Origin of the sequence: Alkalihalophilus pseudofirmus, assembly GCF_029094545.1 — a bacterium.
In the GTDB taxonomy this organism is placed as follows: domain Bacteria; phylum Bacillota; class Bacilli; order Bacillales; family Bacillaceae_D; genus Alkalihalophilus; species Alkalihalophilus pseudofirmus.
In genome coordinates, this window is the sequence record NZ_CP117835.1 from 922128 (window position 1) to 979798 (window position 57671).

Sequence of the window (57671 nt, forward strand, 5' to 3'; positions counted from 1 at the left end):
TATGCAGCCCTGCCAATCCATTTCATGATAAATTCAAGAATGGTTGTAAAGCATGTAAATACGAGGATCCATGAGGAAGCTGATTCCTTGGTTTTCATAATTAAATAAACCATGATTGAAGAGAACACTGGATACAATCCGAGATTAAGCGGCATTGTAGTTAGTACCTGATTTTTCTTTAGCACAGGCTTCAGCACCCAGAAATGATGACGGTCTCCCCAGACACATAAAATCGTAGCAATGACTGTTGCAAAGGGAGTAATCTTATAGAGAATCATTTTATTTTTCTTTCTAAATAATAAAGTGGCAAGGATCCAGGGGATAAAAAAGAAATAGAAAATATTTACTCGCATATAAATCACCTCAGTCATAGCGTCTCACCTCACGAGTAAATTATGCTGAGGAATTGCTTAAAAGGCTAATAAAGATTTGAAGGCCACTAATCGATAAAAACCCGCCTGCTTAATACAGGACGGGCCTTATCATTGTCATTCACATTGTCATTTGCTTATTGAAGAACGGCACCGATCTCAAGAAGAGAATCTTTATTCATCTCTTCTCCAGATGCCATTAACTCGATATACACTTCATCTTGCGACCAAAAAAGAAAGTGCATATCAAACATGTTCATATAGTGGCCTTCAAAGTCTTCTGTAGAGACTGGCTCTGACTCTTCAAGCATTTCTGTTTTGTCAGTTGTTAAAGAGATCATTAAATAATCCGTTCCATCAATGTAATGGATCGTAGCCATGTCCATATCCTCAAAATAGGTTGCCTCTTCGAATTCAAAATTCTGAGGGATGCCTTCTAATTCTGGAATGGAGAAAGGTGCTGCTTCTTTTAACTCTTCTAGTGTTAAAGATTCGGGCATGAAATCGTCAATCGTAAGAACTTCTGCATCTTCTGGTATATCAAATTGGAAAAGGGTTTCATCAATGTCAATATTGTATTCAATATGTGTATATTCAACGGAAGAAGAAAATTCATCACTAATCCACATCATCTTAAGCGGCATATAGGTTTCTTCATCTACCCAAATATCATAATTGACTTCGCCTAGAAAATCCTCTTCTTCTCCTTTTTTACTAGCCAGCGCCAAGTGAATCGTACTGCGTCCGGCAATCGTTTCTTTTCCCATTACAGTCACATCTGTCGAATCAAGCATTTCAGTCAGGATTTCGCGGATGATCTCTCCCTCGCTAGGAGTCTCTTCAGCTAATTCATCTGATGTTTCAAAGACAGTTACCGTATTTTCATGAGGATCGTAGGACCATGATTCTTTGCCATTAGAAATATGAAGATAACCATCTTCCATTTCTGTACGATATTTGTCAGGTTTAACATTCCATTCTTTATACGTCGAAGATTCATTCTCATTTTCATTATTTTCCACTTTAAAATTAAAGGTGGAGGAAACCTCAGCATAATAGCTTTCTAAGTTCTCTTGGGCTTCAACAGCCTTTTCAATAATTTCGTCAGTATCTTCAAGAGAGCATCCTGCTGTAAAGAAAATGGCAGTTGCTAGCGTGAAGACAGCTTTGATTTTTTTCATAATTTTTCACCTCATTTTTGATTTATCTAACTGAATATAACTATAAAGAGGAAAAATAAAGAAAAAGAAAGGAATTTATAAAGAAAGTATGAAGTTCCGAGGAGGTCTTTTATCGAATCACATAATTTACTATAATAGGAAAATAGAGAAATGGATGATAATTCATTAGAAGGAATGAAGAGAATGACAGAGACAATTCTCGTAATAGAAGATGACCGAGAGATTAGTAAAATACTAAATGAATACTTAATTCGTGAAGGATATAAAGTCGTTATGGCTCATGACGGAGAGGACGGGTTGAGACGCTTTGCTTCGATTCATCCCCATCTCCTCTTAGTAGACTTAATGCTTCCTAAGGTGGACGGGTTTGAAGTGTGCAGACAGGTGCGTCAACAAAGCGAGGTGCCGATCATTGTTGTAAGCGCCCGTCAAAGCGATATTGATAAAATACATAGTTTAGGGCTAGGCGCAGATGACTACATCACAAAGCCGTTTAGTCCGCTTGAGCTTGTTGCCCGTGTTAAATCCCATTTAAGACGTTATCACCGTTACAACGGTCTAAAGGAACAAGAGAAAGTGCTCAACTTCGATGGGTTAACGATTAACACCAATCGTAGAATAGTAGAAAAAGACGGCAAGCCGCTGACCTTAACGATGAAGGAATTTGAACTTCTGCTGACACTTGCTGAGGCTCCGGGGCAAGTCTTTTCTAAGGAACAGCTGTACAACCGAGTATGGAAGCAAGATGATGCGGATGATATTCGTACAGTAACGGTTCATATAAAAAATGTACGTCGAAAGTTAGGCGACGGCAGTAAGCACCCCCGATTTATTGATACAGTGTGGGGGATCGGTTATAAATTTATAGGTCAAAAACATGAAGATTCGTAACTGGCTTCTTCTCCTTTTATGTGTCGTGATGGTGGTCCCTTTTGTATCGACTTATTTCTTTATCGGCTACGTAAATGATTGGATTGAACGTGAACAATTTCAAGAATATATAGATACCTCTATCCGCATTCATCATCTTGCCTCCACCTTAAAAGAAAATCCTCGTCTTTATCAGTTTCCTCCAGTAGATGAAGAAGCCCTAGCGGGTGAAGTCAATGAGGATGAAATTGTACATATTTATTCAAAAGATCGCCAAGCCCTTTTAAATATTAATGGGCAGACGTTATATACTGGTGCCGTCCCTGCAAACCAATTAATGCAAGGCTTATACGAAACAGAGGAATCCCTTTCTCATTTTACGTACAAGGAGCCAGTGTATTATGAAGATGAGATCATTGGCTATTTTGAAATTAAAAAAGAGAGAACAGAATTGATGAAACAAATTGATCGAGGCTCTATTTATACGGTTCTTTTTATGATAAGCGTGCTTATTTTAACATTACTGATTACGCACTTCTTAGTCAGGCGGAGAATCGTAAGGCCTGTGACTACTCTAGTAAAAGAGATGAAACATTTTGGGGCAGGAACCTTTCCAAAGAGGAAAACGGATTACGGAATGAATGATGAATTTAGTGAGCTGCTTGAAGGGTTTTATACGATGAGTGGGGAGATTAAAGAGGTTCAAGAGGTTAAGCAAAAGCTCATAGCTGCCATTTCGCATGATCTGCGCACCCCTTTAACTTCTATAAAAGCATATGCAGAAGGATTAGCTCACCATCCCGAGAAGCAAGAAGAGTACCGGGATGTGATTATTAGAAAAGCTAATTACATGGAAAAACTCGTGGAAGATCTTCTTTTGTATTCTAGGCTTGAGATGAACAGTTTGGAGTTAAATAGACAGGTCGTTGATGGAGAAGAAGTAGCAGAGATGTTAGTGGATGGATACGCGGAAGTGTGTCATCAAAATGGGATTGAACTCATCACTCAAATTGATGTCCAACCATATGACATTCTTTGTGATGTCGATCGCCTAGTTCAAGTGATGGATAATCTTGTGACCAATGCAATCAGGCATACGAAAACAGGGAAAAAGATTGAATTAACGGCCACGACTAAGCGAGATCTCCTGCCGTCAGATGTGCCGGTAGAAGATGGTTGGGTTTATTTCATCGTACAAGATGAGGGGTCAGGTATAACGAAAGAAGACCTTACTCATGTGTTTAAATTATTTTATCAAGCAGACAGTGCAAGAAGTAAGGATCGGGGAAAGGGAGCTGGACTTGGTCTTGCCATTAGTAAACAACTAATCGAGCTGCACGGCGGTGTGATTGGTGCTGCTTCTACATTAGGGGTTGGCAGCTGCTTTTATTTCGCCTTAAAAAAAGAAGAATAGCGGGGGGAAAAGATTGAAAAATGTAGCAATTAGTGTGTTGAGTATACTCCTTATCATAGTAAGCGGATGTCAGATGAAAGGGTTAAGCGGTAATGAGGTCATGGCAAGTATGCTTGAAGCAAATCAAACGGCGATCTCTTATTATATGGAAACGGATTATCAGGGAAATGACGGCGATCCGTTTACTATGAAAGAGTGGCGGATGGCGGATGGCAAGTTTCGTACAGAAATGTATGAAGGAGAGAAACTTGTTTATGTTTCGCTTTACAGTGACATTGGACATGTCCTGCTAGATTATGAAGAAGAACAGCTGATCACGTATGATTCACCGGAAACGGCATCTTATTTAACACAGACACCTCGTGAGTCGATGATGCAGATGCTTGAAGCAATGCATGATCATTACGACATTAAAGTGAAAGAGGAAGCCAAGCTTCTAGATAGAGAAGTATTTATACTAGAACTTAGTTCAAAACAAAGTGATAACGATGAAATGGAGCTTTGGATTGATAAAGAAAATTGGGTCCTGCTGAAGACGGATTTTGTATTTGACGAGGAATGGATGACAAGTGAAGCAGCTGCTTTTGACATAAATCCTAAAATGGAAGAGTCGCTCTTTATCATTGATGATATGATTGATTTCGAACCAGTTTCTCTAAATGATCTAGTTACAAACGAGATCATTGACTTAGAAGAGGCAAAGGAGAGGGCAGACTTTGACATTTTAATCCCCTCGGCAGAATATCATTTTCATGAGGCGACTACGTATCCTAGGCCAGAGGATGAAATGGGAGTGACACTTACTTACAGTGATGCAGATGGAAGACATCTTTTCTCCTATGAGGTATTTAAACGGGATGAGCCGCTAGCAGCTGTCTTTGGAAATGAAGAAGAAATAACGGTTAGAGAATCCCCGGGCTTGTTAATTTGGGATCATTCACTAAAAATGGTTGCATGGCAAGAAGACGGCGTGCAATACAGTTTTTATCCTGAAAATGACCTTGTGACAAAAGAAAAAGCACTGCAAATTGTAGCAGGGCTAAGATAGATAAGGAGGGAGCAATGACATGATGTGATGGCTCCCTTTTAAATACTCTAGTAAGAGATGTTCTAAATAGATAATAAGGTAAGGAGACTTCATGAAACTATACGGTGAATTTTCACAAGTGGATTGGCTGAATGCACTACAAATAAGTAAAGCTGATGTTCCTTCTTCATTCATCATCCACGGGGAATGGGAGCATGAAGAGAACATCACTCAATGGAGAGATATATTAAAAGAGGAAATGCAGCTGCCGAAGTGGAATAGTGTAATGGGCAGACACAAGGGGGCGCAAGTAGGTTTTGCCAATGTATACGGAGCGCCTATGGCTGCAAATATCGTCCATCAGTTTGCGGCTAGCGGGACTGAAGTCTTTATTCAAACAGGCTATTTTGGCGGCTTGTCCTCAGAAGTTAAGTATGGAGATATTTTCATTGTAACGGAAGCTGTGATGGGGGACGGGGTCTCAACTTCCTATCTGCCTGGCCAAATAACGGTGAAGTCAGATCCTGAGCTTGTTGCTTTAGCTGTGAAGTATTGTGAAAACAAAGGGTACAGCTATACTACTGGTTCTATTTATTCAACTAACACTCTGCTGCTTGAAACAAAGGATCTGATCAAAGCATGGGCTAGTAAAGGATGTATAGGAGTAGATATGGAAACGGCCGTGACCATAGCAGCGGCTCAGTACTTTAATAAACGAGCTGTAGGTTTGTTAACTCTTTCTGATCATTTAATAAATGGTGACACCCTATACACTTATACCGAAGATCGTGAAGCGGTTGAGGTCCTTACAGATGAGCGAGTTAGAGAAGTCGCCCTGTATCTAGCGGCAGGAGAGTGAGGTGATTGAATGGAAGATATGTATCTATTTATCATAGTGATTATTGCATTATCACTCATTTATAATGGATATAAAAGAAAAAAGAATTACGATATAAAACGGTTAGAACTAGAATTAGAACACAAGAAGATTGATCTTGAAACAAAGAAAATAGACTATGCCAGACACGTGAGTAAAGATCAAAAGCATGTTTAAGGGAGCATTTCTGTCACACAGAGATGCTTTTTCTTAAGGAATGAAGAATGGGGATGAATCATGAACAAACGAAAAATAGCTATGCTGCATTTATTACTTCATGCCGGAGAGATTAAAACAAATCAAAGCCTCATAACACAAGCCGTACAAAAAGCAGCTGAAAAGGGAGCAGAATGGATTATTACTCCAGAGCTAGCTGTCAGCGGGCTTCAGTTTACAAAAAAATGCGGCATTGATTGGATTCAGCAGCAGCCAAATGAATGGATGTCTAGTTTAATGGAAGTGGCTAAGTCTTCAGAAGTAAACCTTTTTATAGGGGCACCTGAAAAAGATCCTGAAGGGGAATTGTTTAATTCAGTATTTGTCATTAATCGAGAGGGGCAGCTGATCGGAAGACAGAGGAAGCGCTCAAGTGTGACGGATGATTGGTCCTCTTCAGGAGAGCGTCTTCAACCAATAACAATTGATCATGTAAAAGCTGGTATTCTCATTTGTGCTGATTCCTACACAAAAAAGAACGCTGTAGCTCTTAGAGATAAAGGGGCGGAAATCCTTATTGCTCCCTCTTCCTGGGGACCGGGGCTGCATGGGCCAAATGGAGAGTGGGAAGCTAGAACAATAGATACCGGTCTGCCGATGTTTGTATGTAATCGTACAGGGGAAGATGAGACCGTTACTTTTTGGGAAGCTAAAAGTCTAGTGATTGATCATGGGGTACACTTGCTTGCCCATCATTCAAGAGAATCAGCGATATTACTGTTCGATTGGGATTTTGATAAAAGGGAGTTACTATCAACAGAATTTGAGGTTGAATATATCATTTGAAAATTGAAACCTTATTCGATGTCACCCGTACATACAAGGTAGGGTGACATCTAAAAAAGAGGAGCTGCCGTGATGAAAAAATCACCTTTCATCTTATTATTGACTTTCGTACTGCTCATAACTTTAACTGGTTGCGGGAATGATTTAACTTACTCTGAAGTCTCGATTGATCATGTAGAATCCAATCTAGATGCATTCATTCAACAAGCAGAACCAGAGAACGGGATTTATCTCTTCTTCCATAATGAGGACAGCTTTTATGTCTACGTAACGAGCGGTCATCTCACCCAAGGAGAAAGACCTTTGCATATTTCTAATTTTAACGTAGAGCGTGAGGGGGATGTATTACACATTTATTATGAAGAAGAGCAAGCAGAAGAAGGGTCTAATAACCACCGTTTGTATCTTGTTAAGTTGGATAAACCAATTGAGGAAATCAACGCATATAAAAATGGCGAGGACATTCCATTTGCAATGGTAGGCGGCAGTTAGTTCACGTTTTTGTTATCATTTGTGCACCCTTTATTAGATAGTCGTGTTAAACTAGCACATATTAATGTAATTGGAGGATGAAGAATGGGAAAACGATTATTATTATTAATTGTCACAAATATTCTCGTTATGACGACCATCGTCATTGTTTGGTCACTCATAACGACCTATACGGGAATAAATGGATCATTCCAAACAGGTGCTCCTGGTATTGGAATTGACTTTATTGCGCTTGGTGTATTCAGTTTGCTTGTAGGTTTCTCAGGGGCATTTATCTCCCTTGCAATGTCACGTTTTGTTGCAAAAATGATGATGAAAGTAAAAATTCTAGATCCTGATGGGAATTTGACTCACGAAGAACGCACAGTGGTAGAGAAAGTGCATCGTCTATCACGTGCTGCAGGGCTGGCTCATATGCCGCAGGTTGGTATTTATCCATCTGCAGAGGTCAATGCTTTTGCTACAGGCCCATCAAAAAAACGTTCGCTTGTTGCAGTTTCGCAAGGATTATTAAATACAATGGATGATGATGCAGTAGAAGGAGTTATTGCTCATGAAGTAGCTCACGTAGCGAATGGAGATATGGTGACGATGACGCTCTTGCAAGGGGTCATTAATACATTTGTTGTATTCTTCTCGCGTATTGTAGCGATTATCGTTTCAAGATTTGCACGTGAGGAATTACAATGGATTGTTCAGTTTGCTGCTATTATTATTTTCCAAATCCTCTTCTCTATCCTTGGAAGTCTTGTTGTCAGTGCGTATTCGCGTCACCGAGAATTCCATGCTGACCGCGGGGGGGCGGATCTTGCGGGACGTGACAAAATGGCACATGCCCTACGTTCACTTAAAGCATATGTAGACCGTGCGAATGTACATGATCGTACGAATGACAGTGCTGTTCAAACGATGAAAATTAACGGAAAAGGTGGAGTGATGAGATTATTCTCTACTCACCCAGACCTTGATGAGCGTATTGCACGTTTAGAAGAGCGTTAAAAGTAGAAAGCGAATCCTATAAAAGGGGTTCGCTTTTTTTAGTCTAAAGGCTGCTATAATAGGATTAAGCCCATTTTAAAGAAGGTATTGACATTTTAATGAAACCGCTATATTATATACCCATATAGGTATTGAGAATCCTGAACAATTTCACTAATTGGTATATTTTTTTACCTATTCATATACCATATTAGGTATATGAATAAGTGTGTATAAATTTATTACTAGGAGGTTTTATTATGACAGTTAAAGCAATGCTTGCTAAAGAAGTGACAGAAAAGGTATTGAACAAAGGGAATTTATTTATTTTTGATGTACGTAATGTAAGTGATTTTGAAGATTGGAAAATTGAAGGGGAAAACTTCGAGTATTTGAATGTTCCATATTTCGAGCTTATTGATGGAATTGATGAAGTGAGAGCAAACATTCCGCAAGATAAAGAAATCCTCGTTGTTTGTGCAAAGGAAGGCTCATCTATGATGGTTGCTGAAATGTTATCAGAAGCTGGGTATGATGTTTCTTATTTGAAAGGCGGAATGAAATCATGGAGTGAGTATCTCTATCAAACAAAGGTATATGAAGATGAAAATATTTCTGTCCATCAATTTATTCGTGTAGGGAAAGGCTGCTTATCTTACATGGTGGTTTCAAATGGTGAAGCTTTAATTGTAGACCCTTCCCGTTTTGTTGAAGAGTATAAAGAGGCAGCAGCTGAACTCGGGGCTAAAATAACTCATATTGTGGATTCGCATCTTCATGCTGATCATATTTCAGGTGGGAAAATTCTAGCTGAACAAACAGGGGCGAACTATTATCTAATGAAAAGCGAGGGCGCTGTGTTTGATTTTGAACCACTAGAAGATCACGATAAAATTGAATTCCACCAAGTGAAACTTGAAGTATTAGCAGTGAAAACTCCTGGCCACACTCCAGGAAGCGTTTCTTTCTTTGTAAATGATGCATTACTTTTCTCTGGAGATACGATTTTCGTTAGCGGGTTGGGTCGTCCGGACCTAGGGAATAAAGTTCGTGAGTGGGCGAATGATTTGTATGACACAGTTTACACAAAAGTTTCTGATATTGCTGATGATGTATTCGTTCTTCCTGGCCACTATGCTGACTTTGATGAAGAAATGAATGAGGACGGCTATATCGGTGATACACTAGGAAATATTCGTGAACGCAATGAGAAAATGTTTAACGCAACAAGAGATGCTTTCTTAGATAATGTAGAGAAGTCTGCAAGTTCAGTAAAACCTCCGAATTTTGAAGAAATTGTGGGGATCAACCGTGGGGTAGAAACTGCTGATAAGGAAAAAATGCAAGAGCTTGAAATCGGACCAAACCGCTGTGCCGTTCATCATGCAGATTAATTTATAGTGAAAAACCCTCTCTACAACTATGTGTAGAGAGGGTTTTGGCTAAGAAACTTGCTTTTATATTGTGGTAGATTTTATATAGTAATGAATACCCCTTGCCGTTCTGTGTTACGATAAAAAATAAGGACAAAAAGGAGGGGAACGGATGAAGGATTTAACTACAATTGAAATGGTAGATGAGTTTATACAAGAGAACAAATTTAGTTTCGTCTACGTATCAAGGACGAATTGCAGTGTATGCCATGCCTTGCTGCCGCAAGTTAAAGAAGTATTGTCGGAATTCCCGCTGATTAACCAAGGATTCGTAAATGCGGATCAACTAGAAGAAATAGCTGGCAGGTTGTCTATATTCACAGTTCCGGCACTGCTCCTATTTATCGATGGAAAAGAGACGATAAGAGAAGCTAGATTTGTTCCAATCGAAACGTTTGAAGAAAAGGTTCGAAAGGTTTATCAACTTTCTACTGCTGATTAAACTCTCCGCTTTGAACTCAATAAAAAAGCAGCTTCACACAATGGAAGCTGCTTTTTTTTATATTCTCTCAAACCCTTCAGCCTCTAAGTAATTTACAGCTTCCCTGTAGGTCGTAAATGTCCCGTCTAAGCTGTCATCATCAGCATATACATTCCACATATCTTCTTCTTTAAGAATAGTAAGAGTCACCGTATTCTCATTTATCCATGTTTCCTCTAATGGTTCGTCGGTCACTTCCTCTTTAGGAGTTAGTGAAAGAATTGATTTACGGATCGTCGCACGCAGAGCTTTCTCAGTGAAGTCACGAATATTGACCATACCCTTGTCATTGGTCGTATACCCAGTCATTCTCCCTGCGTACACAAATCCGTTTCCATTCGGGTGCAAGTGGTAAACAACATTCTTATTGTCATATGAGCTTTCATTGTAATGAAAATTCACTCGGCCAAGAGAGACATCTTTGCGCTCAAGCTCCGGAAAAGATTCAATTATCGCTAGTTTTTCTACAAAAGTTAACATAGTGCCTCCATCATCTATCGATTGGTTGTTGAAGGCTTATTATACCATAATTTTATCTCTGGATTTTTCTTTAGCAACATTCGTATAAACTCGGCTTCATCCTCTGGGGAGATCGTTAACACTTTTACCTTGCCATAGCTGAGTTCTAATCGGTCGATAGAAAGGGCAGGTGCGGAAAATGGATTCTTCGTTTTCCTAAGGCCATTAATTTCATGTATAAGGACGTTTTTCTTAAACGGTCCGCATACGACTTTTAAGGTAGTGTCCTCTATGATATAGCCAGTCTTAAACCAAATCCATGCGATAAAAACAGCAAGGAGAGACGTAATAAAAATCTCAAAGACTTGAGTTAGAGGACTTTGGTCAATTTGTATAGATAAAATGGGAGTGATAATAAATAAGAGAATCACACCCCACAATAAAATAGTCAGCCACGTATCTTTTTTTGAAGGGAAATACAAAGTTCTCGCTCCTTTCGCATATAATAGTATACGCAGAAGGAGCAGGCAGGTTTCATTTAATAGCGGAGTAAGGTTTTAGAAAATACCTCGAATAAAGCCCGTGATTAATCTTGGGATAAATAGTACAACATCACCGATGAAGCCAATCGTGGTGCTCAGCAGCATGTCCTTATCTTTCTGTTGCTCGCTCATCTTATCAACTCCTTTAATTGCTTGTTAAATTATACCATGTAATCTTGTGGGGTTATCAAGCGTTGACAACTTTCTTAAGGTGTCATACAGTAAAATTAATTAGATGACAGGTGGTGACCCAATTACATGAAGTACTAATCCTATTTTAGAAAACAACCAATTGAAGGCATGTTAAAGCAGGTGTGTTCCCTGTTTTATTTATTGATGCCTCAATTATCGTTTTCAGGATAGGATTGGTCTTCTATAGTTGGAATAACATCAATAATAGTCTCTATTATTTGGTGCACCCTGCTATACGTATGCCTCCTATCCTGAACAAGGATAGGAGGCTTTCTTTGTCTCCAAGTACATTATAGAAAACGGAGATGGTGTCATGTTGCTAGAAGCAAGCAATCTAAAACATAGTGTAGCGGAACGAACGTTATTTACCATTGAGTCTTTAAAGATTGAAAATGGTGAGCGTATTGGCTTAGTTGGACCTAACGGTTGTGGGAAAACGACTTTATTAAAAGGACTGGCCGGAGAGACTGTATTTGATAAAGGCAGCGTCATCAAGCACAGTACATGTGAAATATTGCCGCAATTAAAGCGGACAGACGCGATTAAAAGCGGGGGAGAGGTAACTCAAGAATACATTAATCAAGCATTGCTGAGGGAACCTAAGCTCCTGTTAGCTGATGAACCCACCACTCACCTAGATACAGATCATATTGAATGGCTGGAGGAGAAATTGAAAAGGTGGAAGGGAGCTTTAGTTATTGTTTCTCACGATCGTGCATTCTTAGATGCAGTATGCACAAAGATCTGGGAGCTAAGTGATGAGAAGTTAAATGAATTTAAAGGGAATTATACGGAATATGTTAAACAAAAAGAGATTCAAAAGCGTAAACATGAGACTGATTATGAGAAGTACGAAGAGAAGAAAAAACAACTGGAATCTGCATTAAAGGCAAAAGAACAGAAAGCAAAAAGAGCGACGAAAAAACCAAAGAATATTAGTCGTTCAGAAGCCAGTATTACTGGAGCTAAACCTTATTTTGCAAAGAAGCAAAAAAAACTTCAGCAAGTAGGGAAATCAATAGAAACAAGGCTTAATAAGCTTGAAAAAGTTAAAAAGCCCAATGAACCTGCCGAGCTGAAAATGACGCTGCCTAATGAAGATCGATTTAATGGAAGGATTATGATTAGAATAAAAAACCTGCTAGGCACCGCTGGAAGCAAGCTCCTCTTTGAAGCGAACAGCTTTTACCTGTGCGGAGGGGATAAGGCAGCTGTAATTGGACCGAATGGCAGCGGGAAGACCACATTTATTAAAAAGTTGATACAAGCAGATGAAGGAATCAAGCTCTCACCATCACTTAAATTTGGCTATTTCAGTCAAGATCTCACTATTCTTAATCTAGAAAAGACCATATTAGAAAATGTGAGTGAAGATGCTATTCAGAATGAAACTCTTATTCGTACAGTTCTGGCAAGACTTCACTTTAAAAGGGAGGATGTCCACAAGCCAGTCAAGGTGCTTAGTGGAGGAGAACGTGTGAAGGTAGCATTAGCAAAGTTGTTTGTAAGTGATATCAATACTCTTATCTTAGATGAACCAACCAACTTTTTAGATATGCAGGCAGTAGAAGCTTTGGAGTCTTTGCTTCAAGAATATAAAGGAAGTATAGTTGTCGTTTCACATGACCGCCGTTTCCTGGAAAATGTGGCGACAAAGGTAATTACGATTGAAGAGAAGCGGCTGAAATATTTTGGTGGACCCTATAAGGAGTATCAACAATATGAGTCAAAAGAAGAAAGAGATACTAGCGAAGAACAGGTACTTATTCTAGAAACAAAAATATCTGAAGTTCTAAGCCGTTTAAGCATGGACCCGACAGAGGAATTAGAAAGAGAATTTCAAAAACTGATTGAGGAGAGGAGAAAGCGTAAAGGAAACAAATCTTGAAAAAGAGGAGGAAGCTTGAGGTATTTTAAACCGTCAAGCTTCCTCTTTTTTAAATCATGCTTATGGAGAGGGTTCATAAAAGTGTCAACAAATATAGCGACAAAAATTGATTTTGTTTTTGTTTTTCAAATTACTGTAATCTATTAGGATGAATATAAATTATTATTTCAAAATAAATAATTTATAGAGACTAGATTGTATCATCACGTTGCACAAAGAGAAGTCAAGAAATGAGAATGAAAGCGTCATCAAAGGTAATCTATTTGCTGTTAAAATAAAACTAAACAAGGGGGATGTAGCTTATGTATCTTGATGAGAGGAGCAACTCAATTTTAAAAAAAGTTGTCAGTAATCCAGATATATCCAATAAAGAATTGGAAAATAAGTATCGTTTGTCCCGAAGACAAATCAGTTATAGCTTCAGTAAAATTAATAGCTGGCTAAAGGATAATAATTACCCAACTATTACAAGAACGAACAGTGGTAATTTTATTGTCAATCCTATATTAATTGATTTATTTGCAGATAACACAGAAAATAATTCACCAACTCAATATATTCCATCAGAAAAGGAACGTGCTGAGTTTATTATCTTAATACTTTTAAGCAGTGAAGAAGAGTTATCGCTAATTCACTTTTCAAGCGCGCTTCAAGTTAGTAAGAATACTATTTTACGAGATATGAAAGCAGCTCAAAAAATGGTGAACCAATATCATTTGGAAATTGCATACTCTAGAATGCATGGCTATGATGTGGTTGGAACAGAGTGGAATAAACGGAGGCTGCTTATAGATGTTTTAAGGGGAGTCTTTAACATCTATAAAGGAGAAATCTATATTCAACAATTTGTTCAAATATCTTCTGCTAATATTGAAAAAATAAAGGAACAAATGGTTGAAGTTGAAAATCGTTTAGAATTAAAGTTTATTGACGAACGAATTAAAATACTACCTTATATTATTGCAGCTCTATTAAAGAGAATTAAGAAGGGCAATTTATTAAAAGATTCCTATCATATACACTACGATGAGTTATCCGATACAAAAGAATTTGAGGCAGCGGAAATTTTAATACAAGATATAGAGAATATCCCGAAGGAGGAGAGGTTATTTATTACGCTTCAACTTTTAACCTCTAACGTATTAACATCCCAATTTCTAACGGAAAGTGAATTGCCTCACTTAAAAAGAGCTTTAAAAGATAGTTTAGAGTTATTTGAGAAAAAAGCATGCATTATTTTTAAGGAAAAAGACGCTCTTTTAGATAGATTAGTATTGCATATGAAACCTGCATATTACCGAATCAAATATGCTCTTACAACGGAATATTCAATACTTAATAAAGTGAGCGAAGAGTTTGAAGCTATTCATTTCATCGTAAAAGACTCAATTAAGCCGTTCAAGGATTATATAGGAACCGACATTCCTGAAAATGAAATTATGTTTATCACTATTTTTATTGGTGGTCACCTTATTAATAGTGGGGAAACGATTTCTTTTAAGAAAAAAGCTGCTGTTGTATGTCCGAATGGAGTTTCAATTTCAAGACTGATGGAAAATACTTTACGAGATTTATTTCCTGAGTTTTATTTTTATCAAGCATTTTCGATCCGTGAATTTGAAAAATTAGATTTAGACTATGATCTAGTATTTTCACCAGTCCCTCTACAAACAGAAAAACATCTCTTTATAGTCGATCAATTTATAACAGATTTTGAAAAGAGGCAGTTGAGACAGAGAGTAATGCAAGTGATTTTTGGTTTGAATTCTTCTGTTGTGAAAATTGACCAGCTCATGCACGTAATTGAAAAACATGCAGATATTCATGAAAGACCAGGCCTTGAGAAAGCACTTCAAGAATATTTTTCACTTAAAGTCGCTACTGAGGAAACCTCAACAAAGAAAGGGGAGCAGTTAACTGATTTTATTACATCAGATACTATCCAGGTAATAGAATCTGTTTCAAGTTGGCAAGAGGCACTCTCACTAGCAGCTGCACCTTTACTAGAGCAAGGAGTAATAACAGAGCAGTATATTACAGCTATGAAAAATCAATATACAGAAATGACACCTAATATAGTTCTTAGATTAAATGTTGCTATTCCTCATGCTCGGCCTGATGATGGGGTTCATAAAGTGGGAATGAGCTTACTAAAAATCAAGGAAGGACTGCTTTTTAAAGAGAATGAGAGAGTACATTTAATCGTAGTTATTGCAGCAGTCGATAAGAATCAACATTTGCAAGCCCTACTCCAACTAATGAAATTAGCAGAAAAGAATGAAGTTATTCATGAGATAAAGAATGCTGAAGATGCAGTGAACATTCATCAATTGATCAAGACTGCCCTGTAGAAAAAATTGGAGGTAATTATATGAGTATTCCAACGGTGCTAATTGCATGTGGAGCAGGTATTGCTACTTCAACGATTGTGTGCGAAAGAGTTGAAACGTTATTTAAGGAACAGAAAGTTCGTGCTCAGGTCATCCAATGCATGATTTCAGAGGTTTCATCCCTCCAGGACGGAGCAAGTTTGGTGATTTCGACAACCATTCTTCCGCGAGCCTATAACATACCTTCAATCATTGCAACAGCTTATATATCTGGGGTTGGTATGGAAGAGCTGGATCAAAAAATACTGAATCTTTTAAAAAATTAGCAGTAATAGGAGGAGCTATGAAAGCCGCAGTGTTGCATTCAGAGAATAGGATTATCTATCAAGAAGTAGATATTGATCATTGTAAGGAAGATGAAGTAAAGGTACAAGTAATGGCAGCGGGTATTTGTGGATCTGATACCCATAAATTAATGACAGAGTGGAAGTATAGTTTGCCAGCTATTATGGGTCACGAGTTTTCAGGCTTGGTAGTAGAAAGAGGGAATGCTGTTACAAATGTTGAGGTTGGTGATAGAGTTGTCGCCATCCCTTTTACCCCTTGTAAGAAGTGCAGTTATTGCAATAGAGGAGAGTTCTCTTTATGTGAGAATCATGGAATGCTTGGGTCGAAATCACCTGGTGGATTTGCTGAATACGTCAATATAAAAGCAACTAATGTATTACCTATAAATGGAATTGATTTTGAGGAAGCTGCGATGATCGAACCTCTCGCAGTAGCTTTACATGGTGTGCTACATATACATCCTCGAATTGGGGATAAAGCAGCTGTTTTTGGAGTTGGAACAATTGGGATTCTAGTTATTCAATGGTTGAAGATTGCTGGAGTAAAAGAAATTATTGCAATCGACATATCCGATGAAAAATTAGAAGAGGCCAAAATGATGGGGTGCGAGAGAACAATTAATCCTCTAAAAGAAGATTTAGTAGAAACTGTTTTATCATACACCAACGGTGAAGGTGTAGACCTTTCATTAGAATGTGCTGGTTCCAAAGTGACGCAAGAACAGTGTCTTCTTGTTACTCGTAAAAAGGGTAAAGTGGGGTATTTAGGCATTGCTTACTCTGATGTACTTTTAAAAGAACGCGCCTTCGAAAGCATTTTTAGAAAAGAATTAACACTTAAAGGATTTTGGAATTCCTATTCTGCTCCTTTTCCTGGTGAAGAATGGATAAAGAGTATTGAATATATTCAAAATGGACGGATTAAGTTAAAAGAACTAATCTCACATCGCTACAAACTTAAGGAAACACAGAAAGCATTCGATATGATGATCAACCGAAAAGAAACGTATGGAAAAGTATTAATTCTACCAAATAAGGAGTGATCAAAATGAAAGCAGTATTAAAAAAAGAAGCTGGTTATGACAAGATTTCATTAGAGACAGTGGAGGAACCAAAAGTTAAAAATGATTTAGTGAAAATTAAGGTTGCTTTTACTGGGATTTGTGGTACAGATATTCATACGTTCACCGGTGAATACAAAAATTCAAAAACTCCTGTGGTGTTAGGACATGAATTTTCAGGAATAATTGTAGAAGTAGGGCCGGATGTTAAATATTTAAAAGTAGGAGACCGCGTGACAAGTGAAACGACCTTTACCACTTGCGGGGAGTGTAAATATTGTCTAGAGAAAGATTATAACCTCTGTTCTAATAGAAAAGGAATTGGTACTCAAGTGAATGGTAGTATGGCTGAATATGTGTTATCACGTGAAGAAAGTGTACATGTTCTAGCTGATACAATCAGTTTAGAGGCAGGTGCTTTAACAGAACCCCTTGCTTGCTGTGTCCATGCTGGATTGGAGAAAACATTGATTCATAAAGATGATGTAGTGTTAATATTTGGTCCAGGACCAATTGGTTTATTACAATGTCAAGTGGCTAAGGCACAAGGAGCTTTTGTAATATTAGCGGGAATCACCAAGGATAATGATCGTTTAGAGCTAGCTAAGGCATTAGGTGTTAATGTTGTAGTTGATGTACTAAAAGAAGATTTAGCTGCAGTAGTTTTTAAACACACTGATGGGTATGGAGTTGATAAGGTCTTCGAATGTTCAGGTGCGGTTGCGGCTTTAAATCAGGGGTTGCCTCTCGTTAAGAAAAAGGGTACTTTCGTTCAAGTTGGAATATTTGCAAATAAAACCAATCCACTCGACCAAGAAGCTATTGTACAACGAGAAATAAACTACATAGGTACACGTTCTCAAAAGCCGAGCTCTTGGGAAAAAGCATTGCTTCTCTTAGAGGAAGGCAAGATTGATGTTGATAAAATGATTACTAAATTTGTGGCTTTAGAAGAGTGGAGAAAAGGCTTTGAGGCAGTAATTGAAGGCAATGAAATTAAGGTGATGATTAAATCGCAATAGGACTTTTACTGAATTGACACTTTATTTAACTAATTGGATAAAGTGTCTTTTTTTTGAATTTTTATCACAAAGCTATACAGTTATTCAGACACAAAAGTGAATGAAACCTAGGTTAATGAGGAGTAATGAATGATAATATTAAAAGGTAGATGAAAATTACAACAACCCACACTAGGCAGTGTGAAAACTAAATGTAGAGGTGATAACCTTGACCAAAATTGGAATTATTAATGTAGATCATTCACCTTCAGGATTACATCAATTTCTTCAAAGAATTCTGTCACAACTATCCTCTTATGAGGTGGTGGGAATCGAATGGAATGATCACGAAGGTAAAGTGCATACAAAAGACCTTCACGAATATGCTTCATCTTATCCTGTATTGCAAACGGTTTCTTCCAATGTCTTAGAAAGATTAATTGGAGACCTTCATTTTATTAGTCGGATAATTGTTATTGGCGGGATAAATGTTTTTAAGGAATTAAAAAAAGTAAATAATCAGATTGAATTTTTGTTTGTACCTGCATCAATACACAATAATATAACATGGACTGAGCTATCTCTTGGTTATGATACAGCCCTCAATTCTATTATTGAAAGTACGTTAAAAATAAAGGACACAATCGAATCTCTCAAATATTCAATACCACGACTGTTTGGTGTTCAAATCCCGGGAGAAGCACCTTCTAAGATGCTTAAAGATCTTTCTATAGCAGTAGATGGATTTTATTTAGAAAGTCAGTCTAATCAAAATCAGTTTAATAGAGACAATAGTTGTTCGATTCAGCAATCTTTAAAGAATAATTTTTCCAATGGATTGACTTACTCATTTTTGCTATTTGATGAGAGAATATATGCGGCAAACATTCCAGAGTACTCTCTTCCTGAACTTGATGTTGATTGGAAAGTTATTCAAATTGATGAAGCACTCTGTATGGGACAAAATCCATCTGCTTTAGACCGAATAATAGCTAAGACATTTGCCAATCAGGCAGTGGAATGGGTTCATTCTCAAGCAAAATCCGAAGTCCTTTATATTGATCGAAGAGAAGTGAAAAGGAAAAGTTATTCAAGAGTTTAACAGTTTAGCTTGTATAGCTAAGCTGTTTTTTCTTTGAAAAACATCATCACAATGTTGTACAACCGAGGTTCAATGAATGGGGATGAAAACGGATACATTTTGAACTGGTGTGATGCTACTATAAATATAGAAAGACAGCAGCAATCTCACATTTGCTTGAGGGTAGTTCCTTTCATCTACATTGCTTTTGAGTAATTGAAATATTGAAGTTAAATACCAAGCTTATGATATTTATTAGGAGGAGTACAATATGCATTTTGATGAAACATTAATTTTAAAAGATATAGAAGCATTAAATTCAGAAGAAGCGATTCGAGTAATGGCAGGTAATTTATTTGAAAAAGGTCTTGTAAAAGAAAGCTATATTGATGCGATTGTGGCAAGAGAAAAGAATTTTGCTACAGGTCTTCCTACAAAAGGTTACTCAGTTGCAATTCCTCATACAGATAAAGAGCATGTAAACGAAAAAGCAATTAGTGTAGGAATTATGAAGGAGCCGGTTGATTTTGTCATCATGGGTGAAGAGAGTGAAACAACGCCTGTTAAATTAGTATTCATGCTAGCCATGAATGAAAGTCATTCACAGTTAGAAGTATTGCAACGCTTAATGCAAATTTTCCAAGATGATAGTATTTTAAATCAAATTGCCCATGAAGAGTCAAGAACAAAAGTAAAAGATCTACTTCTAAATCTTCTACAAGTTGAATTGAAAGGAGGTGAATTAAATTGAAAAAGAAACAAATTTTAATCGCATGTGGAGCAGGAATTGCTACTTCTACTATTGTGAATGATGCAATCGAATCAATGTGCAAGGAGAATAACATTCCAGCTAACTTAGTTCAAATTAAAATCACTGAAGTTGGTGGTTATGTAGATACAGCTGATTTATTAATAAGCACAACAATTGTTCAAAAAGAGTATCCATTCCCAGTAATTAACGCTCGAGCATTCTTAACAGGAATTGGTTTAGATGAAGCGAAAGCTGAAATTTTAGAGGAATTGAAAAAATAATAGAAGATTAATAGACATACATAATCTTCATTCACACAGTCTCTCGCTTTCAATTTCTAAACATTGAAAGCGAGAAAATTGTTTAGGTAAAGGGGGATCCGTTCATGGATCGTATGGTTGAGTTTCTACAATCATTTTTGGCACTAGGGCCTACGGTTATTTTGCCAGTTGCTATATTTTTAATTGGAATTGCCTTTGGACAAAAAGTTGGAAAGGCTTTCAGATCGGGACTAATCATTGGTGTTGCTTTTGTGGGGATTTTCCTTGTCGTTGATTTACTTGTTAGTAATCTAGGTCCCGCTGCAAATGGCATGGTTGATCGTTTTGGTATTCAACTAAATGTTATTGATGTAGGGTGGCCAGGAGCTGCTTCCATGTCTTGGGCTTCACCAATAGCAGCTTTTATTATACCTCTGGGACTATTAGTCAATGTAATTATGCTTGCAACAAACACCACAAAGACAATGAATGTTGATATATGGAACTTCTGGCATTTCACTTTTACAGGAGCTATTGTATATACAATTTCGGGAAGTATGATTCAAGGCTTGATTGCGGCAGTACTATTCCAAATAGCTTGTTTGAAAATAGCAGATTGGACTGCACCAATGTTACGTGATTACTTTGATTTACCAGGTGTATCTGTAGCAACTGGAAGTACTGTATCATATGCTCCGCTTGGAATTCCGCTTGTTAAACTTCTACAGAAAACACCAGTAATCAAGAACTGGAATGCAGATCCTGAATCCATTCAAAGACGGTTTGGAGTGTTTGGAGAATCGATTTTCATGGGTCTGATTCTTGGAATAGGATTAGGGTTACTCGCTGGGTATCCAGTAGGAGAAACGATTCAAATAGGAATGGCAATGGCTGGTGTAATGGTGTTAATGCCTCGTATGGTTAAGATCTTAATGGAAGGGTTAACGCCTGTTTCAGAATCAGCGCGTGAATTTTTAAAGAAAAGATTTGGTCAGAAGGACATTTATATTGGATTAGATGCTGCTGTAGCAATTGGGCATCCATCCGTGATTTCAACTGCGTTAATCTTAGTACCAATTACTGTTTTATTAGCTGTTATCTTACCGGGTAATAATGTTTTACCGTTTGGAGATCTTGCAACAATTCCATTTATTGTCGCTTTTATCGTGGGTGCCGCAAGAGGAAACATTGTACATTCCGTCATTGTAGGATCTATTTTAATTGCATTAACACTTTATATGGCTACAGATATTGCTGTTATTCATACGGAAATGGCAGTCAATGGCCAATTTAACTTGCCAGAAGGTACAAATTTAGTATCGAGTCTTGATCAAGGTGGGAATTTAATAAACTGGGTTATTTATAAATTCTTTGCAATTTTTAATTAAGATTATATTTTATTATTAAAAACAATCATAAGAGAGTATGGTGATTAAATGGTAGAGGGATTTGTAGATTATGCATTAGGACCACATGGAAGGTTCCTTAGTGAAATCTATTTACAATATCAATTCCCAATTAATACATTAATTGTAGGTATAGCCACTTATAAATTGTTTTTTACAAGAAAGAAGAAGTCTGCTGAAACTCATTAATTCAAGTAAGAATGTTTGAAATACAAAGTCCAATTAGTTTATTTGAATAGTTGTTTAGAAAAGTAGGAGGATAAAATCAAGTAATGTTGATACATCCTCTTATTTAAAGTAAGGAGTGATTAAATGAGCACAGTAATTGATCAAGAGTTGAGACAACTGGCTATTAATACAATTCGTACACTCTCTATAGATGCAATTGAGAAAGCTAGCTCAGGGCATCCTGGGATGCCAATGGGAGCTGCTCCAATGGCTTATGCCTTATGGGCTGAAGAAATGAATCATAACCCTGCTAATCCTAATTGGTTCAATCGTGATCGGTTTGTATTATCAGCAGGTCACGGATCGATGTTGTTATACAGTCTTCTTCATTTGTTCGGTTATGGTGTATCCTTGGAAGATCTGAAGAATTTCAGGCAGTGGGGCAGTAAGACTCCTGGACATCCAGAGGTAGGTCATACTCCTGGAGTAGAGGCGACGACTGGACCTTTAGGGCAAGGTGTTGCAATGGCTGTAGGGATGGCAATGGCAGAAAGGCATCTAGCAGCTACATACAATAAGGAAAAATTCAATATAGTAGATCACTTTACTTACAGCATTTGTGGTGATGGTGATTTGATGGAAGGAGTATCGGCTGAGGCAGGTTCATTAGCAGGGCATCTGAAACTAGGACGCCTAATTATGTTATATGATTCAAATGATATTTCTTTAGATGGTGAGCTTCACCATTCTTTCTCTGAAAATGTAGAAGAGCGGTTTAAAGCATATGGTTGGCAAGTATTACGTGTAGAAGATGGGAATGATTTAAAAGCTATACAACAAGCCATTCAAAAGGCTAAAAGTGATCTTAACCGGCCTACTTTAATAGAGGTAAAAACGACAATAGGTTTTGGTGCACCTAGTAAAGCTGGCACCTCTTCTTCACACGGTGCTCCACTAGGGGTGGAAGAAACTAGTTTAACTAAATTAGCTTATAACTGGGAATATGACGAGTCATTTTATGTCCCTGAAGAAGTGAGAACTCATTACCAAAAGCTTGCTGAAAAAGGGGCAGATAAAGAATCCTCATGGTTGAAGAGTTTTGAAGACTATAAAAAAGTCTACCCTAATCTAGCAGCTCAATTAGAAGCCGTGAGCAACGATGAGCTCCCGAATAACTGGAGAGACAATCTACCAACATTTCAATATGGTGAAGAGATTGCTACAAGAGTATCTTCAGGAAAAGCACTCAATGCTTTGGCATATTCTATTCCTCAATTGCTAGGGGGATCTGCAGATTTAGCAAGCTCTAATAAAACTCTTCTTACAAAGGAAGGTAACTTCGCTTCTGGAAATTATGCTGGGAGAAATATTTGGTTTGGGGTTCGTGAATTTGGAATGGGGACCGCTTTAAATGGTATGGCTCTTCATGGAGGTTTGAAAGTTTTTGGAGCAACCTTTTTTGTATTTTCGGATTATCTAAGACCAGCAATGAGGCTAGCTGCAATAATGAAATTGCCTATTACGTACGTTTTTACCCATGATAGTATAGCGGTTGGGGAAGATGGCCCAACTCATGAACCGGTAGAGCAACTTGCCTCATTACGCGCGATGCTAGGTATGTCGGTGATTCGTCCAGCTGATGCAAAAGAAACGGTGGCTGCATGGAGTATAGCTATAGAAAGTTCAGATAAGCCAACTGCTCTCGTACTTACTAGGCAGAATGTACCGACACTAAAGCTTGATAGTGCAGTAGTCGCTGAAGGCGTAAAAAGAGGAGCTTATGTTGTATCAGAAGCTAAGAATGAAGCAACAGGACTGTTACTAGCAACAGGGTCAGAAGTGTCACTAGCCATCTCCGCACAAGAAGAGTTAGAGAAAGAGGAAATCTTCGTTACAGTTGTAAGCATGCCAAGCTGGGACCGATTTGATCAACAACCTATTGAATACAAGAAAGAAGTCCTGCCAGATCATTTAAATAAAAGGATTGCAATCGAAATGGGTTCTTCAATTGGTTGGCATAAATATATAGGGGATAAAGGGAATCATATTATGGTAGATAAATTTGGTGCCTCAGCTCCTGCTGGCAAATTGTTTAAGGAATATGGATTTACAGTCCAAAATATTGTAGAAACATTTAAATCTTTAACATAGGAGTGAATAAATAATGGCAGAAAAAGTATTTACAGTGATAGATGAAACTGGAATTCATGCTCGACCTGCAACTGTATTAGTTAAAACAGCTGGTAATTACGAGTCAGACATTCAGTTGGTATATAAAGAAAAAAGTGTAAACTTAAAGTCTATTATGGGCGTGATGGCTTTGGGAATCCCTAATGGGGCGGAAATTAAGATTAGAACTTCTGGTAATGATGAAATTGAAGCTCTAAAAGCAATTACTGAAACCCTTAATAATCAGGAATTAGCTAAATAAGATAAACTCATTTAGATGAATTTCATGTTGCTTGTCTGTTAAGCTATAATGGATAAGTGGAGATTTATTTTAGAATGAGTGAGATAGCTTATCTCTTACTCTAGTCTATTGGGGTAAGAGATTTTTTTGATTATAACAATATTAGATATAGGAGTGGAACCATGACAGATAAAAAAATCATTTTCTTTGATATTGACGGTACGCTATTAGACCATGATAAAAAGCTGCCTCAATCAACAAAAGAAGCCATTAATGAGTTAAAGCAAGCTGGGCATGAAGTAGCAATTGCTACAGGCCGTGCTCCTTTTATGTATGAAGATCTGCGTGAGGAATTAGGCATCTATAATTTTGTCAGCTATAACGGTCAATATGTTGAAGTGGATGGTGAGATGATTTACGGCAACCCTCTTGATAAAGATAAGCTTGAAGAAATTACTGAGCTTGCTGCTACAAATGACCATCCTCTTGTTTATATGGGAAAAAAAACAATGAAGGCGAACGTAGAACAGCATGATCATATCGATGAAAGTATCGGAACGTTAAAAGTAGAGGCTTTTCCTACTCATGATCCTGATTATTTCAAAATGGAACATATCTATCAAACACTGCTATTTTGTGAGCACGAAGAGGAAAAATACTATGAAGAGAAATTCAATGCATTTGACTTCATAAGATGGCATCCTTTATCGGTAGATGTATTGCCAGCAGGTGGTTCAAAAGCAAAGGGAATTGAGAAAATGATTGAGAAGCTTGGAATCAATCCTGAAAATGTGTATGCATTCGGTGATGGATTAAATGACATTGAAATGCTCTCTACTGTCGCTCACGGTGTAGCCATGGGAAATGCACATGAAGAGACGAAAGAAGCAGCGAGATACCTTTCAAAATCAGTAGATGAGGATGGTATTGTTCATGGATTGAAAATGGTAGGGTTATTAAAATAATAAAAAGGCAATTCAGCCCAATGCTGAATTGCCTTTTTTCTATTTAAGTACGGTTTCCTTTCCAAGCGGTTCTGTCGTTTTACGAACGGCAATGTATTCTGGTCTTTTGCCAGCTCCTGAGAATGGTTCCAAGAGCTTATTCTCTACGCTGTTATAGACCATAAATAAATTGTTGCGCGGATAAGGAGTCATATTACTGGTAGAGGCGTGCATCGTGTTCGATTCAAAAATAGTAATCGTACCAGCTTTACCTGTGGCAACCGATAATCCTCCACCTTTTTCTACCAGCCATTTCAAGCTGTCATTATCAGGAACACCTACTTTTTGAGTTTGTAATGATTGCTTGTAGTTATTTTCAGGCGTTTCACCAACGCAGCTCACATAGTAGTTATGAGATCCTGGTACGAGCATGAGCGGGCCATTATGGATATAATTGTCGGATAGAGCAATCGACATACTTAAGGCACGCATCCGCGGCATACCGTCTTCTGTGTGCCATGTTTCAAAATCCGAATGCCAGTTAAACTCCTTACCTGAAAAGCCTGGCTTATAGTTTATTCGAGATTGATGAACATAGACATCACTTCCTAATAAGTGGTTAACAATTTTAAGTAATCTTTCATCTCCAGCTATGTTTTTAAAGTATTCGTCGTCTTGGTCTACAGAAAAGATCGAACGAATCTCATCAGAATCTGGTTCACGGATAATTTTATCCGACTGTGTGTGTTTGTTTGAATCCTGTAACTCAAAAATGGCCTTTTGCATGGCTGCTACTTCTTTTTCTGAGAATAGGTTCTCAATTTGCAAAAAGCCGTTTTTCTCATAAAAATCAAGCTGCTCTTTGGAAAGAGGAGCCTCATGGTCTAGTCTGCGGTCGGTATGAATCACAGGGTCCTTACGCTTCGTGATCTGCGGCTTATCGCTTACTCTTGAAGGGTAAAAATCTTGCATGTGCAAACACTCCCATTACATAGTCTCAGATACCCAATAATTTGGTATATCTGGCTCACTCACACTCATACCACTCTAATTTTCATAATAAACATGAAATTTTGAAAAAGAGAATAATGTACTTCTTCCTATTCTTATCAATTCACATGTTATATTTTTTGTAATAGAGTCTGGCTAGGTGTAGCTTCCTAACTTGTTAATTGCATTGACCATGTTTTATCATGGGAAAAAGCAGTTGGGACCGGTTTCATGTATTTCGATAGCGGGTAAAATGACTCAGTGAGTCTGCACAGGAGGATGTTCATGAAGAATAAAGTTACAAAGATTAAAAATGGTGAAGAGTATCTGGACGTGAAGCTGGGCCGAATGCGAATCTTTTTCGATAAGAGATATAGAGTTATTTCTACGATTAACGATTTATTAATTGGAATATTGTTTGTGATAGGAAGTATCCTTAATTTTTTTGATCAGGCAGAAAAAATTGGTCTCATTTGTTATCTCGCTGGAAGTACTTTTTTAGTTGTCAGGCCGATATTAAGGCTTATGCATAGTGCAAGTTTAAGAAAGGAAATACAGGACAAGGACACTTATACTACGGATAATAATTAGTCTCATGGATATAAAAAAGCGCCTTTTTGAGGCGCTTTTTTATATTGAAAAATGGTGAGCGTTAGTTATGAATATATACATAAAAAAGGCAGAAGCCAATTACAAAAATAAGAAAAATAAAGGTCGTTGCATTTCTTATGTCAAATAATGAAAGGGACAGAAAGAATTAATAAGGAGGCTGATTAACTTGTCGTATGCATTGAGATTTCCGGGCGTATCAGAAATTGGGTGGGGAGCGTTCGAGTCGCTTAAGGAACATGTATTAAAAATGGAAGCGAAGGAGATTTTACTTATTTCAGATGATATTTTGCTTGAATTAGAGAGTGTAAAAGACATCGTGAAAAATATCATGACAGTAGCAAGTGTTCATGTGTATTCAGATGTGGAAGCCGAACCTACGCTTGAATGTGCTGAAAGATTGGTGAATTATACAAAAGAAAAAAATGTTGATGTTGTAATAGGGTTAGGTGGAGGCAGTGTGCTGGATTTAGCTAAGTTAGCAGCCGTGCTTTCCGTTCATGAGGGGACAGTAAGAGATTATTTGAATCTAACTGGAGAAAAAAAGATTATCGCAAGAGGATTGCCAAAAATTCTAGTTCCTACTACCTCTGGGACAGGGAGTGAAGTAACAAACATTTCAGTACTTTCCCTGCCTGGAACGAAAGATGTGGTAGCGCACGATTATTTAATTGCTGATGTCGCTCTTGTCGACCCTGCATTAACTGTATCTGTGCCCCCTAGGTTAACAGCTGCGACTGGGGTAGATGCTCTTACTCATGCCGTTGAAGCCTTTCTTTCTGTACAAGCTAACTCCGTCACGGATGGGTTAGCACAAAAAGCAATGCAATTGATATCAGGGTCTTTAAAACAGGCGGTAGATAATGGTGATAACAAGGAGGCAAGGAGGGACTTAAGCGAAGGAAGCTACTTAGCAGGTCTTTCTTTTTTTCACGCAGGGGTTGCTGGTGTCCACGCTCTTGCATACCCTCTTGGAAGTAAATTTCATATTCCGCATGGGGAATCGAATGCAGTGCTTTTACCATACGTTCTATCGTACATAAGCAAAAGCTGTCCTGATAAAATGCAGCAAGTGGCAGCTTTGCTTGACCCGAGTTATCATCCAACTAAAAGGTATGAAAGAGATGATTACTTAGTCCTTCTCAGGCAGATCATTGAAGACGTCAATTTACCAACTTCATTAAAAGAATACGGGGTAAGAGAAGAAGATCTAGAAGCTCTTACTGCTGATGCATGTAAGCAAACTAGATTGTTAGCCAGAAGTCCGCTCCCGTTAACTAAAGAAGACATTTATCGCATCTATGAAATGGCATTTAATGGAATTCACTTATACGAGTCTGTTCCCTTAAATAAGGAGGGAAAATAAAGATGTATGTTACAGAGATTGAACCGCGGGTGTCTGAAACGGATGGAGCCGGTCATATAAATAATACAACCATTCCTGTGTGGCTTGAAGCGGGCAGACATGAGTTATTCAGATTATTTACCCCAGACCTTTCATTTGAAGATTGGAAAATGGTCATCGTGAAGACAACACTCGAGTATAAAAAGCAAATCTATTTCGGTGAAAAGGTCGAAGTGAAAATGTGGATCAAGCGGATTGGGAACAGTAGTTTAGAGTTGTATGAGGAAATTCATCAAAAGGGCATGCTATGTGCTAAAAATGAAGCAATCTATGTGAATTTCAACCTCCATACACAACAGACTGAATCTATTCCAGAGAAGATAAAGGCAGAATTAGAAGAACATCTTTGGCCAGAAAGAGAGTAGAAATAATGTTAAAAAGCCGACTAGAAACAAGAGACTAGTCGGCTTGTTGATTATTTAGATAATTCCTTGAGAAATCATGGCATCTGCAACCTTTTTAAATCCGGCAATGTTTGCACCGAGGACGAGGTTACCAGGATCGCCATATTCATATGAAGCGTCTAAGCTTGTTTTGTAGATGTTCTTCATGATTTGCTGCAGCTTAGCATCTACCTCATCAAATGTCCAGCTAAGTCTCATGCTGTTTTGTGCCATCTCAAGAGCAGATACTGCTACCCCGCCGGCATTAACGGCTTTTGCAGGTCCAAATAAAACCCCGTTTGTTTGAAATACATGCACAGCTTCAAGAGTAGATGGCATGTTAGCCCCTTCTCCTACTGCGAGGACACCATTGTTTACAAGTGTTTTTGCATGATATTCATCAATTTCATTTTGTGTTGCGCAAGGGAGAGCGATGTTGCAAGGAACCTCCCAAATAGCTGTACAGTCATTGATATACTTTGCTTGTGGGTGTTCTTTCACATATTCGCTGATTCGTTTGTTTTCCACTTCTTTTAAACGTTTAATGGTATCAAGATTAAGGCCAGCTTCATCATAGATATAACCATTTGAATCACTGCATGCAACAACAGTGCCGCCTAGTTGAATCGCTTTTTCCATTGCATAAATGGAAACATTACCTGACCCAGAAACGACAACAGTATTTCCTTGAAAAGTTAATCCCTTGTCTTTGAGCATTTCTTCAACAAAATAGACGGTTCCATACCCTGTTGCTTCTTTCCTTGCAAGACTTCCGCCATAAGAGAAGCCTTTTCCAGTTAGAACACCCGCTTCGTATTGACCGCGCATTTTCTTGTATTGACCGAACATATAGCCAATTTCACGAGCACTCACTCCAATGTCTCCAGCAGGAACATCAGTGTCTGCTCCGATATGTTTGCCCAGTTCGCTCATGAAACTTTGAGTGAAGCGCATAATTTCAGCATCACTCTTTCCTTTTGGATCAAAGTCAGCTCCGCCCTTTCCACCGCCGATAGGCTGACCCGTTAAGGAATTTTTGAAGATCTGCTCGAAACCAAGAAATTTCACAATGCTTGTATTAACTGATGGATGGAAGCGGATTCCGCCTTTGTAAGGTCCAATGGCACTATTAAACTGTACACGAAAACCACGGTTTACTTGGACAGTTCCATGATCATCCACCCAAGGAACTTGGAAACTGATCACTCGTTCAGGTTCAACTATGCGTTCTAAAATCCCGTTCTTACTATAAGAGGGATCCTTTGCAAGCACTGGTACTAACGAGTCAAACACCTCTTTCACGGCTTGATGGAATTCATACTCATTAGGATTTCTTTCCTTAACGGAACTAAATACTCGATCTACATATAGTCTAGCTTCCTCTGTTTTTGAATCTAGTACCTTCTCTAATGTCTCCATTTCAATCTCCCCCAATATCTGATAGTGATTTTGAATGTTCTGATTGTTAGATTTTCTGTTATGTAGTATTTTATTATTGACTGATTGATATGAACAATATGAAGTTTAGATAAAATTAATGCCGAATTGAGATCAATTAATAATGGAGTGGGTAAATTGGAATTAAGACAAATCAAATATTTTATTGAAGTGGCAAAACGAGAACATATGACAGAGGCTGCAGATGCCTTGCATGTCGCACAATCGGCAGTCAGCAGACAAATCTCAAATTTAGAAGAAGAATTGGGAGTCAAGCTATTTATTAGAGAAGGAAGAAGAGTAAAAGTAACCCCAATTGGACGTCTATTTTTAGAGCGGATGAATCAGGCGATGAACGTGATTGACAATGCTAAATTAGAAGTTGAAGAATATTTAGACCCAGAACAAGGAACAATTCGCATTGCTTTTCCGATTAGCATGGCTGCATATACATTGCCAACGGCTGTGGTAGCCTTCAGAAAGCAATATCCGAAGGTGAAATTCAAATTAAAGCAAGCAACATATCTTGAACTAATTAACGGGGTAGTGAATGGAGATTTTAATATGGCTTTGATTGGGCCTGTACCGAGAAATGAACCTAAACTTAAAAGCGAGATCTTATTTACAGAAAAAATTGTCGCTCTAGTTCCTATACACCATCCATTCGCAAACTATAAGAGCTTAATGCTAAGAGAGCTTAAAGAGGAATCCATTATTTTATTACCTGAAGGATATATTTTAAGAGACATAATTGTTAAGGCTTGCGAGAGTCAAGGCTTTACTCCTGAAGTGTCATTTGAAGGTGATGATATTGATGCATTAAAAGGGCTTGCCGCAGCAGGTCTCGGCATAACATTGATTCCAGAAATTACGTTAATGGACCATGTCCCTCCTTCAACGGTAAGAGTTCCTGTAGAAGAACCAATGATTCCACGGACTGTCGGAGTCATTATTCCAGGGGAAAGACCATTATTGCCAGCTGAGGAGCTGTTTTATCAATTTTTAAAGAAGATTTTTACAAGACTCGACCGCTTTCAAAATTAATTATTATTATTGTGGAAAAGGAATTAAAGAGATGGCAATTTTGTAGATAGTGAAGTGGATGCAGCACTAATACTGGGGATTATGACGAGGTTCTCATTCGATTGTAACGATTTAAGAGCATGTCTAATTGCTGGCTGTATTTAATTGTATCTGGATGATTTAAACCATTTTTAAGACCGCTTTTAATCATCTCGCAGCGAAGCTTTTCAATTCGACCTTCTAATTTTATTAGTAATGCATCATTAAACAACGTATGTAACTCCCATCTATATATAATTAATCCAATTTATAGGTGAAAAGTAACCGTTCTCTATCTTAGATCACTTTTGCTTAGATGTTAAGAGCTTCGACAAAGTTTTTGAGTTTTATGAAGGAAGATAGGACTTTTTTGTAAGAATGCTAATGGGGATTTGAAAAATGTACGATAATTTAAATTAAAAAGACCGAGTATGAACAAGTGGATGTAGACGTGTCTATACTCGGTCTTTCCAGGAAATATGATAGTGTAGGTTGATCAATTGCATATATGGCTTTTTGCATCGTTTCAATTAAATCCTTTTGATATTGACTATATCGATAAGAGCTAGGGGCAGTACGCAGGTTGATCGATTCATTTTCATGTTTAAGGTATGTCCAGTTGTGTACTGGAATGGAGAATAGATATTTATTTTGATCAAACTTCATGACGAACATGGAGGTATCCCCAAATTCTTTTAAGGGGTGCTCTAACGTAACTTCTAAACAAGCCGAAAATTCTAGAGTGTTTATACTTTTCACCAAGACCAGTCTCCTTTTCTCAACAGTTAAATTTGATTATGGTTTTAATCTTGATTTTCCAAACAAATTATTTGCTGCATGTCACACGATTTCTTATATTACGCTAATGTATCAAAGGAATATTAAATGAAGTCATAATTACCAGGTAGTTTTTTAATTTTTTATACTAACATAACGAAAAAGGTAAGTATCTAAACATTTTGAAATATAAAGCTCATTAACGATACATACAAGCAATCAGTGAACCTTATACCTTTCAATTAATTCCTTTCAATTAATACAATTTAATTGTTACAAGTCATTTGATACAATAAAGAACAAGAGTTTCATGCAAGTTAAATGAGGTGAGGTATTAATGGAACAATTAAGTCTTTTTGAAGATCCTTCGGAAGAAAATGATCATAAAGAAGCAAAGCCGAAACAATCAGAGAAAGTACCGCGTTCTTCGGCAAAGTTTTTACATGTAGATGAGGATATTATGATGTTATTGAAAGACGGTAAAACGGTTGTGGAAATCTGTAAATGGTTGATTGAGAACCGAGGATTTGAGGCATCAACTTATTCACAAGGCACATATAAAATTTATCCTCCACTTATGCAGCATTTAAAATTCTTGGAAAAAGAAAAGTACATCCGCTTAGTTGAAGTAGATCGCGGGAATGGAGCTTTCGAACCATATAAGGATGAGATTTCCCGATTGGCAGATGCAAAGTATGAGGTAATATAAGGAAGAGCGAGCATATGGGACTTCAATTGCTCGCTTTTTAATGCTTGCATACTCATTGTTTTCGACAATTCATCATGAATATAAAGCTTATATTTATGATAAGATGAGGGGAATAGGGAGGTATGAAGTGGTGAAAAGTTCAGCTAAGATCATCAGTGGGATTAGTATCCTGTTTGCACTTATTTTTGTTTATGAAAGACTCGTTCAAAACAGCAATTTACCCGAACTATTTGGTTCCATGCTATGGTTTGTACCAGTAGTCTTATCAGTGCTTTTCTATATGATTGCAGTAACGATCAATAAAGGCTATAACAAGGCTCTAAAAATGATAGGGATAGCTTATATTATCATGACTGTCATAGGAATAAGCTGGTATTTTGTGATTATTGTTATGATGGTAACCGGTTAATACATAAGTCATATGATTTGATAAAGTAAGACTCCGAAATGGGGGACTTAAATATGGGGACATTAGATGGAAAGATCGCGATAGTAACAGGCGTCAGCCGCTTGAGGGGAATTGGCGCTGCTATTTGTAAGGAACTTGCAGAAGCAGGATGTCAGATTTTTTTTACATATTGGACAGACTATGATGAACAAATGTCCTATCAGATCGAAGTAGATGAACCTTTAATGATAAAAGAAAAGCTTCGGCAATCTGGTGTGGAAGTCCAGTGTATGGAACTGGATTTAAGAGATATTCTTGCCCCCGAGAAGTTATTTAAAGAAGTGGTTGGACAACTGGGTGATCCAGATATATTAATTAATAATGCCGCCTATTCAAGTAATAATGGCTATACAACCTTAACTGCTGAAGAATTAGACAAGCATTACTTTGTTAATGTACGAGCAACGATGCTGCTTTCAAATCACTTTGCTCAAGCATTTAGAAAGGGCAGCGGAGGGAGAATTATCAACCTTACGTCTGGTCAATCTCAAGGACCCATGCCGGGCGAGCTAGCGTATGCAACGACCAAAGGAGCTATTGATGCATTAACGGTCACTCTTGCTCAAGAGGTGGCGCCGCTCGGTATAACGGTAAATGCGGTGAACCCCGGACCGACAAATTCGGGATGGATGACAGAGGAAATCAAGCAAGATTTAGCAGCTAAATTTCCTTTCGGTCGAGTGGGAGAGCCAGAAGATGCAGCAAAGGTTATTAAATTTTTAGTAACTGAAGACGCAGCCTGGATGACTGGACAGGTGATTCATTCAGAAGGCGGATTTATACGTTAGGGAGGGTGACTCATACGAAGTCACCTTTTTATTTTAAAAATTTGCCCTAACTTACTCTAATGTAGCAGGAATATGTAAGAGGATGTCGTGTATGACTCGATCATTTCTCGTGTTATGAAAGGGAACTCGTAATGGTCATGATAAGTTAATTAAGAAGAAGGGCGGGTAAGATGAATACTTTTGAAGGCTATAACACACGAACTATCACATCGCTAATTTTCGGAATGCTAGCAATTATATTTCACCACATTTTATTTGTCTTTATCCTTCCTCTTATCGTTATTAGCATCGTGTTTGGAATTGTAGGATTTGTAGATATAAAGAAAAACGGTCACTATGGGGTCATGTTGGGAATCGTTGGGATTTTATGTAGTTTGGTAGGCTTATGGTTTCTCGTACTAGAGTTTATTGAAATGATAAACTCAGTAAAAGAACTTGAAAAGGTTCAGAGGGTGCTAGAGGGATCTTAAATGCAGCTTCGGGTACTCGGTATCTTAAAAGAAAATGGAACTCACAGGTAAAAAGGGAAATTTCTTCTCTATTTTTCGAAGATATGACATAATAAAAAGATGTAATAATAAATAGAAGTTACGTTAATTATAAATAACTGTTTTCTTAAGAGAGGGCCTAAAGGAGAGATAGAATGCACAAGATGCTAGAGTCCTTTATAGAAGCTATACTTCAGGGCGATCAACATAGGGCATGGGTGATTGTTTTAAAAGCAGAGCAAACATATAAAGATAATATACATATATATGAAGACTTGATCACAGCTGCAATGAGAGAGATCGGACGTAGCTGGGAAAGTAATGATCTTACTGTGGCTGATGAACATTTAGCAACATCTACTATAGATTTTATTATGACTTACTATCACTCTAAGAAATCAAAGAATTATCAATCGTCTCAGCATAAAGCGATGTTTTTATGCCCAGCAGGGGAGCACCATGATATAGGAATAACGATGGTTTCTCACTTGTTTGAAGACTTTGGGTGGTCTACTAAACTTCTTGGTCCAAACGTCCCTTGTGCAGATGCTGTTCAGTTTGCGAAACAGTGGAAGCCAGACGTTATCGGTATTTCCATTACACTCACTTACAATCTAGCACAAATCGAGAATTATATTAAAGAATTAAATCAGTCAGGCTTAAAACCTGTTATGATGATTGGCGGGAGATTGGTAACCACCTATCAATTATCCTCTTTTATCACTGAACAAACGCTTCTATTTGATGATGTAGAAGAATTGAAAAGATGGTTACGTCGTCATTCGAAAGGAGCGTGGCAAGGTGTCACAAGTAAAGCATATCATTCTTCCTTATTTTCAGATCGATCCACAGTATGAAGTATTAGCACAATCCGATGAAGCTATCAATGTATTTGGAGCGTGTGAGAATGTATTATTATTAATCGATGAGGAAAGCAAGAACAAATTTAAGCACCATGTGTCACCAGCTGCAAAGCGTCAAGAACTTGAGATTGTAGTAAGAACAAAGGATCTTCCTTTCGTGTTGTTTGATTGTCATATAAAGTGGGAAGAAGGAGTTGGCCATTTAATTTTCATCAAGAAGCTTGAAAAGATTCAACATCTTGAACAATTAGTTTTTGACCATAAAAAGAGACTATCTACTACAAATTTTGAGCTACTTGATAATAAAGAAAAGGTAGAGGTGACGATTCAAGACATTCATCAGCTCTCAGCACCAATGATAAGGATTACCCACTACGCTGGATTAATTCTGTTTTTTGGCGACATGACTCAAACTTTAATAGAAGCAAATGAATGTAAACTGTTAACAAAGGCTTATGAGAAAGAATTTGAAGTGATGTTAATTGATTTCAGTGGAATAGGTACATTATCTACTGAGGGTGTTACAGCTTTAATTAAGATGATTCAACAATTTGAAGTAATGGGTTTAACAGTTACTATTATTGGGGTGAAACCGGAACACGCGATTTATTTTAATACGAATGGGTATCAGGTAGAGGCCTCTTTTCAAAGTAATCTTCATAATGTCATCCATCGTTATTTACACCAATAAGGGTTTCGTTTATATAAAAATAACCTTACCTCCCAAACGGAAATAAGGTTATTCTTGTATTAGTACGTTTTATCACCATTAAAGATAGAGTTTTTTACAACAACATAATCTACGTGACGAATGGCATCTAATTTAGTTCCGCCAGCGTAAGAAATCGATGATTGAAGATCTTGCTCCATCTCAATTAATGTATCCTTCAATGAACCTTTGTGCTCAACAATCATCTTTTTCCCTTCAACATTTTTCTTCTCGCCTTTTTGGAATTCTGAAGCCGATCCAAAATATTCCTTGTAAAGCTTTCCGTCTTTTTCAATCGTTTCGCCAGGTGATTCTTCATGACCTGCAAATAATGAACCAATCATCACCATAGACGCGCCGAACCTGATAGATTTGGCAATATCACCATGCGTACGAATACCGCCATCCGCAATAACAGGTTTGCTTGCAGCTTTGGCACACCAGCGAAGCGCAGCTAACTGCCAGCCTCCTGTACCAAAACCAGTTTTAATCTTCGTGATACATACTTTACCTGGTCCAATGCCAACCTTTGTAGCATCTGCCCCAGCATGCTCAAGCTCTCTAACAGCTTCTGGAGTCCCAACATTACCAGCAATAACAAAGCAATCAGGCAAATGTTGTTTAATATGTTGAATCATTTCAATGACGGCATTTGAGTGGCCGTGTGCAATATCAATCGTAATATAATCAGGCACTAATTGTTCCTCAGCTAATTGAAGTACAAAATCGTATTCTTCAGCTTTTACTCCAACGCTAATAGAGGAGATTAATTCCCTTGATTTCATATCTCTGATAAAAGATACTCGTTTTTCAGGTTCAAAGCGATGCATGATGTAGAAGTAGCCATTTTTCGCTAAGAACGTTGCAATTGTTTCATCAATAATCGTCTGCATATTCGCAGGTACGACTGGCATTTTAAATGTATGTTTACCTAAAGTGATGGTTGTATCACACTCAGATCGGCTATTTACTACACATTTTGCTGGAATCAGTTGAATATCTTCGTAATCAAACACATTTTCCATAATTACACCCCTAAAAACGAATATTTGAATTATATCTAAAAAGAATCGTTCGTACATTTGGTAATTTACATCATTTTCTGATGAATGTCAAAGCTTTTTTCGAGATGAACAGGTAAAGGAGGAAAGGGGTTACAACAAAAAAAGCGATACAGCATCTCTTCTGTATCGCTTAATCATAGTTAAATTTATTGGTGATCATCTGCATAACTGCCCATTGCTTCACACATAAATTGGGCAAGACCTTCTCCGAATTGATCAATGTTTTTAGTGAACCGATCGTCTAGGATATACATTTGACCTAACCCTTTAAAGGCATCTAAAGAATAGCAGCCTATCTTATTTAATAAGATAAACCACTTTTTAATAACTTCCTGTGCTTCTTTTGAGGCTGGGTCCGTGTGACGAATAGCAGCTAGTTCCCGGTAGAGATTATTCATCTCTTCTTGTCGTTCCTGAGTCATACCTTTAGCAGTCTCATCTACTTTCTTATCACCATAACGTTCTCTTGCTTCCTTTTCATAAGGGTTATGACTGAAGTCGAATCCCTTAAACTTTTCTTCGCTTGTCATATGAATGTCTCCTTTTTTATACTGTATGGTTTTGTCAATCGTTAGAATCATTTGGTTAAGTTTATCTCGCTTTTCCAAGAGCATTTTACGTTGCCACACTAATGCTTTTTGCTGATTAAAACCAGGGTCTTCGAGTACTTCTTTAATCTGTTTTAATGAAAATCCAAGTTCTTTATAGAAGAGAATTTGCTGAAGTGTATCTAAGTTACTTTCTGAATAATACCGGTAGCCTGCTTCTGATATCGTATCTGGTTTTAACAGGCCGATTTCGTCATAATGATGTAGTGTGCGCACACTAATTCCCACGAGCTCTGCAAGTTCCTTCACTTTCACTTCTAACCCTCCCTTCAAACCTTACTATAAGCTATCACGTGACGTGAGAGTCAATATCTGAATGAAAATAATTACACCAGTATTTGGTATAATGGAAGGTAATAAGAATGTGAGAGGGTGAATCAGATGAACCGAGAATACTTAAAAGTTTATAAAGAAGCACATACCATACAGCCTCTTACTAAAGGATTTTCGACGGATGAAAAATATGTTATTGATCAAAACTATTTACTTAGAATCTTCCCTAAAGAGGAATTAGAACGGCGAATGATCGAGTTTGAAACGATCTCTAAGCTGACGTCTTTTTCTAAAAAGATACCAAGGCCAATAGAGTTTGGAGAGTTAATAGATGAGGAGAGGGGGTATATGGTTTTATCCTACATACCAGGTGCTGACGGAGAAGAAAATTTAACGAGGTTAAATGAAAGTGAGCAATACAGGGCAGGAGTAAAAGCAGCAGAAGAATTAAAGAAACTCCATCAATTGAATGCTCCGCTAGAACTTCCGGAATGGCATATTGCTAAAAAGAATAAAAGCGATAACTATTTAAAGGAACTTAAACTCATAAATTTAGATGAACATACGAAAGATCGTTTGACCAATTATATAAGAGAAAATGAACCTTTAATGCAAGGGCGGCCAAATCAGTTTCAGCATGACGACTTTCATCCTTCTAATCTAGTCTTTCATCATGACCAATTTAGAGGGATTATTGATTTTCAGAGGATGGATTGGGGTGATCCTATTCATGACTTGCAAAAGATAGGTTTCTTTACTAAGCAAGTCAGTCCGGCCTTTGCTAAAGGAAATATTGACGGCTACCTTAAAGACAAAAGGGAGGAAGATAGGTTCTGGCCGCTTTATGGTCTGTATAGTGCGATGCATATAGTTTCTGCTTTTGTATGGGGGATGAAAATGGGCCCTAAGCAGTTTGAATTTTTGTCGGGACGAGCTTTTGAAGTGTTAGAGGACCATGACTATTTCCAGAGCAATATTCCAAAGTGGTATAGGTGAAAAAGCAAATGAGGCTGAAACAAAAGTATTATAACTTCTAGGAATATAAATATTACAGATGCGGCCTTTGTACACCGCTCCTAAAATATACTTCGCTTTCCGTGTGGAGCTAGTGAGCTTCCTCGGGCTTTCGCCCTGTGGGATCTCACATTTGCTCTAGTCCACACAGGAGTCTACGTATATTTCATCCGCCAAATTAGCGCTTCATTCGTATCCTGAGTTAAACACTTTAATTATGTCCCTGACTTTACTAATTTAATTTCAAACCAAACACCTCGCCACCACGGCTTGCGACAACGACATAATTGTTATAAACAGCAGGGGATGCTTCCACATTTGCCCCAAGATTCATTACATCTAGCACTTCTCCTGAACGTGCACTGATCAAATGCATATTGCCGGCTGAATCTGCTTGAAGGATATACACATCTCCGTTTTCTGTATAAACATCAACTGGAGAGGACCATGCATAATTGGTCATCAGATTACGCCACTCCTCTTCGCCTGTTTCTTTATTTACAGCGACCATTAATCCACCATTTATGGTGTCGTAACGTGCTATCGTGAAAATAACGAGATGATCTATTTCCTCCTTGCCGACTATAGGAGTGGCTAGCATCCCACCGTTCACATCTGGGATGGAGTAAGCTGGATAGCTAAGGCTCCATATAACCTCACCAGTAATGCCGTCTATTTTGCGGAGCAGACAATCACCGAATGGTCCTTGGTGGTCTACCTCTGTTCCTGTATAGATGAAAGGGTGGTTTTCTTCTTCATCTATAACAATCGTCGCATCTGTGTCATCGGTTGCTTCTAGCGCAAATATCGGAGTAGAATCTTCTAAATTGATTGCTATTACACTGCCGCCATTATCTGCAAAATATGCAATGTTTCGATAAACAGCGATCGAATTTTCAATTCCTTGATGTGAGTTATTTGCCACTTTATATCGCGCTTTTTTAATCTCAGGCTTTACAGAAATAGATTTCTGTTCAAGGTCGAACGTGGTATTAAGATTTGCATGATAAAATAGGCCGTTTTCTCCGCCAAGCACTAGTTGATCAAGCTTACGGTTAATGAGTGCTGCCCCGTCAAATGCCCCCCATCCTCGATAAGCCCAAGGATCAACTCCAGGAATAAAATATAGTTCACTTCCATCAATTAGACTAAATATACGATAGCCTATCGGACTCTCAGGAATTCCTTGCCCCACATACAATAGGGGGTAGCCGCGAGGATCAATGGAAACAGTGCCTTTAATTGGGCCGCCTACTTTAATTGGAGGTCTTGTTTGAATGCCCGTTTCTAGCTCAGCAAAATAGACAGATCCATCAAGCGATCCGTAAATGACCTCTGTAAATCCTTTTTGTTGTTTAAAAGACTCATCAACATTCATAATGGCACGTACCTCATCATCCCATGAGATGATACTAGGCTGTCCCGTCCAGCCGGCCCCTCCGCCCCATTTATGATGTGACCCGGTGCGGAAATTCCATGCTTTTTCAATGTGAGAAACATTTGTAGAGATACGTCCGTAGGCGGGTGCCGTGCGACTATGGTTTCCTCTAAATGTAAGAACACCAGGGATATCGGTATACTCCTCAGGAAACAAGGCAGAATCAAATGTACTTTCTGCTTTAGATTCGTATGTAAGAGTTGGTATTTCTTGTTTTTCTATATGTACCGCTTGATAAGCTGGTATAGGGGCTTGAAAGCTCTTTTGCTCTACCTTCATATAGATGTGATCCGCAGCGTATAATTTTTCATCAGCTGAGACTCGGTCCCCCGTCATTGTTTTCATTGTACAGCCGCTTGAGAATAACAAAGTTATCATCATTAAGATTACCAGGTGCCATTTCAATTTTTTCACTTCCCTTAACAGGTGCACTTTTTCAATATATTGTAAGGGGTTTCCGGTGAAAAAGGTGACGGAAATTGTAAGTGAATGATAAAGAAGTTTCGGGGGGAAGTGACATAGGACGGTACTTATAATAAGAAGCTTCACGTATAAGAGGTACAGTGAAATGAGGAGAATGCTTCGAAATTTAATTATTAATATTAAAATTATTCCTCAAAAAAATAAATTTCCCTACAACTATTGAAAATTCATAACATTTCAGCTATATTGAAAGCACTTACATATAAGGTCATCAGATGACCTTATGATTATTTTGTGGTATAAAGGGAGGGGCAGGAATGAGTTTAGGAATTTTATCGTTATTTGCATTAATACCAATACTGACGGTTTTTTTGTTTCTTGTTATTTTTAGGTGGCCGGCTAAGCATGCTATGCCAATAGCTTTTGTGGTTACCGTAGTTATGGCGTTATTTGTTTGGGAAGTGCCGGCTGCACAAATTGCAGCAGCCAGTACAAAAGGTGTGGTGACGGCACTTGAGGTGCTATTTATCGTCTTTGGTGCCGTACTCATGCTGAATACACTAAAAGAAAGTGGAGCGATCCAAACGATTCGTCAAGGGTTTATTGATATCTCTCCAGACCGGCGAGTGCAGGCCATTATTATTTGCTGGCTGTTTGGGTCCTTTATTGAAGGCGCTTCCGGCTGGGGGACACCGGCTGCCGTACTAGCACCTTTGCCAGTTGCAATTGGCTTTCCTGCAATGGCAGCCGTCATGGTAGCCTTGATTATTCAATCTACTCCGGTATCTTACGGGGCTGTTGGAACACCAATCTTAATAGGTGTGCAGTCTGGGTTAACCGGGTCTGATAATGTAGTTCAGGCTGCAGCAAGTCTTGGTATGAGCTTTGAAGAGTATATTCGAATGATTGGCGGTCAAGTAGCTATATTTCATGGGATTGTAGGGCTGTTTATTCCATTAATTATGGTCACGATGCTGACGTTATTCTTTGGGCCTAAAAAGTCGCTGAAGGCAGGTATGGAAGTATGGAAATTTGCTCTATTTGCAGGCCTTGCTTTTACCATTCCATATGCACTAGTTGCTAATTTTCTTGGACCTGAATTTCCATCATTATTCGGGGGCTTAATTGGTCTTGCAATTGTTGTACCAGCTGCAAAAAAGGGTTGGTTTATTCCTAAAACTAAATGGGATTTTGAACATTCATCTAAATGGGATCCGGAGTGGACAGGAACATTATCAGCTACAACTTTGTCAAAAACGACTATTAGTCCGTTAAAAGCATGGCTGCCGTATATTTTAATGGGAGTGTTACTCGTCATTACGCGATTAAATGTCCTTCCGTTTGGCGATTGGCTGAAGCTTGCCAAAATTCATATTGAATCTGTATTCGGAACACAGATTGCTATTGAGAGTACGCCGTTTTTCTTGCCAGGTTTTATTATGGTATTGATGTCTCTATTAGGCTATATCTTATACAGCATGAATCAGACAACGTATGGAACGGCAGTGAAAAATTCAACAAAAATGATTATTGGAGCAGCACCGGCCTTGCTGTTTGCTGTGCCAATGGTGCAAGTATTTATTAATTCCGGAGTTAACACAACTGGGTATACGAGTATGCCGCTAGTATTAGCTGAGGGTGTCTCGGCATTAATGGGACAAAATTGGCCGCTTGTTGCACCAGCCATTGGGGCATTAGGAGCATTTGTGGCAGGAAGTAATACGATTAGTAATATGATGTTTGCGATGTTTCAGTTCGGTACAGCTGAAAATGTTGGCATTAATCCGGCAACAATTGTCGCTTTGCAAGCTGTTGGCGGAGCGGCAGGAAATATGATTTGTGTTCATAATGTAGTTGCAGCATCAGCAACAGCAGGTCTTGTCGGGCGAGAAGGAACGCTTATACGAAAAATGTTAATACCTACCTTCTATTATGTCCTCTTTGCAGGCGCTGTTGGGTATATAGCTATAAATGGTATTGGCTTAAATATCGGAACATTCATGGCAGCAGTCGTTGTTATCACGATCGTATCCATCATTATAAAAGAGAATCGTAAGGAAAAGACAACAGAAGATCACAGGCAGCAAAAGTTCGGAGGTTGATTTATATGAAAGTTTCATTATTTATTACCTGTTTGGCCGATGTATTTTATCCAGGAGTGGGGAAAGACACGGTTGAAGTATTAGAGAGATTAGGATGCGAAGTGGATTTTCCAGAAAAGCAGACCTGTTGCGGGCAGCCGGCATTTAACAGCGGCTATCATAAAGACACAAAGAAAGTGGCTAAGCATATGATTGAGACATTTGCTCATTCTGATTATGTAGTGATGCCCTCAGGTTCATGTGCATCGATGATTCATGAATACCATGATTTATTAAAAGATGAGCCAGAATGGCAGGTGCGAGCAGAGGATTTGGCGAAAAAAACCTACGAGTTTACGCAATTTCTTGTTCATGTGCTTAAAGTTGAAAAGGTGAATGCCAGCTTACATGCGAATGCAACCTATCATACATCTTGTCACATGACACGCCTGCTTGGGGAGAAAGAAGCTCCTTTTAAACTCCTTGATCAAGTAGAAGGCTTGAACCTGCAGACCTTGCCTAACCGCGAGGCATGCTGCGGGTTTGGGGGAACATTTGCAGTGAAGATGTCACCTATTTCTGAACAAATGGTCGATGAAAAGGTTCATCATATTGAAGAAACGAAGGCGGAGTTATTAATTGGGGCAGATTGCGGGTGCTTGATGAATATTGGCGGACGGATAGAGCGCAATGGAAAGCCAGTCAAAGTGATGCATATTGCACAAGTATTAAACAGCCAAGAATCTGTGAAGAAAGGGTGAATAGTTCATGGCAGTAAAAATAGGCGACCCCAATTTTAATACACGAGTAGAAAAAGGGTTAAAAAATACATTTATGCGACAAGCTGTTACATCCGCTCAAGAACGGCTGAAAATGGCAAAGTCGAAAGCTGAAGATGAGCTCGGAAATTGGCAGGAGTGGCGCAATTTAGCTGAAGAAATTCGCACGCATACATTAGAAAATATTGATTATTACTTGCATCAACTAAGTGAAAACGTAAGCAATAATGGTGGATATGTTTTCTTTGCGGAAACGGCAGAAGAAGCAAATGCTTATATTAAAGAAGTGGCTCAAAAGAAAAACGCAAAAAAAGTCATAAAATCTAAATCTATGGTGACAGAAGAGATTAGTATGAATGAAGCGCTTGAGAGTGTTGGGTGTGAAGTGATTGAATCTGATCTTGGAGAATATATTCTCCAAATTGATGATCATGACCCCCCGTCTCATATCGTCGCGCCGGCTCTTCATAAAAACAGGGAACAAATCAGAGAAACCTTTCAAGAGAAGAAAGGCTACACCAACACGTCTAAACCGGAAGAGCTGACGTTATTTGCAAGAGAGCAGCTGCGCAAAGAGTTCCTTGAAGCTGACATAGGGGTAACTGGCTGTAATTTTGCGGTCGCAGAATCAGGAAGTATTTCACTTGTCACAAATGAAGGAAACGCAAGGCTTGCCACAACTCTTCCTAAAACGCAGATCACAGTTATGGGGATGGAACGTGTCGTACCTACTTGGGAAGAGCTTGATATTTTAGTCAGTATGCTTTGCAGGAGTGCAGTTGGTCAAAAACTGACAAGTTACATTACAGGGCTTACAGGTGCAAAAGCAGAAGGGGACCTAGATGGACCGGAAGAATTCCATCTTGTTATTGTTGATAATGGACGTTCTAATATCCTAGGAACAGAATTCCAATCAGCTTTAAACTGTATTCGGTGTGCAGCTTGTATTAATGTTTGTCCGGTGTACCGTCATGTTGGCGGTCATTCATATGGCTCAATTTATCCAGGCCCGATTGGTGCAGTATTGACGCCATTATTAGAGGGATATGATGATCATAAAGAGCTGCCATATGCTTCTAGTTTGTGTGCAGCCTGTACGGATGCTTGTCCAGTAAAGATCCCTCTTCATGAACTGCTCGTTAAACATAGAAGAAATATTGCTGAAGAGAAACGTACAACCCTTTCTGAAACGTTGGCTATGAAGGGATTTGGAATGGTTGCAAGCTCGCCATCCCTCTTTAATATGAGTACAAGAACGGCACCGATGATGCTCTCACCATTTACGAAGGATGGAAAAGTCTCAAATGGTCCAGGCCCGTTAAAATCATGGACTGATATTCGTGATTTTCCTGAAAGTAAAAAAGAGAGATTCAGAGATTGGTTTAAAAAACGTGAAGGCCAAAAGGGAGGGACACACCATGATTCAACATCGCGAAACATTTCTCAATAACGTAGCCAAGAAGCTCGGACGTGCGAGAAAGACAACAGGAGTTACCCGCCCGGATTATCGTCATAAGCCTCAGTTAGAGGTGATGAAAGATTTCACTCAAGATGAGCTTGTTTCTGTCCTTAAAACACAATGCCTTGCTATTCATACAGATGTCAAGGAAACGAAGCGAGAAGCTCTTGTAAGTGCTATTGACGAAGTACTTGATGAGTACCAAGCCGAGTCTGTGATCACGTGGGCTGATTCAAGATTTGAGGAATACGGCCTTAAATCTTTTCAGGAAAGAGATACAGTGGACGTATGGGAGGCAGATGAAAACAGCAAATCTGTTGAAATAGCGGAACGTGCTGATGTCGGAATTACCTTTGCTGATTACACCTTAGCTGAATCGGGTACCGTTGTATTGTTAAGCGATAAAGGTAAAGGGCGCTCTGTTAGTTTGCTGCCGACTTACTATATCGCAATTATACCTAAGAGCACTCTTGTTCCTCGTATGACACAAGCAACTAGTGCAATTCATGAAATGGCTAAGAAGAGTGGAAGCCGTATTCCTTCTTGCATCAATTTCATATCAGGACCTAGTAATAGTGCGGATATTGAGATGAATTTAGTCGTCGGTGTACATGGGCCTGTTCGTGCCTGCTATATCATTGTAGACGATATGTAAGGATAAGCCAGCCATGATTTAATGGCTGGCTTATGTTGATGGAAGCGGTCTATGCTATAATAAGAGCAATTGAATTGAACGAGGTGCAAGAAATGGGATTTAAACATGTACAAACAAAAAAGGTATCTGAAGTGATTAGGGAGCAGCTCGAGGAAATGATCCGGACGGGTGAGGTGCAGCCTGGTGAGAAGCTGGATTCTGTTGAAAAGCTGGCTAAAGAATTTAATGTAAGCCGTTCGGCTGTCAGAGAAGCACTTAGTGCTCTAAGAGCTGTTGGGTTAATTACGATTCGTCAAGGGGAAGGAACCTTTGTAAATAAATATGATTTTTCTAATATGATTGCACCAGTAGCGGAAAGAAGAATTATTTCTAAACCCGAAATGCTGGAATTGTTTCAAGTGAGAAAAATAATTGAAGTTGGTGCGGCAAGCTTAGCAGCTGAGAATCGAAAAGATAAAGATGTTGAAGCAATGAGAGAGGCTTTAAAAGAGATGGAAGCCGCTTCAGGAGATGAAGATCTGGGGGAGAAGGCCGATGTGAAATTCCATCTAGCTTTAGCTAACGCCACTAGAAACAATATTTTGAAAGATATGATGCAGCAGCTTTCAGATACTTTAGGGAGGACCATGTTTGAGAGCAGAAGAATTGCATTATTTTCGGATCAGCAAACATTTGACCGCCTTCAAGTGGAGCATGAGAAGATTTTAGAGGCGATAGAAAAGAAAGATTCAAATGGAGCTAACCAAGCGATGCTTGAACATTTAATAAATGTAGAGAATACATTAACAGCCTATCATGATAAATAAGAAAGCATGCAGCACTCATCCTTAGATGAGTGCTGCTTTTCTAGTTTAATGATGGGTTTTTAAAGTAATATAAGAAGTAAGGTCATCAAAATGGGAGGCTGAACGATGTTATCAAAATCTCAAAAATCCCTTGTTAAAATGAAATGGGAAAATGTTCTGTTTGCGCATTGGGCATATGATCCACATATTATACAAGCAAAGCTGCCTAAGGGGATAAAAGTTGATACTTATAAAGGGAAAGCTTATGTTGGAGTGGTTTCTTTTCTGATGAATAAAATTCACCCTAAGATCCTCCCTGAAAAAGTTAGTTTCTCCCTGCCGGAAATTAATGTCCGTACTTATGTAGAGGTAGATGGAAAAAAGGGAGTTCTTTTTTTAAGCTTAGATACAGGTAGTAAAATAAGTGTTCTTGGTGCAAATGCTTTCTTAGATATGCCCTATTTTCACTCGGATATTACAATGAAAAGAGAAGGCGATCTTACTTATTTTGAAAGTATAAGAAAGGCAAATCAAGCGGTATTTAAAGGAGCGTATTCCTCCAAAAGCGACGTTTTCGCTGCGCGTGAAGAATCTCTAGAATATTGGCTGACTGAGCGTTATCGACTATATTCAACAGCCAAAAATGGAGACATTCAATACGGTGATATTAAACATGAACAATGGCCCCTGCAGCAAGCAGGAGTCAACATTAAAGAGAATTCCTTAATCTTGGCCGCCGGGCTGCCTTCTCAAAAAGGAGAACCTCATTTGCTCTATAGTCCAGGCGTGACAGTTGATATAGGAATGATTCAAAAATATTAAAAGAATCGCAGGTACTAAATCTGCGGTTCTTTTTATTCTTAAAGAAAAATTACTTATCACCTGCCACGCTCGAATATCAGTTATAATATGGAAAGTGAACAAATAAGCAGGTGATTGTCTTTGAAAATAAAATTAACTATATTTCTTAGTATTCTTGTAATTTATAATGGTATCAGGTATTTGGTTTATATTATTAATGGCTCAACTCATACATACGATTATGTGATGTTTAGCATTAATGTTCTAGCATTGGCTTTTGTGATTTATTCAATATTAAATGATAGAAAGAAGAGAAAAAACCGCTGAGGTGATTCAAAGTGGATAAATTTGCAGGGGCTGCTTTATTTATTATGTTCCCGCTCCTTCTTTTCTTGGCAATCATCCTAACTTTAAGATGGCTTGTCGGAGAAAAATGGAATGAAAAAGAAAGAGAACAAAAACGATTAAGAGAACAGTTGGATCGAATAGAGAAGAAGATTGATCAACTTTTAAAATAAAGAGAAATTTTGAAGAGAGGGCATTCAAGTAGGGGGAGTGGGATGACAAAGAATAAAGGGATCCATTATAGCTGGATTGTACTGCTTGTTACATTTATTGCCCTGTTATTTGTTCAAGGAATACGACTATCGTTTGGCGCCTTTATTGAGCCTTGGGAAGAGAGTTTTGAAGCCAGCCGTGCCCAAATTACGTCCGTCTCCCTTGTAAGCTATCTCGTGTTTGCAGTCTTGCAGCCATTTGTCGGGAGGATTATGGACCGTGTTGGAGTAAAGAGGGTTGTTATTTGGAGTATAGTCGTGGTTGGAGCAGCAATGATCCTAACAGCTTTTGCGACAAAACCTTGGCAGATTGTTCTGTTGTACGGAGTCATGGCCTCTATCGGATTTGGAGGAATGTCTAATGTAGTTGGGACGCTTGTTGTTGCAAAATGGTTTACGGTGAAAAAAGGGTTTGCGATGGGAATCATGTCAGCAGGTACGGCAACAGGACAGTTTAGTGTCGTTCCTTTGTCTATTCTTATGATCGAAGCGATAGGCTGGAAGTTGACGGTTATGATTTTAGGAATGATTGTTCTCATTGTTCTCCTTCCAATCATCTTACTCTTATTTAAAGCTTCACCTAAAGAGAAGGGAATCGAACCATATGGTGGAGCACTTCCTGAGACTGTCCCTGTATCTCCTGGGGGAAACAGTTTAACATCAAAACCAAAAGGTTCGTTCTTTTTACAGAGGCCATTTCTATTTTTATTTTTCTCTTTTTTTATTTGCGGCTTTACAACAGTGGGTTTAATAGATACCCATCTTGTGCCGTTTGCGCAGTATTGCGGATTTACAGCTGCCACAGCAGGGGCAGCTGTTAGTACATTGGCTCTCTTCAATTTTTCAGGAACGATTGTCTCTGGGTATCTTTCTGATAAATGGGACAGCAGGTGGATGCTTGGAGGACTTTATGGGCTGCGAGGGTTAACAATTATTATTTTGATCGTCATCGTTCATGAACAACGTTTTTTCACCTTCTTCTTAGGGCAAACGGAACTTCTGTTTATATTTGCTATTTCATTTGGCATCGTTGATTTTGCCACCGTAGCTCCTACGATGAAATTGGCTTCAGAATATGCCGGTAAGACGATTATTGGATTTATGATCGGTCTGTTATTTTTTGGCCATCAAATAGGAGCAGCTCTTGGTTCTTTTATTCCAGGGGTATTATTTGATCAAACAGGGAGCTATGATATCACGTTTGTGACAGCGATCATTCTTTGTCTTGCTGCTTCCATTATGTGTTTTATGCTTCCGCGTCCAAAACAAGTGTAGGAGGTTGGAATAGATGAATAAAAACATCAAAATAGGACTACTGCTTATAACGTTCACGTTCTTTGTTGGAATCCTTCTAGCAGGATCACTTTCTTACTTTAATAGTAAAGAAATTCAGGCAGCTACGGAACAATGCTTCACACACGGCGGCACGCCCTTAGTTGAAATTGATACATTTGTGCTTGGTTATTCATTTTCATGTGAGAAATAAATTGAAAGAGACGCCTTGTCAGGTGCGTCTCTTTTTGTCTTTTATTCTACTTTTATAGTAACTTGATCAACGGCATTATACCCATAGCCTTTCCGGTTCCAAAAAGGGGATTCAGGTTGTGTGCGCTTATTAGAATCAGTTGCACGGCTCATAATGGTATGCTCTTTCTTAGCTGTAAAGGGATAAGTGAGAGACCATTGAGACAGGCTGAACTCCTGACCGTTATCTACAGAAGCAGGCATCCAGCTCTCTCCTCCGTCCACACTGACCTCCACTTTCTTAATTACCCCATCCCCTGTCCAGGCGATTCCTTTTATCGTATGCTTCCCCGTATCAACTATGTCTCTGTCTAAAGGATATTGAATCGTTGAATTAACATTGATGGTTGTGACCGGAAAAGCGTCTTCATTATTGTCTTGATTTGGATAATACATATAATCGATTGTCTGAAAAGGTCCTGCAAATGATGCTGATATGACCGTTATTTGTTTTACCCATTTTACAGAAGCCATTGCATACCAGCCAGGTACAATTAAGCGGATAGGATAGCCGTGTTTAAAAGGAAGAGGCTGATCATTGTATGAATAAGCGATTAATGTATCAGGGTGCAGCGCCTTCTTTAATGGCAAGCTTCGCATGTATGCATACACATTATCTAAATCTGAACGATATCCATCATCATAACCCTCTATGACTACTTCATGTGAATCTGAATCTATGTTTGCTTTTTCTAATAAAGTTTTAAGGGGAACACCTTTAAAGCGACCAACACTCATCGCTCCTTTTTCCCACTGTTCTCCAAATACTTTCGGCCTGAATAAGCTTCTCTTATTTCCTGCACATTCCATAACGACTTCCACTGTTTTTGAGGGGTGGGCGAGCAGCTCTTCAATAGAGAAAGCAATAGGGTTTTTTACAGAGCCATTTACGGAAAGCCAGAAGTTAGCATAGTTAAAGGGCGGGTAAGAAAAATGGTTACGTTTATAAAAAAGGGAGGCTGGTGTCTGTTTATTGAAAAGAAAATGTATGGGTGATTCTTGATTTTCAGGGTACAGCTTTTTCGTTGTTAGTGATGGTTTGGCGATGGGGTCGTTCTCATTTGTCATATATTCATCCCCTCCTCATAAGTGCTATGTACATCATATGGATGAAGGTCATTAAATATTCATTTATCCTGAATATGAAAGTAGGTCATTTTACTAAAAGGAGCTTACACAAGTTGATTATTCATGCCTGTGGATGCATATTCATTCAGTACGAAAGTACCCTTTTTCTGAAATTAAGAAGCATACATTTCGAATTTCGGAAGGTTCTGCTATATTTGAAACCATAAATCTATAATTGTTTGGGAGAGGAAGGGCGATTCTATGAAACTAAGAAAGATAATGATCAGCTGGCTGGCAATTGTTATGGTGCTGTCAGTTGCTTATCCTGCTTCATTACCAGCTGCAGAACAGAGCACGGTAGAGGTTGATCATGTAATTGAATTAGATGTAAGTCAATCACTTTTTTCACTAACAGAAACGCGTACAACAGAAGTCCGGGCGACATTTAATGAAGAGGTAGATCCTGAGCAAATTGACGTACAGTTTGGCGGGAAGGATTTATCAGAGTGGCGTAAATGGACAGGTTCGTCGAATTATGATGGTGATCCATTTATTAATGTAATAGAAGGACCTGCTGTAGAAGAAGGTACAAATGAAGTGACGGCAACGATTGAATTTGGACTGCCTTTTAATCGTACAGATCTTTCTAACCGGACGATTCGAGTCCAATATCAAGATTTAATTGGAGAGTATGAACTATCACTAGTGAATCATGCAACAGGCGAGAAGGCTGCTACCACTGTCCAGCTGAATGTATATGATGAATTCTTATTTTATGATGAATTAAAGCCTGCAATTGATCAAGTGTTTGAGGAAGCAAAGGCTGATACAGATAATACCCGCTATTTGGATTACCAAAAGGTAGGGGAGTCGGCTGAAGGTCGCGATATTCATTTTGTTGTGTTAGCAAGAGATGAAGCTGCAGTTGATACATACTTAAATGAAACGCTGCCACAAGCATTAGAAGATCCTGCGAGCTTAATAGAAAAGCTTGAAAATGGAACAATGGGAGACTATCAGCTTCCGATTTGGTTTAATAATATTCACCCTGATGAAGTAGAAGGGGTCGATGCACAAGTTGAACTATTGAAGAAGTTTGCACTAGAAGAGGAAGTTACGTTTACAAATACAGATGAGGATGGAAACGAAGTACCTGTTTCATTAAATATGGACGAGGTTCTTAATGATGTAATCTTCTTATATATGTTCACAAGCAACCCAGACGGCCGTGTGGCTAACACGCGTGCAAACGCTGAAGGGTTTGACTTGAACAGAGATAATGCGTATCAAACACAAGTAGAGACCCAGCAGGTAAATGAATTGATCTCAACTTGGACGCCGCTGTCCTTTGTTGATATGCATGGCTATGTAAATGGCTTTTTAATTGAGCCAGGTACACCGCCGCATAACCCTAACTTTGAATATGATTTATTAATTCATAATATGATGGACCAAGCACATGCAATGGGGCGTGCGGGTGTTGGGAATTCAAATTTAACAGATTACTTCATTGCCCAGCTTGAATGGGAAGACGGCTGGGACGATATGACCCCTGCCTACACTGCGATCTATGCTATGCTTCATGGCTCGCTTGGCCACACAATTGAAGTGCCGACATTAAGCCAGGATTCATTGCATGCTATGGTAGGTGTTGGACTTGGTTCCACATACTTTGTGACAGAGAATAAGGACGAGCTTTTTAAACAGCAGCTTGAAATCTTTAAACGAGGAGTTAACGGTGAAGATAATCGAGCTGTGGATGAGTATTTTGTTAATGCAGACGGTGAAGAAATAGGACGCGTCCGCCATGGGCATGACAGCTTCTTCCCAGATTATTATGTAATTCCGACAGATAAGGAGCACCAGAAAAACGTATTAGAAGCACATAAAATGGCTGAATACTTGCTTCGTAATGGTGTGAAAGTAGAAGAAACAACACGCCCTGTAGATCTACAAGGGGAAACATATCCTAAAGGAACATTTGTTATCCCAATGAACCAAGCTAAAAGAGGACTCGCTAATGCAGTGCTCTATCAAGGAGATAATGTTTCAGACTGGAATGCGATGTATGATCCGGTAGTAGTGAACTTCCCTGCCCTTCGTGGTTTCGATCAGCTGGAGATTAGAGAAGCAGGAGCTTTCAAAGGATTAACTCAAGAAATGGCTGAAGTTAACTTGCCAACTGGTGAATTGAGGGGCAATGCACCTAAGCAAGTGGTTAGATCAACTTCAAATGATACGGTAAAACTTATTAATGCCCTCCTAAATGACGGTAAAAAGGTTGAAGTGGCAGTTGAGAGTAAAGGAAATATCTCTCGCGGTGATTACATTATTTCTACTCAGGATCTACGAAGCTATGAATCTACCTTCTATTTTGAAGCTCACCCAGCTGGTAACGGTAAGGGAGTGGAGACAGAGCAGGTTGTTCAGCCAAAAGTTGCAGCTACAGGTTCAAGCCAGTTGAATTTCTCTATAAGACAATTAGGGTTTACACTAGTTAAACCTGAAAATGCAGATGTCATTGTTAGTGATGCTCGTAATTTTAATGCTCAACAGGCTGAAGGAAAAGCCTTCATCGGGATTGGTGGCAGTGCATTAAGGTCTGTATATGATAGTGGAGTGTTAGAAGGATTCAAATACGTGCAAACAAGAGGTACTCATGAAGGGCTTGTCAAAGCAAACGTGAATCCGCATAAGTTGACTGCAGGATATAATGCCAATGAACTTCTTTATGTAACGACAGGGTCATATATAACCGAAGTTCCTGAAAGTGCAGAAGTGCTGCTAACTTTTAGTGACGCTGAAGATTTCTATGTGTCAGGTTGGTGGCCTGGACATGCGGGAGCAAAAGGACAAACAATGGCCTTTACCTCAGAGGTCAATGGAACCGCTTATACATTATTTGCAAATGACCTGGCGTTCAGAGCACATACTGAACACAGTTACCGACTGTTAGCGAATAGTATTTTTGATGCATCATCTAATTAACATCAAAAACTCACTGGAATGAACATCTCCAGTGAGTTTTTTTGCAAAAAAAACAAGCAGGGAATCATCTCTACTTGTCATTTATTTATATTCTTCTACGTACCAATGATGGCTTGGTTCTGTGTTGGAATTAAGTTTCTGGGCAAAAAGCTCTGCTTCTGTGACATCTTTGAAAATCTTTTCTTTGGTGCTGCTAGAATCTTTTAAAGCTTCTAACTTATTTTCTGTACCTATACCTGTACCTCTTACTAGCTTGAACAAGTGATCAACTCCTCTCACTAATTCAGCTGTTTTTATAAGCTGTACAATGATTGTCGCATACATTCCAACAAGATGATACATTTATTGCTAAAAAGTTTCGGATCCTGTCTGAAAAGGGTTAAAACGTCCCTAAACGGTCGAAAGGGTAGAACCTTGCTATGACTTTTCCCGTCACATGATCAATCGGAACAGGACCAATCTCCCGGCTGTCAGTACTTCTGTTTCGATTATCCCCCATTACAAACACATGATCATCAGGAACTGTCACCTCAGTGAAGTCATGATAGATCGATTCATAAATATATTCTTCCTCTAAGCGAACACCATTTTTATATACAAAGCCGCCTTCTATGGCAATGCGATCGCCAGGTTCGCCAATGACCCGTTTCACCCAATTATGGCGAGAATCTTCTTGTCGATCAATAAAAGCGGCAAGCATTGGACTTTCTGCAAATGAATCCATTAATGTTCGCTCATCATCTATCCGGCTGTCTACAATTACAATTTCTCCTGCTTTAGGAGACTTTCCGAGAAGGTAAGGAGTCTTAAAAGCAAAAACCCGGTCACCAGCTTTTTGCTGATCATAATGATCCAAGCCTTCTAATGTAGGTTCCATCGAGCTCCCATCTACTGTAAAGGGCTGGATAACAAAAACGCTAAGAGCAACAGCTAAGACCAAGGCAAGCACAATGGCTTTTGTCCAGCTCATTATTTCATAAATGAATTTTTTTACAAACATTCGATATCAACATCCTTTAATAAATGTTCTCTCTCTATTGTAATCGAACGACTATATTTTGTCAGTTTAATTGTGATAAGGTTATCAATGGAGGGGTAGTAATGAATCGTAACTATATTTCAATTTTATTTTTTTTAGCAGCCTTTACAGCAGTAGTAATGGCTGGCACAACTGCTGTTGCAGGCGATTTAAGTTTAGTGGCGTTGACGGTGATTGCCTCAATCTCTGCAGTGATTGGTGGAATCATTGGTTATTATTTATTTATAAAGTAGGGCATTTGGGAGGAACTTAAATGGAATTACTTTTGACATTATTAGTTATAAGCGGAATTATATATTCTGTTTTCTTTATACAGAAGAAGAGAAGAGAGCATCACATTACAGGCTGGAAATCACTCATCACCTCTGTCTGTTTTATCAGTATTGCTTTAATTAATGCAGGAGCGAATCTATTTGGCATGCTGGGACTGATCAGCTGGGGATTAACTATCTTCCTCTTGTTAATGGGAGCGTATTTTACAAAGTATCTGCCAGTACCTCAAGAAAGGTGAAGGAACAATGAGGAAGAAAAATATGACTTCTAGATCTACTAGAGTATCATGAGTAAAAAAAGACAGTGCCTGTTAAAAGGCACTGTCTTTTAGGCTGTCTTGTATTGATTACGCCCTTGATCTTTAGCCTTATACAAGGCTGCATCTACTCGGTTAAGAAATTGATCAATCTCTCCTTCATATGAATCACAGTAAAAACCGATTCCTGCAGAAAAGGTAATTACTCTGCCAGCAGGTGAAATGGTATCTTGCAAGAAATCTTTTAAACGCTTTGCTACATCTATGGCATCTTGTGTTCCGGTTTCAGGGAGGATGATCATAAATTCTTCCCCGCCAAATCTCCCGCAGACGTCTTTCTCTCTAGTAATTCTTTGCATTGCTTCTGCAAAAAAGACAAGGGTTTCATCTCCTGTTTTGTGGCCAAGTGTATCATTGACTGTTTTAAAGTGATCAATATCAATTAAAATAATTGAAAAATGCATTTGTTCTTGTAAAGCCTGAAGGGTCTTAATAAGAGCCCGGCGGTTTGCAAGACCTGTAAGCGGGTCTGTTAATGCTTCTTTTGTGGCAGATTGGAGTTGAGACTCCTGGTTTTGAGTATAGTCTTTAAATGTTTGATTTAGCTGTTCGGCTTCAAAATACCAGGTTGGAATTTTTGTTTCATTTACTGTACTTTTATTCTCTTTTAACTTATAGGTTTGCATAGCTAACTGCTGGAGCGGATAAGCAATTCGATTGGCAAACATACGAGCGAGAAGGAAAGTGAGTAGAACAAATGGAATAGAATAGAACATCATTTTCTTAATTGTTCCTAACACTGGTTCCATAATAACCTCATATGGAGTTTGTGATACGATCCCCCAATTGCTCGAAGGGATATGTGTATATCCGGCTAACATATCAATTTCTTTAGTGTTTGTGACTTTCATCGCACCGCTTTCACCATTCATAAGCTTCTTAACCACCGGGTTTTCACTAACGACCTCTCCAATCCTATTGCGATCTGCGTGATAAATAATTGAACCATGCTGATCGACAACATAAACATAGGATCCATCCTGTGAAAAGTGTTCACCAAGAACTGTTTCAATGATATTGTAATCTTGTAAGTAAATCACTCCAGCAAGCAGCCCATAATAATTGCCTTCGTGATCTTGAAGCGGGCTTGAAATAAGTAGAATTTTTTGCCCAACAACCCCGTCATATAAATCTGATATAAGAGTTTCTTTTTTTTCGAGTGCTTCGGTAATTCCCACAGAATGAACATGAAAACCTATAACATTTAATGCAGGAGCTGACGTCAAAATTTTAGCTTCTTCATTAATAACAGCTATCGAATTAAAATAATTGCTGCTTCTTAAATATTGATAAAGGGCTGTTGTTAAGCCTTCTTCGTTATTAAGTAAAGGCACAAGATCAATCGCCCTTAATGATAAACTCTCTTTCATTGATTCAAAGGATTGATCGGTAATTTGAGCTAGTTTTTCAGAGTAAACTTTATTAATTTCTAAAGTTTGATTTATTGCATTCTCTTTGGTTACAAAGTAACTTACCAATAATGTGCTGCTAAGTAGTCCGAACATGGTTAAACATACAAGTGTCAATATCCAAAAACGTAAACTTTTTTTCAACATAAATGCCTCTCAAATTTAAAAATACGTTCAAATAAAATGATGATCATTGTCTTATGTCTTGTCACCTATAACGTATCATGATTCTGATTATATTCCTACCATAAATTTGAAGGTTTTTAGGGAGATGCTAAGAGGGGATGACAGGTTATATTACGGTTTTTAGCTCCTTACATATAACGGTATTTATAAAAGTGTATCAGAGCATACTGTTCTTAGCGTTGGTGTGGAGGTATGACTATGAGATCTAGTAAGCAAATAAGGCTAACGACAGCAGAAATGGCTTATTTATGGGCACAATATGTAAGTGATAGTGCAAGCAGATGTATGCTGCTTTACTTTATGGAAGTAGTAGAAGACAAGGAAGTCAAGGATGGATTTAGGAGCAATGTATAACAAAGTGCTTATGGATGTACAGTTATATGATGTACAGTTATATGCAGAAGACGGGGGAAATTTAATGATTTAAAAAAATGGTTAGAGCAGCCTCCTCTAGCATTTGATCGGAAAGACCTAGCAGATGAGAACAAACGATCCTAGTAATAAGAACATCTGTTTGGTATAATAAGGTTAGCAACTGCTAGCAAGGTAGCGGCTGAACTCCCGTAGAGAGGGGGTGAGGCTTATTTTGACGATCTATGAGGCGTTAAGTTTACTGGCCCAATTCTCAAGCATCTTACTTGCTGTGTTAGCACTTACGGTCAGTATCATTGTGAGTCAGCACAAAAAGAAATAGCTACCCTGCCGCCAAGTAAGGTGAGCTATTTCAAAACAGCAATATCCAATTGGTCAGCTGCGTATTGCAGCAAGCAGTTGCTAGGACTGAGTGCATTTGCACTCGGTCTTATTTAGGTTGGTTTGTTTTTTCATTTCTATTTCTATTTCTATTATACATGAGGGACAAGGGGTTAAGCAAAGGGAAATGCACAATGAAAATAAGTGAATTTATATGAATAATAATGTGGTCAAACATTACAAAATATGGGTCTTTTTTATTCTAGGTTAATTAGCGATACGAAATAAAGTGGTCCTAGTACCTATGAACTTTAAGGTATATATTCCCTTATGTAATAGTCTGAAATATTGTACGATTCAGAATGTAGACTATTACTTTATTGGAGGGAACTGTAAATGAAAAAGGCTTTAGTATCTATTGCTTTAGTAACTTCTCTAACATTAAGCTCTGTCGGTGTACAAGCTTTTGCACAGCCTTCTGCAACGAGCCAATCAGGCATTCATAATGTACTTGATAACCGTGTAATTAACCAAATTAATGTAGAAAATATTTACAATAACATCGATTACTTGCAGCAGACACCGCGTGTAGCTGCCTCAGAAG

63 protein-coding genes (2 of these 63 cut by a window edge) are annotated in these 57671 nt (G+C 38.5%); 48 read left to right on the plus strand and 15 right to left on the minus strand.

Features of this window, described 5'->3' with window-relative positions:
- Together PQ478_RS04695 and PQ478_RS04700 are read right to left on the minus strand one after the other, a co-directional pair.
- Window positions 1-371, minus strand: partial view of a CBO0543 family protein gene (locus tag PQ478_RS04695; RefSeq protein WP_289235982.1) — the 5' portion only. The gene continues 88 nt to the left of window position 1, outside the view; 371 of the gene's 459 nt are visible here — the first part of the coding sequence; the start codon lies at window positions 369-371; the stop codon falls past the left edge of the window.
- 137 nt (window positions 372-508) lie between these two features.
- Window positions 509-1552: a LolA family protein gene (locus tag PQ478_RS04700; RefSeq protein ID WP_289235983.1), complete on the minus strand. Its 1044-nt coding sequence runs from the start codon at window positions 1550-1552 to the stop codon at window positions 509-511.
- Between the two features lie 150 nt (window positions 1553-1702).
- On the opposite strand from PQ478_RS04700, the gene PQ478_RS04705 reads away from it, so the two are divergent.
- The 10 genes from PQ478_RS04705 (at window position 1703) to PQ478_RS04750 (ending at window position 10087) form a co-directional block, all read left to right on the plus strand.
- A complete protein-coding gene (locus tag PQ478_RS04705) occupies window positions 1703-2443 on the plus strand; it encodes a response regulator transcription factor (RefSeq protein ID WP_217694096.1) in 741 nt (246 codons plus the stop codon).
- Complete coding sequence (locus PQ478_RS04710; protein ID WP_289235984.1) at window positions 2430-3836, plus strand: HAMP domain-containing sensor histidine kinase; 1407 nt, start codon at window positions 2430-2432, stop codon at window positions 3834-3836. Before PQ478_RS04705 ends, PQ478_RS04710 begins: the two co-directional genes overlap by 14 nt.
- A 13-nt stretch (window positions 3837-3849) precedes the next feature.
- Entirely contained in the window at window positions 3850-4884 is a 1035-nt protein-coding gene (locus tag PQ478_RS04715) for a LolA family protein (protein ID WP_289235985.1), read from the plus strand.
- A 91-nt stretch (window positions 4885-4975) separates the two neighbouring features.
- Window positions 4976-5722 carry a nucleoside phosphorylase gene (locus PQ478_RS04720; RefSeq protein WP_289235986.1) on the plus strand — a complete coding sequence of 249 codons (747 nt, stop codon included), beginning with the start codon at window positions 4976-4978 and terminating at the stop codon, window positions 5720-5722.
- 9 nt (window positions 5723-5731) lie between these two features.
- A complete protein-coding gene (locus PQ478_RS04725) occupies window positions 5732-5917 on the plus strand; it encodes a hypothetical protein (protein WP_289235987.1) in 186 nt (61 codons plus the stop codon).
- A gap of 60 nt (window positions 5918-5977) precedes the next feature.
- Window positions 5978-6742 (plus strand): carbon-nitrogen hydrolase family protein, encoded by a 765-nt coding sequence (locus PQ478_RS04730; protein WP_289235988.1) that lies wholly within the window; start codon window positions 5978-5980, stop codon window positions 6740-6742.
- 72 nt (window positions 6743-6814) lie between these two features.
- Window positions 6815-7234 (plus strand): hypothetical protein, encoded by a 420-nt coding sequence (locus PQ478_RS04735; protein ID WP_289235989.1) that lies wholly within the window; start codon window positions 6815-6817, stop codon window positions 7232-7234.
- 84 nt (window positions 7235-7318) lie between these two features.
- Entirely contained in the window at window positions 7319-8233 is a 915-nt protein-coding gene (htpX, locus tag PQ478_RS04740) for a protease HtpX (RefSeq protein WP_012957887.1), read from the plus strand.
- A 239-nt stretch (window positions 8234-8472) separates the two neighbouring features.
- Window positions 8473-9606 (plus strand): MBL fold metallo-hydrolase, encoded by a 1134-nt coding sequence (locus PQ478_RS04745; protein ID WP_289235990.1) that lies wholly within the window; start codon window positions 8473-8475, stop codon window positions 9604-9606.
- 151 nt (window positions 9607-9757) lie between these two features.
- Complete coding sequence (locus tag PQ478_RS04750; protein WP_012957889.1) at window positions 9758-10087, plus strand: thioredoxin family protein; 330 nt, start codon at window positions 9758-9760, stop codon at window positions 10085-10087.
- Between the two features lie 57 nt (window positions 10088-10144).
- On the opposite strand, the gene PQ478_RS04755 is transcribed toward PQ478_RS04750, so the two are convergent.
- Window positions 10145-10606, minus strand: a complete 462-nt coding sequence (locus tag PQ478_RS04755; RefSeq protein ID WP_289235991.1) for a hypothetical protein — start codon at window positions 10604-10606, stop codon at window positions 10145-10147.
- Between the two features lie 14 nt (window positions 10607-10620).
- Window positions 10621-11067, minus strand: a complete 447-nt coding sequence (locus tag PQ478_RS04760; protein ID WP_289235992.1) for a PH domain-containing protein — start codon at window positions 11065-11067, stop codon at window positions 10621-10623.
- Between the two features lie 565 nt (window positions 11068-11632).
- Here PQ478_RS04760 and PQ478_RS04765 point away from each other — a divergent pair.
- The 12 genes from PQ478_RS04765 to PQ478_RS04820 all read left to right on the plus strand — a co-directional run bounded on the left by PQ478_RS04765 (window position 11633) and on the right by PQ478_RS04820 (window position 24987).
- The gene (locus tag PQ478_RS04765; protein WP_289235993.1) at window positions 11633-13207 is read left to right on the plus strand and encodes a Vga family ABC-F type ribosomal protection protein; all 1575 of its coding nucleotides are present in this window, start codon (window positions 11633-11635) and stop codon (window positions 13205-13207) included.
- A 302-nt stretch (window positions 13208-13509) separates the two neighbouring features.
- Window positions 13510-15558 carry a BglG family transcription antiterminator gene (locus PQ478_RS04770; RefSeq protein ID WP_289235994.1) on the plus strand — a complete coding sequence of 683 codons (2049 nt, stop codon included), beginning with the start codon at window positions 13510-13512 and terminating at the stop codon, window positions 15556-15558.
- Window positions 15559-15578: 20 nt separating this feature from the next.
- Window positions 15579-15863 (plus strand): PTS sugar transporter subunit IIB, encoded by a 285-nt coding sequence (locus PQ478_RS04775; protein ID WP_289235995.1) that lies wholly within the window; start codon window positions 15579-15581, stop codon window positions 15861-15863.
- A gap of 17 nt (window positions 15864-15880) precedes the next feature.
- The gene (locus PQ478_RS04780) at window positions 15881-16927 is read left to right on the plus strand and encodes a galactitol-1-phosphate 5-dehydrogenase (protein WP_289235996.1); all 1047 of its coding nucleotides are present in this window, start codon (window positions 15881-15883) and stop codon (window positions 16925-16927) included.
- 5 nt (window positions 16928-16932) lie between these two features.
- Entirely contained in the window at window positions 16933-17967 is a 1035-nt protein-coding gene (locus PQ478_RS04785) for a zinc-binding dehydrogenase (RefSeq protein WP_289235997.1), read from the plus strand.
- A gap of 208 nt (window positions 17968-18175) precedes the next feature.
- Entirely contained in the window at window positions 18176-19048 is an 873-nt protein-coding gene (locus PQ478_RS04790) for a 6-phosphofructokinase (protein WP_289235998.1), read from the plus strand.
- Between the two features lie 250 nt (window positions 19049-19298).
- Window positions 19299-19778, plus strand: a complete 480-nt coding sequence (locus PQ478_RS04795; protein WP_289235999.1) for a PTS sugar transporter subunit IIA — start codon at window positions 19299-19301, stop codon at window positions 19776-19778.
- A complete protein-coding gene (locus PQ478_RS04800) occupies window positions 19775-20059 on the plus strand; it encodes a PTS sugar transporter subunit IIB (protein WP_022626634.1) in 285 nt (94 codons plus the stop codon). The genes PQ478_RS04795 and PQ478_RS04800 overlap by 4 nt, the downstream gene beginning before the upstream one ends.
- A 104-nt stretch (window positions 20060-20163) precedes the next feature.
- The gene (locus PQ478_RS04805; protein WP_022626635.1) at window positions 20164-21426 is read left to right on the plus strand and encodes a PTS galactitol transporter subunit IIC; all 1263 of its coding nucleotides are present in this window, start codon (window positions 20164-20166) and stop codon (window positions 21424-21426) included.
- A 330-nt stretch (window positions 21427-21756) separates the two neighbouring features.
- Window positions 21757-23763 carry a transketolase gene (tkt, locus tag PQ478_RS04810; RefSeq protein WP_289236000.1) on the plus strand — a complete coding sequence of 669 codons (2007 nt, stop codon included), beginning with the start codon at window positions 21757-21759 and terminating at the stop codon, window positions 23761-23763.
- 13 nt (window positions 23764-23776) lie between these two features.
- Window positions 23777-24043 carry a phosphocarrier protein HPr gene (locus PQ478_RS04815; RefSeq protein ID WP_289236001.1) on the plus strand — a complete coding sequence of 89 codons (267 nt, stop codon included), beginning with the start codon at window positions 23777-23779 and terminating at the stop codon, window positions 24041-24043.
- A 161-nt stretch (window positions 24044-24204) separates the two neighbouring features.
- Window positions 24205-24987: a Cof-type HAD-IIB family hydrolase gene (locus PQ478_RS04820; protein ID WP_012957893.1), complete on the plus strand. Its 783-nt coding sequence runs from the start codon at window positions 24205-24207 to the stop codon at window positions 24985-24987.
- A gap of 39 nt (window positions 24988-25026) precedes the next feature.
- On the opposite strand, the gene thpD is transcribed toward PQ478_RS04820, so the two are convergent.
- Complete coding sequence (gene thpD, locus PQ478_RS04825; protein WP_012957894.1) at window positions 25027-25938, minus strand: ectoine hydroxylase; 912 nt, start codon at window positions 25936-25938, stop codon at window positions 25027-25029.
- 303 nt (window positions 25939-26241) lie between these two features.
- On the opposite strand from thpD, the gene PQ478_RS04830 reads away from it, so the two are divergent.
- From PQ478_RS04830 to PQ478_RS04840, 3 genes are all read left to right on the plus strand, one after another.
- Window positions 26242-26547, plus strand: coding sequence for a YrhK family protein (locus tag PQ478_RS04830; protein ID WP_289236002.1), 306 nt, complete (start codon window positions 26242-26244; stop codon window positions 26545-26547).
- Between the two features lie 187 nt (window positions 26548-26734).
- Complete coding sequence (locus PQ478_RS04835; protein ID WP_289236003.1) at window positions 26735-27931, plus strand: iron-containing alcohol dehydrogenase; 1197 nt, start codon at window positions 26735-26737, stop codon at window positions 27929-27931.
- A 2-nt stretch (window positions 27932-27933) separates the two neighbouring features.
- Window positions 27934-28335 (plus strand): acyl-CoA thioesterase, encoded by a 402-nt coding sequence (locus PQ478_RS04840; protein WP_012957897.1) that lies wholly within the window; start codon window positions 27934-27936, stop codon window positions 28333-28335.
- A 54-nt stretch (window positions 28336-28389) separates the two neighbouring features.
- On the opposite strand, the gene gdhA is transcribed toward PQ478_RS04840, so the two are convergent.
- Entirely contained in the window at window positions 28390-29772 is a 1383-nt protein-coding gene (gene gdhA / locus PQ478_RS04845) for an NADP-specific glutamate dehydrogenase (RefSeq protein WP_289236004.1), read from the minus strand.
- Window positions 29773-29928: 156 nt separating this feature from the next.
- Here gdhA and gltC point away from each other — a divergent pair, with 156 nt between their 5' ends.
- Window positions 29929-30834 (plus strand): glutamate biosynthesis transcriptional regulator GltC, encoded by a 906-nt coding sequence (gltC, locus tag PQ478_RS04850; protein ID WP_012957899.1) that lies wholly within the window; start codon window positions 29929-29931, stop codon window positions 30832-30834.
- Between the two features lie 79 nt (window positions 30835-30913).
- Here the strand turns inward: gltC and PQ478_RS04855 are convergent, their stop codons facing one another.
- Window positions 30914-31084 carry an aspartyl-phosphate phosphatase Spo0E family protein gene (locus PQ478_RS04855; RefSeq protein ID WP_022626646.1) on the minus strand — a complete coding sequence of 57 codons (171 nt, stop codon included), beginning with the start codon at window positions 31082-31084 and terminating at the stop codon, window positions 30914-30916.
- 179 nt (window positions 31085-31263) lie between these two features.
- Window positions 31264-31611: a hypothetical protein gene (locus PQ478_RS04860; RefSeq protein WP_289236005.1), complete on the minus strand. Its 348-nt coding sequence runs from the start codon at window positions 31609-31611 to the stop codon at window positions 31264-31266.
- A gap of 355 nt (window positions 31612-31966) precedes the next feature.
- On the opposite strand from PQ478_RS04860, the gene PQ478_RS04865 reads away from it, so the two are divergent.
- The 6 genes from PQ478_RS04865 to PQ478_RS04890 all read left to right on the plus strand — a co-directional run bounded on the left by PQ478_RS04865 (window position 31967) and on the right by PQ478_RS04890 (window position 35616).
- Window positions 31967-32338 (plus strand): DUF3895 domain-containing protein, encoded by a 372-nt coding sequence (locus PQ478_RS04865; RefSeq protein ID WP_289236006.1) that lies wholly within the window; start codon window positions 31967-31969, stop codon window positions 32336-32338.
- A gap of 130 nt (window positions 32339-32468) precedes the next feature.
- Window positions 32469-32747 (plus strand): hypothetical protein, encoded by a 279-nt coding sequence (locus PQ478_RS04870; RefSeq protein WP_012957903.1) that lies wholly within the window; start codon window positions 32469-32471, stop codon window positions 32745-32747.
- A 53-nt stretch (window positions 32748-32800) separates the two neighbouring features.
- Complete coding sequence (locus PQ478_RS04875; RefSeq protein ID WP_289236007.1) at window positions 32801-33574, plus strand: SDR family oxidoreductase; 774 nt, start codon at window positions 32801-32803, stop codon at window positions 33572-33574.
- Window positions 33575-33744: 170 nt separating this feature from the next.
- On the plus strand, window positions 33745-34044 hold the full coding sequence (locus tag PQ478_RS04880) for a hypothetical protein (RefSeq protein WP_289236008.1): 300 nt from the start codon (window positions 33745-33747) through the stop codon (window positions 34042-34044).
- 173 nt (window positions 34045-34217) lie between these two features.
- Window positions 34218-34919 carry a cobalamin B12-binding domain-containing protein gene (locus PQ478_RS04885; RefSeq protein WP_289236009.1) on the plus strand — a complete coding sequence of 234 codons (702 nt, stop codon included), beginning with the start codon at window positions 34218-34220 and terminating at the stop codon, window positions 34917-34919.
- Window positions 34864-35616 carry an STAS domain-containing protein gene (locus PQ478_RS04890; RefSeq protein WP_289236010.1) on the plus strand — a complete coding sequence of 251 codons (753 nt, stop codon included), beginning with the start codon at window positions 34864-34866 and terminating at the stop codon, window positions 35614-35616. Before PQ478_RS04885 ends, PQ478_RS04890 begins: the two co-directional genes overlap by 56 nt.
- A 59-nt stretch (window positions 35617-35675) precedes the next feature.
- Here the strand turns inward: PQ478_RS04890 and guaC are convergent, their stop codons facing one another.
- A complete protein-coding gene (guaC, locus tag PQ478_RS04895) occupies window positions 35676-36659 on the minus strand; it encodes a GMP reductase (RefSeq protein ID WP_289236011.1) in 984 nt (327 codons plus the stop codon).
- Between the two features lie 185 nt (window positions 36660-36844).
- Complete coding sequence (locus PQ478_RS04900; protein WP_289236012.1) at window positions 36845-37561, minus strand: MerR family transcriptional regulator; 717 nt, start codon at window positions 37559-37561, stop codon at window positions 36845-36847.
- A gap of 126 nt (window positions 37562-37687) precedes the next feature.
- On the opposite strand from PQ478_RS04900, the gene PQ478_RS04905 reads away from it, so the two are divergent.
- Entirely contained in the window at window positions 37688-38575 is an 888-nt protein-coding gene (locus tag PQ478_RS04905; RefSeq protein ID WP_289236013.1) for an aminoglycoside phosphotransferase family protein, read from the plus strand.
- Between the two features lie 250 nt (window positions 38576-38825).
- Here the strand turns inward: PQ478_RS04905 and PQ478_RS04910 are convergent, their stop codons facing one another.
- Window positions 38826-40436 (minus strand): outer membrane protein assembly factor BamB family protein, encoded by a 1611-nt coding sequence (locus tag PQ478_RS04910; protein WP_289236014.1) that lies wholly within the window; start codon window positions 40434-40436, stop codon window positions 38826-38828.
- 335 nt (window positions 40437-40771) lie between these two features.
- Here PQ478_RS04910 and PQ478_RS04915 point away from each other — a divergent pair, with 335 nt between their 5' ends.
- From PQ478_RS04915 to PQ478_RS04955, 9 genes are all read left to right on the plus strand, one after another.
- Window positions 40772-42556 (plus strand): L-lactate permease, encoded by a 1785-nt coding sequence (locus PQ478_RS04915; protein WP_289236015.1) that lies wholly within the window; start codon window positions 40772-40774, stop codon window positions 42554-42556.
- A gap of 5 nt (window positions 42557-42561) precedes the next feature.
- On the plus strand, window positions 42562-43296 hold the full coding sequence (locus tag PQ478_RS04920; protein WP_289236016.1) for a (Fe-S)-binding protein: 735 nt from the start codon (window positions 42562-42564) through the stop codon (window positions 43294-43296).
- 7 nt (window positions 43297-43303) lie between these two features.
- On the plus strand, window positions 43304-44764 hold the full coding sequence (locus tag PQ478_RS04925; protein WP_075684307.1) for a LutB/LldF family L-lactate oxidation iron-sulfur protein: 1461 nt from the start codon (window positions 43304-43306) through the stop codon (window positions 44762-44764).
- Entirely contained in the window at window positions 44733-45428 is a 696-nt protein-coding gene (locus PQ478_RS04930) for a LutC/YkgG family protein (protein WP_289236017.1), read from the plus strand. The genes PQ478_RS04925 and PQ478_RS04930 overlap by 32 nt, the downstream gene beginning before the upstream one ends.
- 92 nt (window positions 45429-45520) lie before the next feature.
- Window positions 45521-46234, plus strand: a complete 714-nt coding sequence (locus tag PQ478_RS04935) for a FadR/GntR family transcriptional regulator (protein WP_289236018.1) — start codon at window positions 45521-45523, stop codon at window positions 46232-46234.
- Between the two features lie 105 nt (window positions 46235-46339).
- A complete protein-coding gene (locus PQ478_RS04940) occupies window positions 46340-47035 on the plus strand; it encodes a YqjF family protein (RefSeq protein ID WP_289236019.1) in 696 nt (231 codons plus the stop codon).
- Window positions 47036-47352: 317 nt separating this feature from the next.
- Window positions 47353-47532 carry a hypothetical protein gene (locus PQ478_RS04945; RefSeq protein ID WP_289236020.1) on the plus strand — a complete coding sequence of 60 codons (180 nt, stop codon included), beginning with the start codon at window positions 47353-47355 and terminating at the stop codon, window positions 47530-47532.
- 42 nt (window positions 47533-47574) lie between these two features.
- Entirely contained in the window at window positions 47575-48846 is a 1272-nt protein-coding gene (locus tag PQ478_RS04950; protein WP_289236021.1) for an MFS transporter, read from the plus strand.
- Window positions 48847-48859: 13 nt separating this feature from the next.
- Window positions 48860-49057 carry a hypothetical protein gene (locus PQ478_RS04955; protein ID WP_289236022.1) on the plus strand — a complete coding sequence of 66 codons (198 nt, stop codon included), beginning with the start codon at window positions 48860-48862 and terminating at the stop codon, window positions 49055-49057.
- A 41-nt stretch (window positions 49058-49098) separates the two neighbouring features.
- On the opposite strand, the gene PQ478_RS04960 is transcribed toward PQ478_RS04955, so the two are convergent.
- Window positions 49099-50163, minus strand: coding sequence for a sulfite oxidase (locus tag PQ478_RS04960; RefSeq protein WP_289236023.1), 1065 nt, complete (start codon window positions 50161-50163; stop codon window positions 49099-49101).
- Between the two features lie 261 nt (window positions 50164-50424).
- Between PQ478_RS04960 and PQ478_RS04965 the strand changes: the two genes are divergently transcribed.
- Window positions 50425-53151 (plus strand): M14 family metallopeptidase, encoded by a 2727-nt coding sequence (locus tag PQ478_RS04965; protein ID WP_289236024.1) that lies wholly within the window; start codon window positions 50425-50427, stop codon window positions 53149-53151.
- 81 nt (window positions 53152-53232) lie between these two features.
- Here PQ478_RS04965 and PQ478_RS04970 read toward each other — a convergent pair whose 3' ends face one another.
- Together PQ478_RS04970 and lepB are read right to left on the minus strand one after the other, a co-directional pair.
- Window positions 53233-53412 carry a hypothetical protein gene (locus PQ478_RS04970; RefSeq protein ID WP_148229495.1) on the minus strand — a complete coding sequence of 60 codons (180 nt, stop codon included), beginning with the start codon at window positions 53410-53412 and terminating at the stop codon, window positions 53233-53235.
- Window positions 53413-53530: 118 nt separating this feature from the next.
- Complete coding sequence (gene lepB / locus PQ478_RS04975; protein ID WP_289236025.1) at window positions 53531-54151, minus strand: signal peptidase I; 621 nt, start codon at window positions 54149-54151, stop codon at window positions 53531-53533.
- Between the two features lie 101 nt (window positions 54152-54252).
- Here lepB and PQ478_RS04980 point away from each other — a divergent pair, with 101 nt between their 5' ends.
- Window positions 54253-54423, plus strand: coding sequence for a hypothetical protein (locus PQ478_RS04980; protein ID WP_012957958.1), 171 nt, complete (start codon window positions 54253-54255; stop codon window positions 54421-54423).
- 20 nt (window positions 54424-54443) lie between these two features.
- Window positions 54444-54701, plus strand: coding sequence for a hypothetical protein (locus tag PQ478_RS04985; protein ID WP_289236026.1), 258 nt, complete (start codon window positions 54444-54446; stop codon window positions 54699-54701).
- Between the two features lie 89 nt (window positions 54702-54790).
- Here the strand turns inward: PQ478_RS04985 and PQ478_RS04990 are convergent, their stop codons facing one another.
- A complete protein-coding gene (locus PQ478_RS04990; protein ID WP_289236027.1) occupies window positions 54791-56335 on the minus strand; it encodes a sensor domain-containing diguanylate cyclase in 1545 nt (514 codons plus the stop codon).
- Window positions 56336-56572: 237 nt separating this feature from the next.
- On the opposite strand from PQ478_RS04990, the gene PQ478_RS04995 reads away from it, so the two are divergent.
- The 3 genes from PQ478_RS04995 to PQ478_RS05000 all read left to right on the plus strand — a co-directional run.
- Window positions 56573-56728, plus strand: coding sequence for a DUF3231 family protein (locus tag PQ478_RS04995; protein ID WP_289236028.1), 156 nt, complete (start codon window positions 56573-56575; stop codon window positions 56726-56728).
- 220 nt (window positions 56729-56948) lie between these two features.
- Window positions 56949-57068 carry a putative holin-like toxin gene (locus PQ478_RS21930; protein WP_354004543.1) on the plus strand — a complete coding sequence of 40 codons (120 nt, stop codon included), beginning with the start codon at window positions 56949-56951 and terminating at the stop codon, window positions 57066-57068.
- Window positions 57069-57463: 395 nt separating this feature from the next.
- Window positions 57464-57671 carry the start of a M28 family peptidase gene (locus PQ478_RS05000; protein ID WP_289236029.1) on the plus strand. Its footprint extends 1193 nt past the window's final position, so only the first 208 of its 1401 coding nucleotides appear in the window; it begins with the start codon at window positions 57464-57466; its stop codon lies beyond the right edge, outside the window.

Bases quoted from the DNA above. Each gene is read 5' to 3' on its own strand.
- PQ478_RS04700 (WP_289235983.1), bottom strand. From the start codon at position 1,552: ATGAAAAAAATCAAAGCTGTCTTCACGCTAGCAACTGCCATTTTCTTT.
- PQ478_RS04705 (WP_217694096.1), top strand. From the start codon at position 1,703: ATGGATGATAATTCATTAGAAGGAATGAAGAGAATGACAGAGACAATT.
- PQ478_RS04710 (WP_289235984.1), top strand. From the start codon at position 2,430: ATGAAGATTCGTAACTGGCTTCTTCTCCTTTTATGTGTCGTGATGGTG.
- PQ478_RS04720 (WP_289235986.1), top strand. From the start codon at position 4,976: ATGAAACTATACGGTGAATTTTCACAAGTGGATTGGCTGAATGCACTA.
- PQ478_RS04725 (WP_289235987.1), top strand. From the start codon at position 5,732: ATGGAAGATATGTATCTATTTATCATAGTGATTATTGCATTATCACTC.
- PQ478_RS04730 (WP_289235988.1), top strand. From the start codon at position 5,978: ATGAACAAACGAAAAATAGCTATGCTGCATTTATTACTTCATGCCGGA.
- PQ478_RS04735 (WP_289235989.1), top strand. From the start codon at position 6,815: ATGAAAAAATCACCTTTCATCTTATTATTGACTTTCGTACTGCTCATA.
- htpX (WP_012957887.1), top strand. From the start codon at position 7,319: ATGGGAAAACGATTATTATTATTAATTGTCACAAATATTCTCGTTATG.
- PQ478_RS04745 (WP_289235990.1), top strand. From the start codon at position 8,473: ATGACAGTTAAAGCAATGCTTGCTAAAGAAGTGACAGAAAAGGTATTG.
- PQ478_RS04750 (WP_012957889.1), top strand. From the start codon at position 9,758: ATGAAGGATTTAACTACAATTGAAATGGTAGATGAGTTTATACAAGAG.
- PQ478_RS04755 (WP_289235991.1), bottom strand. From the start codon at position 10,606: ATGTTAACTTTTGTAGAAAAACTAGCGATAATTGAATCTTTTCCGGAG.
- PQ478_RS04765 (WP_289235993.1), top strand. From the start codon at position 11,633: ATGTTGCTAGAAGCAAGCAATCTAAAACATAGTGTAGCGGAACGAACG.
- PQ478_RS04770 (WP_289235994.1), top strand. From the start codon at position 13,510: ATGTATCTTGATGAGAGGAGCAACTCAATTTTAAAAAAAGTTGTCAGT.
- PQ478_RS04775 (WP_289235995.1), top strand. From the start codon at position 15,579: ATGAGTATTCCAACGGTGCTAATTGCATGTGGAGCAGGTATTGCTACT.
- PQ478_RS04780 (WP_289235996.1), top strand. From the start codon at position 15,881: ATGAAAGCCGCAGTGTTGCATTCAGAGAATAGGATTATCTATCAAGAA.
- PQ478_RS04785 (WP_289235997.1), top strand. From the start codon at position 16,933: ATGAAAGCAGTATTAAAAAAAGAAGCTGGTTATGACAAGATTTCATTA.
- PQ478_RS04795 (WP_289235999.1), top strand. From the start codon at position 19,299: ATGCATTTTGATGAAACATTAATTTTAAAAGATATAGAAGCATTAAAT.
- PQ478_RS04805 (WP_022626635.1), top strand. From the start codon at position 20,164: ATGGATCGTATGGTTGAGTTTCTACAATCATTTTTGGCACTAGGGCCT.
- tkt (WP_289236000.1), top strand. From the start codon at position 21,757: ATGAGCACAGTAATTGATCAAGAGTTGAGACAACTGGCTATTAATACA.
- PQ478_RS04815 (WP_289236001.1), top strand. From the start codon at position 23,777: ATGGCAGAAAAAGTATTTACAGTGATAGATGAAACTGGAATTCATGCT.
- PQ478_RS04820 (WP_012957893.1), top strand. From the start codon at position 24,205: ATGACAGATAAAAAAATCATTTTCTTTGATATTGACGGTACGCTATTA.
- thpD (WP_012957894.1), bottom strand. From the start codon at position 25,938: ATGCAAGATTTTTACCCTTCAAGAGTAAGCGATAAGCCGCAGATCACG.
- PQ478_RS04830 (WP_289236002.1), top strand. From the start codon at position 26,242: ATGAAGAATAAAGTTACAAAGATTAAAAATGGTGAAGAGTATCTGGAC.
- PQ478_RS04840 (WP_012957897.1), top strand. From the start codon at position 27,934: ATGTATGTTACAGAGATTGAACCGCGGGTGTCTGAAACGGATGGAGCC.
- gdhA (WP_289236004.1), bottom strand. From the start codon at position 29,772: ATGGAGACATTAGAGAAGGTACTAGATTCAAAAACAGAGGAAGCTAGA.
- PQ478_RS04865 (WP_289236006.1), top strand. From the start codon at position 31,967: ATGGAACAATTAAGTCTTTTTGAAGATCCTTCGGAAGAAAATGATCAT.
- PQ478_RS04875 (WP_289236007.1), top strand. From the start codon at position 32,801: ATGGGGACATTAGATGGAAAGATCGCGATAGTAACAGGCGTCAGCCGC.
- PQ478_RS04880 (WP_289236008.1), top strand. From the start codon at position 33,745: ATGAATACTTTTGAAGGCTATAACACACGAACTATCACATCGCTAATT.
- PQ478_RS04885 (WP_289236009.1), top strand. From the start codon at position 34,218: ATGCACAAGATGCTAGAGTCCTTTATAGAAGCTATACTTCAGGGCGAT.
- guaC (WP_289236011.1), bottom strand. From the start codon at position 36,659: ATGGAAAATGTGTTTGATTACGAAGATATTCAACTGATTCCAGCAAAA.
- PQ478_RS04905 (WP_289236013.1), top strand. From the start codon at position 37,688: ATGAACCGAGAATACTTAAAAGTTTATAAAGAAGCACATACCATACAG.
- PQ478_RS04915 (WP_289236015.1), top strand. From the start codon at position 40,772: ATGAGTTTAGGAATTTTATCGTTATTTGCATTAATACCAATACTGACG.
- PQ478_RS04920 (WP_289236016.1), top strand. From the start codon at position 42,562: ATGAAAGTTTCATTATTTATTACCTGTTTGGCCGATGTATTTTATCCA.
- PQ478_RS04925 (WP_075684307.1), top strand. From the start codon at position 43,304: ATGGCAGTAAAAATAGGCGACCCCAATTTTAATACACGAGTAGAAAAA.
- PQ478_RS04930 (WP_289236017.1), top strand. From the start codon at position 44,733: ATGATTCAACATCGCGAAACATTTCTCAATAACGTAGCCAAGAAGCTC.
- PQ478_RS04935 (WP_289236018.1), top strand. From the start codon at position 45,521: ATGGGATTTAAACATGTACAAACAAAAAAGGTATCTGAAGTGATTAGG.
- PQ478_RS04940 (WP_289236019.1), top strand. From the start codon at position 46,340: ATGTTATCAAAATCTCAAAAATCCCTTGTTAAAATGAAATGGGAAAAT.
- PQ478_RS04950 (WP_289236021.1), top strand. From the start codon at position 47,575: ATGACAAAGAATAAAGGGATCCATTATAGCTGGATTGTACTGCTTGTT.
- PQ478_RS04955 (WP_289236022.1), top strand. From the start codon at position 48,860: ATGAATAAAAACATCAAAATAGGACTACTGCTTATAACGTTCACGTTC.
- PQ478_RS04960 (WP_289236023.1), bottom strand. From the start codon at position 50,163: ATGACAAATGAGAACGACCCCATCGCCAAACCATCACTAACAACGAAA.
- PQ478_RS04965 (WP_289236024.1), top strand. From the start codon at position 50,425: ATGAAACTAAGAAAGATAATGATCAGCTGGCTGGCAATTGTTATGGTG.
- lepB (WP_289236025.1), bottom strand. From the start codon at position 54,151: ATGTTTGTAAAAAAATTCATTTATGAAATAATGAGCTGGACAAAAGCC.
- PQ478_RS04980 (WP_012957958.1), top strand. From the start codon at position 54,253: ATGAATCGTAACTATATTTCAATTTTATTTTTTTTAGCAGCCTTTACA.
- PQ478_RS04985 (WP_289236026.1), top strand. From the start codon at position 54,444: ATGGAATTACTTTTGACATTATTAGTTATAAGCGGAATTATATATTCT.
- PQ478_RS04990 (WP_289236027.1), bottom strand. From the start codon at position 56,335: ATGTTGAAAAAAAGTTTACGTTTTTGGATATTGACACTTGTATGTTTA.
- PQ478_RS04995 (WP_289236028.1), top strand. From the start codon at position 56,573: ATGAGATCTAGTAAGCAAATAAGGCTAACGACAGCAGAAATGGCTTAT.